The following is a 56049-nucleotide window of genomic DNA, read 5'->3' as shown; positions in this document are numbered from 1 at the left end:
TAGGTCTTGCAGGTGGTCTTGCAGCAGTTGATTTAAGTGTAATAGGTAAGATAGTTGTATCCTGGATAGTTACTGTGCCAATTGCGGCACTCACCTCTGCTATCATATTTGCAGGACTTTTGGGAGTTGGACTATGATCAAGAAAGAGTATATCCGTTCTGTACTGAACATTTTTGCAACCTCTCCTTTCAAACCTCTTGTGTTGCATGCGAACAAAGGTGGGGACTGTGTGAGGAAACTCAATGAATCCCTTAGCGCTTTCTGTGCAGGTGATATGGAGACAGTAGAGGCACTGAACCGTGAGATCGATGTGATCGAGCATGAAGCAGATGTAATAAAACAGACGATCCGTTCAGAGCTATCATCCTCTATCATGCTTCCTGTACATGCTAACGACCTTCTCAATTTCTTAAAACCACAGGATTCCATATCAGATGATTCTCAGGAAGTTGCATTCTGGCTTACTGTACGAAAGTTCGAAGGCCCTGATGAAGTAAAGGAAGGGTTCAGGGAGCTTATGGACAAGACCCTTGCAACGGTGGAAATGTATGAGACCCTTGTGTCAAGCCTTGGTGAGCTTCTGGAGACATCTTTCAGTAAAAGGGATGTAGAGGATACTCTGGAACTTGTAGTAAAGGTCGAGGAGATGGAGCATCAGGTCGATGTTATCGAAAAGGAACTTGTGAGACTTGTGTTCAGCAACGAGGACAATATAGGTCCACTTGGTGTATATCACCTTGCCCGTCTTGTAAGGGGCATTGGTGACATCGCAGACAAGGCAGAACACTCTGCTGACAGATTAAGGACAATGGTCCTGAGAAGGTAATTACCTTCTCATATCACTTGTGAAGACATCCGTCTTCGTTCATCTTTTTTAGTAATTCTATCACAGAATAAGCTGCACGGGTAATTCCCATACTTCTCTTATCAGTGTCGGTACCGGCTGCATAGAGTCCACTGATCGGTGTTCTCACATCAGCAAAATAACCATCTATTGTCACAGCAGCCTTTTCAGGGATCGTTATCTGGTTATGTACCATCTCTATATGATCCTCGATTCCCGGGATCGCCTGGTAGATGGTATCATATGCCTTCTTTATCTGATCACTTTCGCTCTTCTGCGCATCGACTATGAATGTAAAACCAACAAGCTGCTTTCCTTTTGGTGCCAGTGATGCATCATAGTTACTGATAGGCATGGCCCAGTAAGGTGCATCCTTGAACCAGATCTCTGAACCGATATAATTGAACTCATCCATTATGGTATCAAGTCCTGTCCACACGGTCAGGCTCTTGGTGTGTACGACACCTTTGAGCTCTTCGATATAGGAGTTTGGAAGGCTTTCTATCATTGAAGGCATGTCAGTAACAAATCCGGTGAATATGACCTTGCTGGCAGTGTATACTTCATCAGCTTCAACACCTGTGACCCTGCCATTGCTGGTAAGTATCTTCTTCACTTCACATCCTGTTCTTATCTCAACTGTCTTTGGAAGTGAGAACAAAAGTGCATTAAGCAGTGATTTTAGTCCTTTCCTTGGGTAGCCCTGGGAATATGTGACCTTGTTGGTTGCCAGTCTTCCAAGTGATGTAAATGGATTTGATACCTTGCTGAGCCTTGTCTGCAATGATGCATGAAGGTTCGGTGGTAATATGGACTTTGGAACTGGTACAGGTTCTATGCCTACCTTCTCATTTGACCTCATTATGGTCTCAAGTTGTTCTTCCGGTACGCTGTCACGGACAAAACTGCTACCTGCAAGTATTCTCTGTGCAGATGTCTGTTCCATGTCCTTTCCTGAAAGGAAGTGACATATGGTGTCCATGAAATCGTAAGTATCCTGTGAAAGGTTACCTGGCATGAACTCGTATACGGATTGCTTTGAAAGATCTGTGCCAAATGTTGAAAGTGTCAGCGCCTTTGTGATCGCCTGTGTTATGACCATCCTGTCCTTGCGCGGGAGGATGTCAAAGGTAACGAATTCCTTGATATTGGAAGGAACCTTCATGAAGGCATCATTTGTCCTTATAAAGTAGTTACCGTAGTCCTCAAAGACCGGAGCGTAATCAAAATAATTGTCCATGAGCCTTCTAAGAGGCCCTACTTGAAGGTGTGTGATGGCATGCGCGCCTGTATCTACCTGGAAACCATCAACCATGTAGCTGTTACAATTGCCGCCAACGAACTTACCTTTTTCAAGTACCAGTACTTTATTTCCGTGTTTGGAAAGCGTGAGTGCGGATAGAAGTCCGCTTATACCTGCACCCACAACTATCACATCGTAATCTTCCATCATTTCCCCTCATTACGATAGTGTGTATGCTTACTCGAATATTTCAGGAACTATACGCTTTGCAACCTCTTCATATGTCTTTGAGAGGTCTCCTTTGTCAAAGCGGAAAATGTCCTTGTCCATGGATGCACCGGTGGTCTTGTCCCAGAACCTGCATGTGTCACATGAGATCTCATCAGCTACTACTATTTTACCGTCAACTCTTCCGAACTCGAGTTTGAAGTCAGGAAGGAGGAATCCTTTCTCTCCAAGATAGTTCTTAAGTATCTCATTGATCTTAAGTGCCATCTCACGGATCTGTGCGATCTCCTCGTAGGTGGCTATGCCCATTGCAACAGCGATATCCTCGTTCATCATAGGGTCGCCGTGCTCGTCGCTCTTGTAGTCCATTACAATTACAGGGTTCTCGAAAACCGTACCTTCCTCGATCGGGTATTTGCGTGTGATAGAACCGGCTGCGATGTTACGTGGGATCACTTCTATGAGTATGATCTCAACAGCCTTCACGAGCATTTCAGTGTCTGATACCATTTTGATGTAGTGTGTAGGGATACCCTCTTCTTCAAGCATCTCAAAGATCTTCTTTGATATCTGGGCGTTGAAATAACCCTTGTTCTTTGCCTCGCTCTTCTTCTTCCCATCAAATGCCGTGAGGCTGTCCCTGAATTCGGAGATAAGCTCTGCCGGGTTATCTGTCTTGTAGATGGTCTTTGCCTTTCCTGAGTATAGTTCTTCTTTTTTCATCTGCATCATCCTTTTACAGTTATATTCCTAGGTTACCTTTATACTGAATGTTCTATAATTATTTATGTCTTAATTTATGTATCATTAATGTATTAGTATTGCATACTAAATGTTATTATAACACGTAATTGATTATTATAGGTGAATCATATGGATCAGGAACTTATGCGCATAGGGGTGTCCCTTCCCGAAAATCTTCTTACTAAATTTGATTCGATCATCGAGCAGCGAGGTTATTCTTCCCGTTCAGAGGGGATCAGGGATTCCATCAGGAACTATATTACCCATTATGAATGGATGAGTGACGTAAAAGGCAGGCGTGTAGGTACTATTACTTTGATATATGACCATACAAAACGTGGCCTTTCAAGTGCTCTCACTGAAATACAACATGATTACTCTCATATTATTAAATCTTCCGTCCACATCCATCTCGACCACGACAACTGTCTTGAGGTCATCATACTTGATGGGGAAGGTGAAGAGGTAAAAGCGGTTGCAGAGAGGACTATGGCTCTGAAAGGCGTCAATTATGTCAAGCTCAATACTGCTCTTCCTACAGAGAAGATCTGAACTTAATTCGATCAAAATCCTTTTTTGAACGAGGACTCTATTGTCCTCAGCATTTTTTCCCCGAATTCGGTGAGGAAATATACCTGGAAATTCTTGTCCCTTCTGGAATCTATGAGGTTTGCATCTTTGAGCAGCTTCAGATGATATGAAAGTGCAGAATGCTTGTAGTCTGTTATCTCTACCAGCACACAGACACACAGTTCGCTTACCTGTAGGGCTTTGAGTATGTGTATCCTTACGGGGTCGGAGAGAACCTTGAAAAGAGATACCAGATGCTCAACATTCTCTTCCATTGCTGAATGGACCTTAAGTGTTGTGGCATCAGGAAGGATATAAGGTTCCTTCTTTTTTTCAGTTTCCTGCATTTTCATCTGCTGGATACTTATTGTCTAAATGATTAATATGTTTTGCAATATTGACTGTAAAATAAAGTGAAAAAAGCTTAATTTACGCCTTTTTCGATGAAAAGTGGTGCATATTTCTTATCAGTTAGCTGGATGTGCCCAACAAGCCAGTCCTTGAGGAAGTTAAGTATATCGTAACTGACACCTGCTTTTCCATCCTCATAATCTTGTTTGAATCTGAGTACTTTCTCCACGAACTTCTCATGTTCCATTTTATGTTCCTCGTAATCAGGATATGCAAAACGTTTCATGTATTTCTCTTCTGTGGAGAAGTGGAATTTAGTGTATTCTGCCATCTTGTTGATGATCTCAAGTGATACTTCCTTGCTCTTTGCCTGTTTCATTGAATCATGAAGATCATTGATCATACCCACCAGAACCTTATGCTGGTCATCTATCTCTTTTATCTCTACGCTGTATTTATCGGACCATGTGATAAGTGCCATATATCATCACCATGAACTAATGGCAGTTCAAAATATATATGTGTTATTATATTATTGGGTGTTTTATCAGTTAGAACCAGATACTCAGCATTCCATCATTTGTTCCAACACCTATCGCAGTCATTCCGTATCCATTGTTCACTGCTGCAATATTGGTACTAAGGCTATCTGTAAGCTCTATATTTGTCACTACAGTTACTCCATCGTCGGTGTGTTCCAGAACAGCCAGTTCCCTGTAACTCTGCAAAGGCACCAGCAACTCTATTTCCTCGTCCTCATCAAAGTTCCCTGCAATTGCCATGTCCAGGTCTCGTGAACCTGCAAGATGGGAACTATATCCTGAAAGACCTGATACTACCTTCAGCTCATCATCTTCCCATTGATAGAACTCGACAATTCCTCCGATGTGTGGTGTGAGCACATCAACTAGCTCAGTCTCGCCGTCCGGTCCAAATGCTGCAACAGCTATCTGGTGTCTCCATCTATATCCGGTACCTGCATCAGGTCCTTCAGCCAGGATGCTGCCGTCCTCATCAAGGACAACTACCCTTGCTCCCTCTTCTGCATTGCTCAAAGTGACTATGATCTCGCGCTTTCCGTCATCGTTCAGGTCGGACCATATTGGTGCGATACCTTCTACCACATCTCCTTCAGGCAGGTCTATCACTTTACTGATCCCTGGCACTCCGGCAGTCTCAACGATAGTTATGCTGGATGCCTCTATGCTGTCACCCAGGACGCCATGTCTGTATTCTTCTGTGGGACCTGTGAGCAGCAATATCCTTTCATTCTCATCCTGTATCAGGCGTGCATCAGGCAGAGCGTTCACATCAAGCCGTGCAGATTCCTTTTCATTGACCCTGAATACAAGGTCCCCTTCTGTATCTATGAACACGTTCCTTCCTGAACTTGCAAGTACTATAGGGTGTGTATATAGTGACTCGTTCCATGAACCCGGTGCAAGTAAGAAGGCTTCATCATCTTTGACCATAAGTATCGGTGGGGTGTCGGGATGAATATTTGAAGGATCTATGTCTACCTCTTCAACGGTTCCATCTGAAAGTTCAAAGGCCTGTACTGCTCCATTGTCCATTACAACAGCCCAGATACTGCCATTATCAGAGGGTGCAGCAAGCACCCATTCCGGTATCCCTTCAAGGTTCACTTCAAGGCGTTCTGCATTCAGAATATCCAGTTTCCCGTCTATTACCCTGTTCCCGTCTGGCTGAAGATAGGTATATGCAAGTGTGTATGGTGTTCCGTAATCGAAGGTGCAGTAATCACAATCCAGTATCTCATCTGGTATGATGATCTCTTCCTCTACTTGCCGGGGTCCTTCGTTCAGAACAATGGCAAAAATGGCTATTGCAGCCAGAATCACAAGAAGTATGTATCTCTCTTTCCTGTTACTTGCCATCATCTGCTTGTCTCACGCTCCTTGTTGCATATTTCAGTCCTTCTGCGAAAAGGAATGTACCAAAGGCAACTCCAATAGGCATTATCCATTCTATGGGGGAAAGTGGCAACAATCCGAAGGCTTCGTTCAGTTTAGGTATGTACATCACTGACATGGTAGCGAAGAAAGTGGCTGTAACTCCTGCTATCATCAGTTTGTTGCTGAATATCCCTATGCTTATTACAGAGCGCTCAAGTGACCTGAATGCCAGCGGAATGAACAGTATCATGCTGACCACGGTTGCAAAGGTGAGTGTTCTGGCCATGATGGTATCTCCGGCAGGGTCGCTCCATGCGAACACAAGGAAGGATGCGATCCCCATGATGAATGCCAGGGTGATTACAAGGAAAAGGTTCCTCTTTTTCAGGAAATTATCATTTGGGTCCCTTGGAGGTCTTTTCATTATGCCTTCCGTTGCAGGATCAAGTCCCAGGGAGATTGCCGGCATGATCTCATTGAACATGTTGATGAAAAGGATCTGTAGTGCCAGCAGTGGTATGAGGTCAAAACCAAGTAGGCTGATACCTGCCATGATGAGTATGATCAGCGTGAAGTTCCTCGAAATAAGGTATGTGATGAACTTCTCTATGTTGTTATAGATGGTTCTTCCACCCCTGACAGCTTCAACTATGGTGGCAAAATTATCATCCTGCAATATCATTACACTGGACTCTTTGGCAACATCCGTTCCCTTAATACCCATTGCAATGCCAATATCTGCTTTTTTCAGGGCTGGTGCATCATTGACACCATCACCTGTCATAGCAACGATATGTCCTTTCTTCTGCAGGGCATCGACTATCCTTAGTTTCTGCTCGGGCATGGTTCTGGCATAGACATTTATGTTCTCTACGATTATATCGAATTCTTCATCATTGAGCTCTTCAAGTTCATCACCTGTGACGGCACAGTCCTCGGCGATACGTCGTAGCTTCTCATCCTCATATACACCACATCCGCTCTTGCCCTCAAAGAGTCCGATGCTCCTTCCAATTGCCTTTGCAGTTTCCTGATTGTCCCCGGTGATCATAATGACCTGGATGCCTGCCTTTCTACACATCTCAATGGCACCCTTTACTTCTTCACGTGGTGGATCTATCATTGCAACAAGTCCGAGGAAGGTCATGTCTGTTTCAAAATCTCCATCCATTTTATCCTTTGGACCTTCCTTGGATGCAACTGCCAGCACACGATAGGCTGAACTTGCAAAATCCAGGTTCTTCTCCAATATCTTCTCTCTGTCCTGCTCTGTTATAGGATGAAGTTCTCCGTTCTTCTCTATCATGCTGCATTGAGGAAGAACGAACTCAGGTGCTCCTTTTGTGAAAGATACCATTCCTTCTGACGTGCTGTGGATAGTGGACATGAGCTTTCTTTCAGAGGTGAAGACTATCTCCTCGACCATCTCATAGTCTTTTCCTAGTTCATCTTTCCAGAGGTCGGCCTTTGCAGCAGCAACTGTAAGTGCAATTTCTGTGGGGTCTCCAACGACCTCCCATTTATCCTGTTTCTTTTCGATCGCGGAATTGTTACAGAGGGCGATCCCTTTTAGCAGTTTTATTGTTGTAGGCTCATCTTTAAGGTCAACATGATCGCCTCTTTTCAGGAGATCTCCTTTGGGCACGTATCCTGCCCCGGTGAACTCAAGAACGTTACCACCAGTAAATATCTTCTCCACGGTCATTTCGTTCTTGGTCAGGGTGCCTGTTTTATCAGTACATATCACAGTGGTTGAACCAAGGGTCTCCACGGCAAGCATTTTCCTGATAATGGCATTGTGCCCTGCCATTTTCTTCATACCATAGGCGAGGGTTATCGTAAGTGTAAGCGGCAGTCCTTCAGGTACGGCTGCTACTGCAAGTGCAAGAGATATCAGCAGCATATCAGCAAAAGGAGCACCAATGGATATTCCTATGGCAAAGGTGATCGCCGAGGCGAGTATGGCAAGGAAAGCAAGTGTCAGTGAGAGTTTTGTTATTTTGACCTGTAACGGGGTATCCTCTTCCTTTGTCTGTATCAGGCTGGCTATCTGTCCTATCTTAGTAGACATCCCGGTTTCCGTGACAACAGCTCTACATTTGCCGTGTACGAGCTGTGTTCCGGCAAAGATACTCTCTTCTTCCACTTTTCTGACAGGTACGCTTTCCCCTGTCAGTGCAGATTCATCTATCTTCAGGGCGACCGTTTCAAAAAGAAGAGCATCTGCAGGGATCTTGTCTCCTGTCTCCAGAACAAGTACGTCTCCGGGAACTACATCACCTGTAGCTATTTTCCGCAGTTTTTTATCCCTCATAACGGTGGTCTCAGGCTGGACTATGCTCTTGAGGGCTTCCATAGCTTTCTCTGCTCTGTATTCCTGTACGAAACCCAGTACGATGACAACAGCTATGGTGAACATTATCACCCAGAAATCAATGACCTCATCGATCATCAGGGAAATAACGGCAGCAGCCATCAGGACCCACACGATGAGATTCACGAACTGTCCGGCAAATACTTTCAATGCCGTTGTCTTTTCCTTCTCTTCAAGTTCGTTCTTTCCATACCTCTCCAGCCTTGAGAGGGCTTCCTGTCCGGTCAGTCCATCTGCCGAACTGTCAAGTTCTTTGAACGTATCTTTGATACCCAAGGGTGTACTTCCCACAGTATTAACTCCCTGCCACTTTTGAATAAGATACTTTATATTAGTGCTCTATCTTTTTTAATCCACTGGCAAAAGTATTGGATATGTAATTGTCAGTGCTCATGCAAACATGAGATGCAAAGTCTGTAGCCATTCTGATAATCTCGTCCCAGTTGCTCTCAGAAACACTATTGATCGAATTAATTCCTTTTGAATAAAGCATATAGGCCAGACCAGCATCGAAGTTATCTCCTGCACCGACGGTGCTTACTGTTTCGATAGTGGGGACCTTGTAGTATTTAGAGAGTAAAGGGGTCTTTAAATGAACGCCCTCGGAACTTGTAGTATACATCAGGTGATCACATCCATTCTCAAGGACAAAACCGTATGCTTCTTCCGCATTACTACATCCATGTATCATTCTCATATCCTCATGCGAAGCACGTACAATATCCGAATATGATATGTTCTTCATGATCATCGGTTTGATATCATGGAGCAATGGCAGTTGTGACCGGCGAAAGTTCGGGTCATAGATAATGGTGGAGCCAGCATCCTTTGCGGCATGGATGATGCTTTCAAGTTCTTTCCTTGTTTCTTTTGTGACCGAAAGTATCGATCCGAACATGACAATATCATCAGATGCAAAGTCTGGAATCTCAATGATGAGACGTTCCTGGGGGAACTCATCGTAGAATTGGTATGTAGCCTCATTCCTGTGATCAAGAAAAGCAAGTGCCAGCGGAGAATTCCCATGGAAACGGAAGAGATGTTTGGTTGCTACGTTGTTCTCAACCAGAAGATCATGTATCATGTCCCCTACCTTGTCATGTGCAAATTCACTTATAAATGATACGGGGATACCTGCTCTGCCAAGTGATACCGAACAATTGAGCATTGATCCTCCCGGGCATGCGGCGATCGGTTTACCTTTAACGATAAGGATGTCATAGAATGTTTCACTAATGGCAAAGACGCGGTTCATATCAAAACCTGCAGATGATCATCTTATTGTTTATCAGTGATATCTTCAAGGACTCCCTGGTAGAAGATGACCTTTCCATTATCATCTCTCATGATGGCAGTCCTTTCCTCAACGAACCTGACATATTCTTTCTTCGTCCTTATCCGGTAGGTCTGTTTGAGCTCGGATGCACCTTCAAGTGCATTCTCGGTAAGTTCCAGAAATGCCCTGTCCTTATCTTCGGGGTGGATAAGGTCTCCAAATGTGACTTTGCCCGAAGTGAAGTCCTCAACCTTGTAGCCAAAGGCTTCTATTCCCTTTGAGATGAACTCAACAGGTGCATCTTCGGCAGGACTTCGAAGGAAAGCGATCACTCCGGTGTTGTTAACAAGTCCCTCAAGAGCTTTGATACGAAGTTCCATCTTTTTCTGCAGGTCCATTGGTCTGGTATCACATTCCTGTGTCCCCTGCTCGGTATTATCTCCCAGACGGTCTTCTTTACTGTCACTATTGCTGAATTTGCCAAATCCTGTGTTCTGACCCATAAAAACCCCTTCTTATCAAATGCTAATGCTAATATTAGTCTCCTTCAATAATTTAAGTAATTGTTGTCCTGATCGTCAGGCAACTTTCTGTTCCGGTTCAGTTAGTCCTTTTTCTTTGTACCTTATGGACATTTCGAGCAATATCGGTGAGACGATGATAGACACCACCACCATCAGGACAATGGCCGAGAACACTTCATTGCTGATAATTCCAAGTTCCTTGCCAATGGCAATGACCACAAGTTCCACACCGGCGCGCGGCATCATGCCTATTCCGAATATCAGGCTATCCTTTGAACCAAATCCTACAAGCTTTGTGCCGATGAACCCTCCAATGAGCTTTCCTGAAAGGGCGAGCACTATCACAAGTGTGGTGAAAATACCGGCAGTATACAATACCTCGGTCTCTACTGTAAGCCCGATGAATGCAAAGAACAGCGGTGTGAAAAAACCATAGGCAATACCGCTGACCTTCTTTTGTACTGTCTCTATCTTTGCCAGAGGCAGGTCAGAAAGGAGCACACCTCCAAAAAAAGCACCGATGACAGCGTGAAGTCCGAAAAACTCTGACAGGTATGCCGATAGCAATGCTATGATAATTACAAACGAGAATATCGATTCTCTTGTATGCATTTTCTGGACCTGCTCAAAAAGGCGGGGAAATACCTTCCATCCAAGAAGGATCATTATGATAACGAATATAATGATATTCACAAGTATTCCCAGAATGTGTTCTGCTGAGGGGAACTGGTTCAGTGTTGCTACAGAGACCACGACCGAAAGCAGGAATATACCGATAACATCATCGAATATCGCTGATGTCAGCATCATGGACCCGGGCTTACTGGAGAGGTAATCAGTATCTATTAAGGTCTTGACCACAACACTGATGCTTGTGGGGCTAAAGGCTACTGCAAGAAAAAGACTCTCTGTGAATCCAAAACCGAACATATTTCCAAGCATGAATCCGAAGCCGAATGCAAAGAGTATCTGGGTCAGTGTGGGTATGAGGGCCTTTGTAGATGCAGCTTTTAGGTCATTCACATGCACCTCTCTGTAACCTGCCGTGAATAGCAGGAATATGGCTCCAAGTTCGGCAAAGAATGTGACTACCTCTATATCATCAGGTTTCATGGCAAAGGCAAAAAACATCCCTGCTCCGATCTCTCCGATCATTCCGGGTAGCCCTACTCTCTCACTGAGCTCACTGAATATCTTTGCCAGGAACAGTATGGCCAGTATCTGGAGGAGTGCTTCCATTGCTCATTGTCTCCTCAGTCCATGTATCTTTTTGATGATGTCGGCTCTTGAAACAACACCTGCGAGCTTTTTCTCCCTGATCACATACAATCGGTCGATGTGATGCTTGATCATCAGGTCGGCAGCATCGCACAGTGTGGAGTCAGGTGATATGGTGACAGGATGATGAACCATGAGTGTGGATGCATCTTCACTTAATGCCTTAATAGCCATCAGATGTGTGTGATGATGGCGGTGGCTCCTTTCAAAGAAAAGTAGTTCCAGTATGTTGTCCTGCCCGATGACGCCGAGAAGTTCATCATTTTCATTCAGGACGGGAAAGCTGTGGTAGGGTGTCCTTGTCATGAGCTCTATGATATCCTCGATGGATTCACTTTCCCTCACAACAGTTGTCTCCTCAGACATGACCTCGCTGATCTTTACATCTGCGCAGATATCAGATAATCTGGTCCGGTCTCTGGGACTGTCCTCTTCTTCTTTCCGGACATCCGTTCTTTCTGGTGTTCCCTCTTCATTCTCGGACATGAGCAAATATATCCAAAAATATGAAAAAGATGCCCGAAGCGATCATAGCTTCAGTGACATCTAAAATAAAAAAGTCTTATTTAATGTAAAGTCCGCACTTGCAGGAACCGCGCATCTCGACATCCCTTGTCCTTGCGGCACATGGGCAGATGATCTTCTTGTCCTGCTCTTTGTCACCTGTTCTCTTCTGACAGAAACAGTACCATTCTCCAAACTCTTTCTTGTTGTTGCAAATGCCCTTTACGGCAGTTGTGATAACATCCCAGTCGGTGTTGAGCTTGTAGCCGGTTGTTTCCGCATTTTTCTTGGATCTCTCGTAGAATTCAGCTTCTAGATCATTGTCGAATCTCATAGTAACACTCTCGTTATTTCGTTAGGAACATTCATTTCCATTAATTTAAGATCTTGCATTCTCTTTTGCTATTTCTGCAAGCTTGTAACCTATCTCTCTGCAAGCCTTCTTGTCATCTTCAAAGGGTCTGAATTTTATCTGCATGCTCTCCATGGCAAGTTCGAACCTGCCACTCTCAAGTTCTTTCTCCATTCCCTTGACAGCTCCGCCTCCCCATCCGTATGATCCGAACAGGAAGAATTTCTTGCCCTTTGGCCTCAGTCCCTTCATGTAGGCAAGGAATCCGGCTACTGTGAAGAACATACCATTGTTCATCGTAGGTGAACCTAGGGCGACTACGGATGCATCCATAAGCTCTTTCATAGTAAGGCTCCAGTCGTTCTTGCGCAGATGCCTCAATCTAACTTCGACACCAGCTGACCTTGCTCCCTCAATGATCTCCATTGCCATCTTCTCTGTACTTCCCCACATTGTATCATAGATCACTATGACCTTCGGGGTCGCTTCACCTCTGGCCCATCTGCCGTATTCTTCGATAACTCTGGCAACATCCTTTCTCCAGATGATACCATGTCCAGGAGCTATCATCTCTGGCTCGACATTGAGCTCTTTGAGCTTCTCTATGTACTTGAGGACCTGGGAGCTGAATGGCAGGAGGATATTGGCGTAGTATATCTCGGCATCATCCATTACGTCATCAACCTCATCATCAAAGCGCTTGGAGGTTGCGACATGCTGTCCGAATGCGTCATTGGAAAGGAGTATCTTGTCTTCCTTGACATATGTCTGCATACTGTCAGGCCAGTGCAGCATAGTAGCTTCGATGAACATGAGTGTCCTCTCCCCGAGGCTCAGTTCATCTCCGGTCTTGACCGTGTTCAGGTCCCAGTCATCAAAACCTTCCTCTTTATAATATTCAGAAAGGCCTGTCTGTCCCTTGGATGATGTAAACAACTTTGCTTTAGGGGCTACCTTCATTATCGTGGATATGGAACTTGAATGGTCCATTTCAACATGGTTCGAGATAACATAGTCTATCTTTGAAGGGTCGACTATCTGCTCTATACGGTTGAGCATCTCGCCTGCAAAAGGTGCCTTTACGGTGTCAATGAGTGCGATCTTCTCGTCGACGATGAGGTATGCATTATAGCTTCCACCTTTTGGTGTCTCATATCCGTGGAAATCTCTCAGGTTCCAGTCAACCACACCTACCCAGTATATCCCTTTGGCAAGCTCAAGTGGTTTGTGATCATCCATTATGCTCTCTCCCTGAATTATGTCTGCATTCTAAACTCGGTAGCAGACCCCAGTAATTCATCGATTATCATGTAGTGTCCCCGCTCAGCAGCAGCAACCTTCTCGAAGAATGCACGTTGCTCATCATCCTCTGCCCTTTTTGCAAGCTCTGTGTAAAAGTATTCGCTCTTGTGCTCGAACCTGAGTGCTGCAAGGAGTATGCCTATCTCCTCAAGTTTCTCATCTGAGAACTCCTCTGTGAACGATGCTTCGAACTTAGGATATTTGAAATCAACTTCAGGGATGTTCTTGCTTTCCCTGTATTGCTTGAGGTATCCTGCATGCTTCTTTTCTTCATCAGCAAGGAATATGTATAGTTTGCTGGCTGTCTCGTTCTTCATTACGGACGCCTTCTCGCTGTAATATTGCATCCCCTCTTCTTCAAGCTCTATTGCCAGGCCGATAGCTTCATCCAATGATCCAAGGTGATCAAGCTCCTCTGCGATCTCATGTAGTATATCTTTCATTATATGATCTCCTTTAAAGCAATAATAAATAGTTCTCTGAACTCAAAGTATCATCTCCTGTTGAACAAAAGACGATAATACCCACTGTATCAAGTCTTATCTGGCTCTGACTTAATATATCTTTCGAGCTTGGACAGTTCGGGCCTGCACACCCCCTTTTTATTAAATGTAGGCAACCACCCTCTATTTAGAAAACTTTTTATTTGTAACAATACATGTATGTGGTTAGATTTGTGTGTCATTGATTTTTGAAAAAATCGCTATTATAGAGGTAGTTTAATGGACAAGATCAAGATTGCAATTGCGGGTATTGGCAATTGTGCAAGTTCTCTGATACAAGGCATTGAGTATTACAAGGACAAAGATGAAAACGATGCTATAGGCCTTATGCATTGGGATCTCGGAGGTTACAGACCATTTGATATTGAGGTAGTCGCTGCTTTTGATATCGACAAAAGGAAGGTCGGAACGGACGTATCAGAAGCTATCTTTGCACCACCTAACTGTACTGCTGTATTCTGCCCTGAGGTGCCAAAGGCCGGTACTATCGTAAAGATGGGATGTATCCTTGACGGTGTCTCTGAGCACATGGCGGGCTACAGCGAGAACAGGAGCTTTATTCCTTCATCAGAAAAGGAATCCGCTAAAGAAGACGTAATAAAGGAGCTGAAGGATTCCGGTGCAGAGATCCTGCTGAACTATCTTCCGGTGGGCTCTGAGGAAGCGACCCGTTTCTACGCAGAATGTGCACTTGAGGCAGGAGTTGCATACATTAACAACATGCCTGTTTTTATTGTCAGCGACCCTGAATGGGCAGCAAAGTTCGAGGAGAAAGGTATCCCTGTCATAGGTGACGATATAAAAGCACAACTAGGTGCTACCATCACTCACAGGACACTTGCAGACCTTTTCCGTAAACGTGGTGTGAAACTGGAAAGGACATACCAGCTTAACACAGGCGGTAACACTGACTTCCTTAACATGCTCAACAGGAACAGACTTGCATCAAAGAAGGAATCCAAGACCGAAGCGGTCCAGTCAGTAGTTGGTCAGAGAATGGATGATGATAACATCCATGTAGGTCCAAGTGACTACGTACCATGGCAGAACGACAACAAGGTCTGCTTCCTTAGAATGGAAGGTAAGCTCTTCGGAGATGTGCCAATGAACATCGAGCTTCGTCTTTCAGTCGAGGACTCTCCGAACTCAGCAGGTGTGGTCATAGACGCTATAAGGTGTTGTAAACTTGCACTTGAAAGAGGCATTGGCGGTATCCTGTACTCACCTTCATCCTATTTCATGAAGCATCCGCCAAAGCAGTTCACAGACGATGAGGCTCACGTCATGACGGACGAGTTCATCAAAGGACAGCGCGACAACTGATAGTCAATATTAATATGTCGATACCTCAGAAGCGCAGCAGCATTTATGGTATCGACTTCAGCGCTGCAAAGAGCGCATGCAAGAAAATATGGGTTAGCAGAGGGAGACCTGTAGGTAATACTCTGCACATCGATGAGTGTTTTCGGCTTGCAGACATAGTAGGCTCAGGTGTTAACTCTTCTACAGGGAGAGATGAATGTCTTGCTGAACTGAGGTCTGTCATTGTTAATGCTAAAGACGCGGTTTTTGGTATCGACCTCTCCTTTTCCCTGCCTGAACCTCTCATGGAGGAAAGCTGGGAGGATCTCGTCCTGTCCTTCCCTTCAAAATATCCATCTGCAGAACAGTTCCGTGAGTCATGTCGGAGTATGGCTGGCGGCAAGGAATTGAAACGTATCTCAGAGATAAGCAGTAAGGTACCTTTTTCAGTCTATAATCTGAGATTATACCGGCAGACCTATTTTGGCATTAGGGATATCCTGCATCCTCTTGTCAGGGATGACCTTGCATGTATTCTTCCGATGCAGAAAGCAAAGAGTGAAAAGCCATGGCTTATAGAGATATGTCCTGCATGCAGACTGAAGAAAGAAGAGATGTATATTCCTTATAAAGGCAAGACGGATGACAGGCAAAATGCCCGCCTTCGTATACTCGAATATTTTTTGGGCAAAGGTCTTGTGATCCCTTCCTCATTACAGGAGAAAGCAATTCAAGATACAGAAGGCGACGCTCTTGACAGCATAATTGCAGTATACTCTACCTTCCGGTCACTTCCCAGACTGGAAATGGGACCCGATAGTTTTCCGGAAAACTATATGGTGGAAGGATATACTTTTTTCTGAACTACAACACATGCAGTATCATACTTCAGATCCGTAGTTTGTATCGACCCATTCTTTTGCTTTGTATATTTGCCTGAGCATTTCATCCATATGTTCCTTTTCGACAAATGGGCTCATAGGATAGGACTTCAACGCCACTATCTCCCTGTTCTCTCCCGTTGTCTTGTAATTATCAGTATAGGATATCATAGCAGTACCTTCATGTTGTGCCTTTTCGATCATGTACTGCGCTATTCTTTTGTTGTACAGATTTGTCTTTTCCGTGAACTCCTTTTCAGTTTCGTCACGCATCTCTTTCAGGAACAATGATCTCCCTTCGCTGTCATATTTTGTGTGGGGATAGATTCTAAGATCGGTTACAAAAGCTGGATTGTGCCTGTTAAGAAGGTCAATATCCTGACTGTTCTCTATCATCTCCCTCAGATGGTCAGCAGCAGTGATCAGATGTACTATGAGGGTCTCATATCCCTGTTTCCCCATTAACATCATATTTGCAAGTGCTTTTTGTGCATAATTCGGTCTGCTTGATTCCAGTGTGAATGTTCCTGGCTGGTAACCTTCGCCATGGAACAGGTATGGCATATCCTTTTTCTGCTTCTGGAGAAGGGTAAGTTCCTCTCTGTCCTTTATCACAAATGCACTGCACAGGTACGGTGCCCACCCGGTCTTATGGAAGTCTACGCCCACTGAGTCAGCATGTTGAAGGTCGTTCATTCCTGAGAGGATCTCTCTGATCTCCTCCTGTAACATATGTGGGAGGTGATCGATACAAGTGTCTCCTCTGAATGTCAGGTATGGCCATCCAATAACCGCATCGGCATGTATGTGTATCCGGTAATCCAGCTTTTTCTGTATTCTGTCGCGTAATTCCACTATCTTCTTCAAAGGGTCTATGCCAAAGGCATCTGTAGTCCCCATTGTGGCAAATATCGTTCCAATGCGTGCACCTTCACTGATCGTTTTTTCCATCTCTTCTTCAAGCAGATGGATATCCATTATGTTATCATACGAAGGTATCGTCTTTACGTTATCCAATCCTACTCCTGTCCACAGGGCGGCAGATTTGATGCTGTAATGGGAAACATCGGAGCAAAAGAAATGTATCCTGTCCCTTATACCTGTGTTCTTCGCATTAGGGTCTGCTTTCTCTATGCCTATGCGTGCACCATAAAGATTGCAGCCTGTTCCTCCAAAAGTGAAGATACCTCCAGCTTTTGTCGTATCATATCCTATAAGGTCTGCAAGCATAGCTATTGCCATTATCTCAGAACGTGCCGCACTCACTCCATAGTCGTCACTGATGGAGTTCTCATTGTATCTCGCACCAAGTGCATCTGCAACAATTGAAAGTGCTGTGGCAGGTGGCACCACGTTTGACTGCATAAGCGGGTGGCTCCATAGGTTTATACCTTCGTAAAGCCCGGTAATAAAATCTCCAACATCTGTTTCATTGCTCATCCTATGGGGGAACTTTGTCTCCCTCATAAGCTTCTCATAATCCAGAGTTTCTTTTTTTCCAATAATGGTGCCGTTCTCTTTACTGTCTATCTTTTTAAGCAGCTTGTTAAGCATCAGGACTATCTTTTCCTCATCACCAGCAGGTCTGGTAAAAAAGAGCGCATAAGCTCGATATCCTTCATATGTATCCCCCACTCCCCTTTGATCGTATGTGTTTTAAGGTCTATTGATCCTTACTGATGCCAAGAAGGTCGTAAAGATCATCTGGTCTTTCCAGAATGCTTATATTTTCCATCTGCGCAAGCTTTTCAGTATTTGTAACATCAACTTCACGCATCTTAAGCACCATTTCCCTGCCTTCAGGCGAGTATGTCTTTACAGTCCCTCTCTTCTGGTCCACAGGAAGGATGTAGATCGGTGTACTTCCTTTTGCAGTCTGTGCAACTGCATTGGTAACAAGAGTGTCTGCAATACCATAGACTATCTTTGCAACGGTATTCGCAGTTGTAGGTGCAATGATAAGTGCATCATAGTGTCCTACCTGTAAGGGTCCTGCTATAAATGGTGAGTTTGGTCCTGCATCGGTCTTGAAGTTAGGGAAATCCTTCTGTATGTCATTCCACATGTGATACCATTTCATAACGGTCTCTCCTTCCTTTGAAAGGAAGACCATGATCTCAATGTTGCTCTTTTTCTTTATATCGACCATTATATCATATGTTTCTTTGATCAGATCTCCTGATCCGGTAATTCCCCATGCTATTCTTTTCATGATCTTTTTTCCTCCTTTAGTTCAGTTCCACTTCAATATCCTGTAAGCGATTCCTTGTATATCATGCTGTCAGGTATCTTCATCTCGTGGAGCATATCCATCATAGAATCCACCATTGGTGGTGGTCCGCATACATAGAATATCCTTTCTGCGTAATCTGGTATTTCCCTCTCGATCATGTTACTGCAGATGCGGTCCCTGCATCCTTTCCAGTTCTCTGATGCTCTTGTGAGGGTATTGAAGACCGAGAGCCTTGGATTTTCTTTTTTCATATCTTCAAGCTCTTCTGTGAACACCATGTCCTGCTCTGTCTTATCGCTGCAGATGAGCATGATATCCGTACTTAGCTTCATATCAGTTGCATATTTACAGATGCTTATCATGGGAGTAATACCAATACCACCACTGAGCAGTGCTATCTTCTCATACTCCCCTTCGAATGTCATCTTTCCGAAAGGACCACTTATGAGTGCAGTATCTCCTGTCCCCATAGCATCCAGCAGGTTCGAGTATTCATGGCCAGTGAGCTTCTTTGTGAACTCTATGTGTTCTCTCTCAGTGGGACTGCTAGAAATAGTAAAAGGTTTGCCTGTCTTCTTCCCGTTATTATCAAGTGTGACCGTAATGTACTGTCCGGCTTTGAAGTCAAAAGCTTCCGGTCTGTTGAACCTGAAACTTTTCACATTATATGCTCTCTGTATAATCTCTGTCACAGGTTCTTCAAATTTCAATGGAGCACCCCTTTATTTGATACTCTTCATCGCAATTGCGGTCTTTATCATCTTGTTCACGGTCCTGTGAAGGGTCCTTATACCCTCTGAATCTTCTGCAGCACCCTCGGCACCTTTATCCTGCGACCAGAAAGCGGCTCCCAGATTGGAACCGAAAGATCCGCCTGCAATGGGTATCATCTCACTGATGATGTAGAAGTTATGGATGGTCTGCATTGCAGGTTCCTGTCCTCCTACTCTGTCACCACCAACTGCTGTTGCAGCACCGACCTTGTTCAGGAAGGCTTTTGGGTTTCGGGCAACTACTGCGCGGCACCTGTCCATAATTGTCTTTGTCTGGGCACTTAATGTACCCTGGTAAACGGGAGTACCGATGATCCATGCATCTGCCCAGAGCATCTTGTCATAGAGCTCAACAAGATCATCCTTGTGTACGCATCCTTCTTTCTTGCGGACACAATAATCGCAATGAATGCAGAACTTCATGTTCTTTGCTCTTGCAGAGAAATACTCAACTTCAACGTTGTACTTCTCTTGTGCATACCTGAGCGCTTCATTGACAACGTAGTCTGTAGATCCTTTTCTCGGGCTACCTGATATTCCGAGCAATTTGATGCTGGTGTCATCGGACATAATGTCACTCCAGTTTGGTTAGTCTATTGTTATTGCTTCCTGTGGGCAGGCATCAACACAGTTGCCACATTCCACACAGTCATCAGGACGTGCGATAACTGATCTGAGATCTCCGTTCGCATCTTCCTCAATGTCTATAACATCTGTTGGGCATGCTTCTGCACATGCACCGATTCCTTCACATTTATTTTTGTCTACTACTGGTGGCATTTTTTAATTTCCTCCGTCTATTTTCTTTTGAATATATACATCGTAATACTCAGAGCAGCCAATGCGATAAAGACACTAAAACCAGGGGTTGATGTGCTTTCTGATGACCTTGGCTGGCCTCTTTCATCTATTGGTGTTGAAGGGTCGTAAATGATCGCAAGTTCCTTGTTCATACTGATGACAGGTACTTCAGTATCTTCTCCCATCAGATGGTCGATCATGTACTGTGGTGCTGATCTGTAATTCAGGCTGGTTTCCACGGTGAGTGGATAGGCCACATTATCAGGAAGTGTGAATGTATGTTCTTCTGTCACTGTTTCCTTTGGTCCTATCCTGTTGTCCTCAAGCACTCTGTCAGCAAGCCAGAAACTATCTGTGGCACTGCCGTTACTATCTCCAAGAACATTGTTATAGATGATCTTTGCTTCTTCTATGTTCCCGTCAGCATCGAGGGTTCCGGCATTGTATATCTCATTGCCTTCGCTATCTGTGACAACTACTTCGAGCCACATTTGCCTTATCTCTGATACTCCGGTTGGGATGTTGTGCCCTGCTCCTGAGTTTGTGATAGCAGCTTCGATCATTACTTCTTCTCCGGCAGATGCTATCTCAGGTGTGCTAATTTCTAATGTTGCGGCTCTCTGGAGTCTTTCCACTGCCATGTCAGCTACGCTGCTGGCACCGAACATTGGTGGGATGAATGCATTAGCTCCAACGATATCGTGTGATGAGATATGCTCTCTCTTAGGTGCACCCGAACCTGCACGTCCGGGGTTCGCTTCGAATTCTGTGATACCATCTGTCATGTGACAGTCCTGGCAAACAACCTCATCCTCTGCATACTGGCTTTCTTGCCAGCTTGTATATGTATCATCTATCACAAGTCCGTTGACCGGGTGTATGACCAGATGGCACATACCGCAGTATTCTGACTGCGTATAGAGTTCCAGGTATTCTGAGTCGTGATAGGCTGACCTTGAATCGTCAAAAGGTCCCCACTTAGTGTTTCCGGGGGTGACTGTGAAAGGTGCATTACCGGTTCCGTTACTTCCTGATACCACATGGCAGAAATCACACTGGACGCCAAGTTTGGCGATATCGCTCATCTCTGATCCGTCAATTGGTGGTATCTCGCCGGATACAACTCCTATGGGTGTGTGGCAGCGTGAACAGAACTCGTCTACAAGACCATCAGTGTCCTCGCTTGCAACTTTGACCTCTTCCAGATAGAACGGGTCAAGATATGCGTTGAAGTGCATGGTCCCTTCCCAGTCTGAATAGATGATCGCATGGCATTGTCTGCATCTGCTCTCATAGGTGAAATCGTCAGATGATAACTCTCCGAACTCAGTAGCTTCAGTAGCGTATGCAGAACATCCTGTCATTGATAACAACAACATGGCTGCCACAAAAAGCAAGCTGCCCTTTAAAATGGTCCCCCACATATCCTATCCTCTCAGTGAACTATTATGATCGTAAAATGGTAAATGGTCTAAAGGGACCGGGAAGGCCCCTTCAGGATGTCTTATTTGAGATGTTTAAGTGCATCTCTACATGCAGCAACTGCAGGAGCTCCGGATGTGATGAAAATTACATCCATTGTTTCCATGATCTCTTCCTTTGTTGCTCCGTTCTTCAGAGCACTCTTCATCTGTGAAGCCACACAGCGTTCACACTGCTTTGATGCAACGATAGCGAGTGCCATCAATATCTTTGTTTTAGCTGGAAGTGCTCCATCACTGAGTATCTTGTTGTTGCACATGTTGTACTTGTGCAGGAACTCAGGTTCAAGTTCTCCAAGCGTCTCCAATATCTGGGGTGTGAATCCCAATTTATCGGACATGTCATCGATTATCTCTCTGTGTCCGCATCCTTTACCTTTTCCTTCTCCACACATAATTTATCCTCCTTTATTTTCCGGTAGGTTCAGTCAAATGAATCTTCAATTGTCTGATCAAAACAGTATTTGCACAGTATTCTTGGCAGTCCGTTAGGAAGCCTCTCTACGTTAGGGGGTTGTCCTACGGATACAGGGAGTTCCAGTTCCTTTGTGTGATCGGTACAAAGTCCTTTTCCGCAGGTGATACAGACACAGGTGGCTTCTGAATCTTTTCCTTCTTCCATACAGTCATAACATTTCATCATGATATCACCTAGTAATTATCAACCAATGCCTTATGGCAGGGCATACAGAGTACTTTCTTCCAGTGCTGTACATCTTTGTAGTCGCAGGCTATGCCCATTCCACATTTGAGTTTGATGCTGTATTCACCTTCCCATACAGGTGTCTCCTCCCTGACATGGTGTTCCTTACAGACCCCTCTCCCACATATTATGCAGATAGCCACTGTATCGCTATCTTTTCCATCTTTTTCGCATTCATAGCATTTCATGATGATCACTTTATTCAAAATTCAATCTATCACTTAACAGTTCATTTAATAGTACATTCGTTCTTGCATCTATGCAATCATTCGCCTGGATAATGACCAAATAACTCCCTGTGGTGTCACCTCCTGCAAATATGTACATTATTTCATCTGACATTTACCGGATATATCTGTAACGGTGAGTTCATGTTTATTTTTTAGAGAGTGTTCCGGTACAGAAGTTCTCTACAGTTACACATTATATCCTTGCAGGATCACTTTTCATAATCCTTAATTTTAGTTACGAGCTGACATATTTATTTTCGCTGATTTTCCCGAAATCAAACCAACAAAGTTTTAAATATGTATAGATACCTGAATAGGAACACACTTTAGAGGAGGATTCAAATGACATTTGGAATAGAATTTGTACCTAGCGACCCAGTTTTAAAGATAGCTCACTACGCAAAACTTGCTGAACAGCAGGGCTTTGACAACGTATGGATCACAGACCACTACAACAACCGTGATGTATACTCAACCCTGACCGTGCTTGCAATGAACACAAACAGCATCAAGCTCGGAACAGGTGTAACAAACCCGTACACAAGAAATGCAGCTATCACAGCATCAAGCATTGCTTCACTCAATGAGATCTCAGGCGGCCGTGCAATTCTCGGTCTTGGTCCTGGAGACAAGGCAACCTTCGATGCAATGGGCATTTCATGGGACAAGCCACTCACAACAACAAAGGAAAGCATCCAGGCTATCCGCAGCTTCATTGCTGGGGAGAAAGTAACCATGGACGGCGACATGATCAAGTTCGGCGGCGCTAAGATGGCATTCAAGGCTGGAAACGTACCTATCTACATGGGTGCACAGGGTCCAAAGATGCTCGAGCTCGCAGGAGAGATCTCAGATGGTGTACTCATCAATGCATCACACCCTAAGGACTTCGAAGTAGCTGTACAGCAGATCGCATCAGGCGCAAAGAAGGCAGGCCGTGACCCTAAGGATGTTGACGTTGCAGCATACGCATGCTTCTCTATCGACAAGGACGCAGCAAAGGCAAAGAGCGCAGCACAGATCGTAGTTGCATTTATCGTTGCAGGTTCACCTGACATGGTCCTTGAGCGCCACGGAATCGATGTAGCATCAAAGGCTGACATCGGTGGAGCAATTGCCAAGGGCGACTTCGGCGCACTTATGGGCGGTATGGTCACAAATGACATGATGGACGCATTCTCTATCAGTGGAACACCAGAAGACTGTAAAGCAAGGATCAATGAATTGCTTGACATCGGTGTAACACAGATCGTTGCAGGTTCCCCAATTGGACCTAACAAAGAGAAGGCCATCAAGCTCATTGGTAAAGAAATCATTGGATAAACACAAAAAGAGCGTCGGAGGCAGTTAATGGCCCATCCAAAAATATTAGAGGTCATTGAGCACGACGTCTGCACTTCTTGTGGGGCATGCGTTTCAGCATGTCCTGCAGGTGCTATTGTTATGAACAAGCATGCAGAAGTCCGTGACCCTGATAATTTAGAATTATACGTCAAAGGTGCAGCACCAAATGTATGTGAGGGATGTCTCACATGTGCAAGGCTCTGTCCTGTAATTGACGGATATGAAGAAGACGAATTTGCAAACGTGAAAGAGTTCTTTGGAGCAAAGAGTACCATACAAGGTCAGGACGGTGGTGTCACCTCTATTCTGGCAAAAGCTTTGCTCGAGACCGGTACGGTAGATTGTATTGTCGGTATCGCCAGGGATGGTAAATGGGGTACTGAGCTTATCATTATGACCAAGCCGGAGGATGTTGACAGAACTACAGGTACCAAATATACCTACGATTCAGTACTTTCAGCACTCAGAGAGCCTTTCGAGAAATATGATAAGATAGGCGTAATTGGTGTACCCTGCCAGGCACACGGCGCACGTCTCCTCTTTGAGAATAACAACGATAAGATCGTTGTCATCCTTGGACTCCTGTGTATGGAGAGTTTCTATCACGACATCATGACCGAGAAGATCGTTCCTGAAGTAATGGGACTTGACCTTGATGATGTTGTCAAGATGGACTTCGGTAAGGGTAAATTCTGGAACTACACAAAGGACGGCGAAGCCCACAGCGTGAAGATCCCGGAAGTAGCTCATTACGCAAGGAACCCATGCCACAACTGTTGTGACTACACCTCAGTGTCAGCAGATATATCACTGGGATCTGTCGGTACACCAGATGGCTGGAACTGTGTGCTCATACGCACAGAAGTAGGCAAGAAGATGTTCGAGCTTGTAAAGGACAAGGTCGAGATCATGGAAGATCCAAAACCAGGAATGGACCTTATCCAGAAACTTGCTAAGATGAAACACGATAACAACTCAGGACACTATCTTGAAGTCTGTGAGAAGTTCACATTCGATGAATGTGGCATTCACTGATGGTTATCAAATATGCACATGAGAAGAGCGTTCTATATTGGACGCTTCCAACCATTCCATCTCGGACATTATTCTATCATAAATGATATTGCCCGGGATGTGGATGAGGTAGTAATTGGAATAGGCAGTGCGCAGAAAAGCCACGAGCCTAAGAATCCATTTACTGCAGGTGAGCGCGTAATGATGATCAGGCATGCTCTCGAGGATGCTGACGTGATGCATTACGCAATTCCCATAGAAGACCTGCAAAGGAATGCCGTGTGGGTCTCTCATATTATTTCTATGACACCACCTTTTGATGTGGTCTATTCTAATAATCCATTAGTTGTACGTCTTTTCAAGGAAGCCGGTATCAATGTCAAACAGCCACCTATGTATCAGAGGGAAGGTTATTCCGGCAGTGAGATCAGAAGGCGTATGTTAGCTGATGAGAACTGGAGGTCACTTGTACCTGAGGAAGTTGCCGATGTCATTGATGACATAGATGGTGTCAACAGGCTCAAAAGTGTTTCCGGCTCAGATGCAGATTAAGTGATATCATTTTAGCACTATTGCAGTTTAATCCTTTTTTTCTTTCATCTCATACAAGTATCAGGCCTTCGATCACAGTTACTGCTTTTCCAGAAATGAGAACTCTATCTCCTTTCACCTGCACTTTCAAGGTCCCTCCTCTCTCAGATGCCTGATATGCAGTGAAACTACTTTTATTGAGCTTCTTTTCCCAGTAAGGTCCCAAGCAGCAGTGTGCTGAACCCGTTACCGGGTCCTCGGGAATTCCTATCGCAGGGGCAAATAGCCTTGATACGAAGTCATATTCCTCCGAGGCCGAACGTGCTGTTACGCTTATTCCTCTTGCGGTGATAGTTGCAAGTTTTGTAAGGTCAGGTTCGATCAATATCAATTGCTCTTCAGAACTGATCTCTACAATATAATCAAAGGCGTTCTTTCCAACATACAAAGGTTTGACACCCAGGGCTTCAACAAGTCCTTCAGGTATCTCTGTCTCCTCTTCATCAAGTAGTGGGAGATCAAGTTCTATCCATTCATCTTTGAGACTTGCTGTAAGGGTTCCGCTCTTTGTATGGAACTCAATGATATCTTCCTTCTCCGCATATCCTTTTTCCCAGAGGATATGTGCACTTGCCAGTGTTGCATGGCCGCAGAGATCGACTTCGGAATCAGGTGCGAACCATCTCAGTCTGTAAGCTCCTTCCTCCGGATAGAGGAAAGCCGTTTCTGAAAGGTTCATCTCCTTTGCCACGTTCTGCATCCATTCTTCATCCGCCTCCTCTTCCAGGAGACAAACACCAGCAGGATTCCCCGAGAATGGTCTGTCTGTGAATGCATCTACCTGCCAGATAACGGTCATCTTAAATCTCCCGTTTCCACCTGACACCCTCTTTTCCATCCTCTATGATGATGCCCTTCTCTTTGAGCTCATCACGTATGGAATCCGAGCTTGCCCAATCTTTCTCTGCACGTGCCTTTTCTCTGAGCTCTATCATTTCTGCGATCTCCTCGTCAGAAAGGGCATGTTCATCATTCGCTGGTCCGTGGTCATCTATAAAGATCCCCAGCACCTGGTTGACCTCTGAAAAGAAGTCAAGCACATCTTGAAGTGATCCTTTTCCAGGCTTCTGGTCAGCAATTATTGAATTGACCTTACGACCGAATGCAAAGAGGTTCCCTATTGCTTCTCTGGTATTGAAGTCATCATCCATGGAGTCGATGAAAGCATCCCTCGTTTCATTGATGAGTTCGGTGAGTCCATGGTCTTCTCCGGTATCAGCGGCGTTTTCAAAGGCATGCTCTACATTTGTGATCGTATTGACAAGTCTTTTTCTTGCTCTGCCTGCTTCCTCAAGTGCTTCCTTGCTGAAATCGATGGTACTTCTGTAATGAGTGTAAACTATGAAGAAACGGATAGTCGCAGCCGGAAATTCATCCAGTACCTCTTTGATAGTGAAGAAGTTCCCGAGGGATTTCGACATTTTTTCCTTATCTATTGTGAGGAATCCGTTGTGCATCCAGTATTTGCTGAACTGGTGGTTTCCGCTGCAGCTTTCAGATTGATGTATCTCTGCTTCATGGTGGGGGAAGACAAGGTCCATGCCTCCTCCGTGTATGTCCAGTTGCTCGGAGCCATACTTCATGGACATTACAGTACATTCGATATGCCATCCCGGACGACCTCTGCCCCATGGGCTGTCCCAGCCAGTTTCTTCCTCAGTTGCAGTTTTCCAGAGTACGAAATCAAGCTGGTATCTTTTGTCGTCCTCTACATCAACTCTGCAGCCGGAGCCTTCAAGGAGCCCTTCTTCGGTCTGGTGGCTCAGGATACCTATCTTTTCTTTTGATGAGGTAAGGTCATAGTACACATTTCCTCTGGCGGTCACATAAGCTGTGCCATTGTCTATCAATGTGCTGATCGTTTCGATGATCTCCGGTATATGCTCTGTGACCTTTGGTCTTGTATCAGGTGGTAACACTGCAAGGGTTTCCATATCCTCTATGAAAGAATCGGTGAATTTCCTGGATAATACAAAAGGGTCTTCACCTGTTTCTTTTGCCCTTGCTATCACTTTGTCATCCACATCAGTGATATTGGAAACATAATTGACATCGTAACCTCTGTAAATGAGGTATTTTCTGATAACATCAAAGGAAACGTAACTTCTGGCGTGTCCCAGGTGGCAGTGGTCATATACAGTGGGACCACAAACATACATATTCACTTTCTTCCCATTGATGGGGATGAAATCCTCAAGCTCTCTTGTAAGCGTATTGTATATTTTTAAAACCACGGTAGAACACCTTTGTCAATAAAAGTGCCGAGGGGAAGATTCGAACTCCCGAAAAACCGCTCTGCAGGCGGTCACATTAGCCACTCTGTCACCTCGGCATAAGGATAACAGTCTGTCACAACAATTAATTGCTGTCAATTTACTTTAATTGCATATTATTATTAAAACTGGTGCTTTGTGGCAAGATATGCCAATGCAGATGTTTCCTGATATGATATTTCCTGAATTTCTTCAGAATGCATTATGGTAGTATCTCTTATATTCACATTTGAGATCTTTCAATTTGTATGTCCGTGCAAAAATTTATTTATGAGCACTGATTACTCTTTTAGTAAAAGGTTAAAATACAGCATAATATCTCACAGTGATCCTTTCGGTCATGACATTATATCTGTTGGAAGCTGGGGCATAGCCAACTGGTTCGAAGGAATTGTGAAATTGCTGTTCAAGTGGGAGTATGACAGGGGATATGCTCGGTGGATCAAAGGGCATCACGGGGATTCTGTCTCGTATGGGTCAGGGTCATATCGGATCGTTAGGGGCAGTAGTTACTCTTTTGCATTTACCAGTTGCTTACAATCTTTTTCCGGAACGTGAATTGAAGAGATATATTTTTATCAGGGTGGATCGGAGCATCACTGCCGATAATACACTTTGTGTGATCAATGGGTGTTATTCACACAAGAATGATACTGGTTTTCCCATCGGTCTCAATACAAGATATCCGATGATGAACGAACACATGCTTATAGTTGCCAGGTAAGGGATATGGATAGTTTGAAAGATACAGAAGAGGCTCTCAGGGAAAGTGAGTCCCTGCTAAATGAGGTAAGCAAAATAGGTCGTATAGGCGGATGGAGTCTCGATATGGATTCCGGGGATGTATTCTGGACTCCTGAAGTATTCAGGATACATGATCAGGATATGGATTACCATCCTGATGTGGTGTCTGCTCTGGAGTTCTATTCTCCCGGGTCAAGAAAGTCTCTTGAAAATGCATTAAAGGAAGCAATTGAGAATGGTACGTCCTATGATCTTGAACTTGAGTTCATCTCTGCAAAAGGTATTCATAAATGGGTCCGTTCCAGTGGTCGTCCTATTAGGGAAAATGGAAAGGTCGTCAAGGTAATTGGATCATTTCAGGATATTACGGACCATAAAAGTATGGAGCTCTCTCTTCTGGGACGGGAGCGTCTTTTAAACGAAGTAGGGAATATTGCTAAGATCGGTGGCTGGGAATTCGACCCGGCTTCAGGTGAAGGCTCATGGACATCTGAGGTGGCCATGATCTATGACCTTGACCCCAAGACCCAGCTGAGTGTTGATGAAAGTCTTGGATTCTTCACGCCAGCATCTCGTTCTGTTATTGAAAAAGCATTTCAGGACGCTATTGAGAAAGGTACTCCGTATGACCTTGAGCTGGAACTGATATCTGCGAAAGGAAATCATAAGTGGGTGCGAGCAAGTGCAAGATCCATTGTTGCAGATGGTGTTATTGAAAAGGTACTTGGTTCATTTCAGGATATAAGTGAATATAAGGAAATTGCAGTAGCACTTCATGAAAGTGAACGTCTTTTGAGCGAAGTGGGTACAATTGCTGCGATCGGTGGCTGGGAGGTGGATCTGCGCTCAGGAAAAGGTTCGTGGACCCCTGAGATAGCCAGGATACATGGCGTTGACCAGGACGTTGACCCAAGTTTAATGTTCGGACTTGATTTCTATACTCCCCGGTCAAGGCCGTTAATTGAGAAAGCATTTCAGGATGTTGTCGATAAGGGGGAGCCGTATGATCTTGAACTTGAGTTCGTTTCTTCAAAAGGTGAGCATAAGTGGGTGCGTACCGGAGGACGTCCTGTATATGAAGGTGACAAAGTTGTCAAGGTAGTGGGATATCTTCAGGATATCACTGAACGCAAAAATGCTGAGAACAAGTTATTTGAAAGCGAAACAATGCTGAGGCTTTTCATAGAGCATGCACCTGCCTCATTAGCTATGTTCGATCTTAATATGTGTTACATTGCAGCCAGTCATCGCTGGCTTGAAGACTTTTCTCTTGGCGACCGGGATATTCAGGGTCTGAGCCACTATGATCTTTTCCCGGAGGTCGGGGATGATCTTAGATCGATACACCGCAGGGCTATGGAAGGTGAGGTTATCACTGGTGACAATGACCGTTTCCAGCGAGCTGATGGAAGTGTCCAATGGCTACGCTGGGAAGTTCGGCCATGGAGAAAAAAAGACAATGAAATTGGTGGGATCGTCATTTTTTCGGAAGATATCACCAGGTACCAGGTGGCAGAGAATGCCCTCCATGATCGTGATCGTCTCCTTAATGAAGTGGGTAGTATTGCCAAGATAGGAGGATGGGAATTCGATATTTCCACCGGAGAAGGAAAATGGACCCCTGAAGTTGCCCTTATACATGATCTTGATCCGGGAGCTGGTACCAGCAAAGATATCGGATTAAATTTCTATACTCCCTCCTCAAGAAAGATACTAGAGGAAGCTATTCGCAATTCGATAGAGAATGGTGAACCCTATGATCTTGAATTGGAACTGATATCTGCCAAAGGTGTTCATAAATGGGTACGTACGCTGGGTCGTCCTTTAATGAAAGATGGTAAGGTCGTGAAAATGACCGGTTCTTTCCAGGATATCACCGAACGTAAACTGTCTGAAAAGGCCTTGCACGAGAGTGAGGTTCGAGTTAAAAAGAAGTTAGCTGCCATTCTGGAACCAGATGGGGATATTGGAGAACTGGAACTTGCCGATATCGTTGATATCGAATCCCTGCAAGAGCTAATGGATAATTTTCATGAGCTTACCCATATAGGAGGAATGGCTATACTCGATATGAAGGGTAATGTTCTGGTAGCTATTGGGTGGCAGGATATATGCACGAAATTCCATCGTGTTCATCCGGATTCCTGTAAACACTGTCTTGAAAGTGATCTGAATCTGACAAGGGGTGTAGCTCCCGGTACATACAGGTTCTACAAGTGTAAGAACAACATGTGGGATATGGTAACTCCTATTGTATTGGGTGGTTCCCATATGGGAAATCTTTACATTGGCCAGTTCTTCCTTGATGATGAAGAGATCCCCTATGATACATTCAGGCTCCAGGCAAAGAAATACGGGTTTGACGAAAAGGAGTACATGGAAGCACTTGACAGGGTTCCCCGATTGAGCAGGGAAATGGTGAATTCGCTGATGACCTATTACTCCCGTCTGACCGAAATGATCTCCATATTAAGTTATAGTAATGTCAAGCTTGCAAGGACCTTGGGAGAACGTGACGAACTGCTTGCCTCGCTCAATGAAAGTGAAAGAAGATTCCGCAGTTATGTGGAACAGGCTCCTGATGGTCTGTTCATTGCCGATAAAGATGGTAACTACGTTGATGTAAATGAAGCGCTAAGCAAGATCACAGGTCATTCCAGAGAAAAGCTTCTCAGAATGAACTTTGTGGACATGGTCTCTCCTGAAGAAAAAGATAGTGCTTTTTCAACCTTCCTTGCTGCCGATGATGTTGGGATATCGGCTGGTGACATCCAGCTTTTGAGATCTAATGGTGATCCTATAATATGTACTATAAAAACGGTCAAATTGAGTGAAACAAGGTTTCTGGGATTTGTTAGCGATATCACCGAACGCAAAGTGGCAGAAACAGAGATAAGAAAGCTCAACGCCGAGCTTGAGGACCGTGTGAACGAACGTACATCTCAGCTTGAAAGTGCCAACAAAGAGCTGGAAGCATTCACGTATTCCGTATCTCATGATCTCAGGGCACCATTGCGTGCAATAGATGGTTTCTCGCGGATAATCCTTGAGGACTATGTTGATGTCTTTGATGATGAGGGAATACGTCTTTTTGATGTTATCAGGACGAATACACAGAAGATGGACAAACTTATAACTGACCTGCTGGCCCTTTCCAGGATCGGTCGTAATGAGATGAACAATGTAAATATCGATATGGTTTCCATGATACGTTCTATATTCAATGACCTGACCATGAATGATACTGAAAAGAAATATGTTCTTGATATTGATGATATTCCGGAAGCATGCGCAGACCCTATTCTCATAAAACAACTATGGATGAATCTCATTTCCAATTCCATCAAGTACAGTATGCCAAAAGACGAGATACGTATAGATATTGGTTCTATCGACGACGGAGATGAAAATATCTATTATGTAAAGGACAATGGTGTGGGGTTCGATCAGAGATACAGCGATAAACTATTCGGTATATTCCAGCGCTTGCATAGTGAAAGGGAATTTGAGGGTACTGGTGTGGGTCTTGCTATAGTCCAGCGTATAGTCCTGAGGCATGGTGGGAGAATATGGGCTGAAGGTAAAGTTGGTGAAGGAGCTACATTTTATTTTACATTACCATTGAAAAAGGAGGATAATGTGTGTGGAGAATGAAGTAGAGATATTGCTTGTGGAAGATAATCCGGAGGATGTGGAACTAACACTGAGGGCATTGAGAAAGAACAATATTGCAAACAATGTTGTTGTACTGGGTGATGGTGAGAAAGCCCTTGAGTTCATATATGGCAGGGGTGAGTTCGAAGGAAGGGAAATAAAGGCATTCCCCCGTCTGATACTGCTCGACCTGAAACTACCTAAAGTGGATGGTCTTGAAGTACTGAAGACAATTAAAAGTGACCCTGATGTGAGCTCTATCCCAGTTGTTATGCTTACTTCCTCCAGAGAGGAATGTGATATAGTTGAGAGCTATAAGTTAGGTGTTAACAGTTACATTGTAAAGCCTGTTGATTTTGATAATTTCGTGGAATCCATAAATAAGATCGGTTTTTACTGGCTGCTGATGAACGAGTTCAAAAAATGATAGAGGTAGGGATATATGGAAAACGGTTCTGTACTTCGTATACTGTTCGTAGAGGATTACCCTCCTGATACTGAACTGGCAGAAAGGATACTCTTAAAGAACGGACTGGAATTCCAGTCCAGAAGAGTGGAAACTGCCGAGGATTTCTTAGAGGAATTGCATGGATTCTCTCCTGACATTGTGATATCAGATTATAATCTTCCAACATTTGATGGGATGGAGGCACTTAGGATCCTTCTTGATCACGACAGCAGCATACCGTTCATTGTTTTCACAGGCTCGCTCAATGAGGAGACTGCAGTGGCATGCATGAAGGCTGGTGCTACGGACTATATTCTAAAGGACCGTATAAGGAGGCTTCCTTTCTCTGTAATGGAGGCACTTGATAAGAAGGCAGCTTTTGTGGCAAGGGAAAAGGCGGAGCTCTCTCTCAGGGAAAGTGAAGAGAGACTTCAGCTTGCAATGGAGGTATCTGAATATGGGTTCTGGGACTGGGATATGGATTCCAACGACGCATATTTTAGTCAGGGGTGGTATTTCATGTTTGGATACAAGCCTGATGAACTTCCAGGTACTTTCGATGCCTGGGCAACTCTTCTGCATCCTGATGACCATGGTCTTGTTATTGGCCGTTTGATGAATGATCTCAGGAAACTGGAAGTATTCCAGATGGATTTCAGAATGCTGTCCAAATCAGGTAAATGGATATGGGTTACTGGACGTGGGAAACCCTTTGATATAGATGAGAATGGGGTTCCTCATCGTGCCATCGGTACGTTCATAGATATTACCAGCAGGAAACTTGCAGAAGAGCAAATCCTGCGTGCCCGGATGGCTGCTGAAGAGGCTAATCGCTATAAGGATGAGCTGCTTGCAAACATGAGCCATGAGCTGCGAACGCCTTTAAGTTCCATAATTGGTTTTTCTGATGTCTTGCTGGAAGGTTATTCAGGAGAACTGAACAGCAAGCAAAAAGAACAGATATTTACTATCAACAATAGTGGCAATCGTCTTCTGGAACTAATAAACCGGATGTTGGACCTGTCTAAAATAGAATCAGGAGGTATGGACCTGATATTTGAGAATTTCCATCCTGAATACGTATTATCTGTCGTTCTCAACAGGACCGATCCAATGGCATCTAAAAAGAACATCTCTCTAAGTATGAATGTAGATCCGGAGGTGGGTGAGATCATGGCAGACGCGACAAAGATCACAGAGATCCTCTACAATCTGGTCGAAAATTCTCTGAAATTCACACCTGATGGTGGTGAGGTATCTATTGATGTCAAAAAAGGGGATGATAGCATATACATATCTGTCTCTGACAATGGGACTGGCATAAAAAAGACCGATGTGGAACGGATATTCGAGCCATTTGTACAGGTAGATGGTTCAACAAGTCGTAAATATGGAGGAGTAGGTCTTGGTCTTATGCTTGCCAGAACATATGCAAAGATGCATAATGGCGATGTTCAGGTGAAAAGCAATTATGGGCATGGCAGTACGTTCACTTTGATATTGCCTTCATCCCCTGTCTCCCGGGAGATAACTGGTCAGGACAGATGTACTACTGGTCTGCATTAGTCAAAGAAATAGTCGCTCCAGTCAACGGACCCTGGTCTGAATTCTTTCTCTAGTTCCTCTGTGTCGCCATTTCGAAGTCCCTTAACTATTCTTTCGATATCCTTGAAGGTTCCTTCCACAGCTCCTGCTGTCGTATCGAGTTCAAAGACCTTCTCGCACCAGTCCACCGCTTCCGCCAGGATGATGTCCAGGGCTTCTGCTTCGAGGTTCTCCCGTACTTTGTCAACTGAATACTTCCTTTTTTCAAGTCTTTCTTTCAACTTTACAGGCGATGTCCTCAGTACAATAACGATATCAGCAATATGATGAGAAAGGTGACTATCTACTATAGTAACAGGATAGAAGCTGTCCTGCAGCTCCAGGACCCTGTTATATACCAGGTCCATGTCAGCAACGACACAGTCCCTTTCGGTATCCACTTCTGAGTAGAGCTTCTCTTCTTTGATCAGCTCGTTGAGGTGGATGACCTGATAGAAAGGGTCCTTTTCAAACAGTTTTGTTACTGACGTCTTTCCTGTACCCGGTGTTCCGGTGATACCAATAAGCATAGTGAACAATGAGCCTGCAAGTGCTTAATTCTTATGGGCGGCCTCGGCTATCTTCAGGAAGTTCTTGACGATCCATAATCCGTCCTCGGTAAGTATGGACTCCGGATGGAACTGCACCCCATAAACCGGGTACTCCTTATGTTCAACAGCCATGATGATGCCATCATCCGTCCTTGCAGTAACCTTTAGGTCCTCTGCAAGTTTTTCGATAGCAAGTGAGTGATATCTTCCACCCTTGAACGTGTCTTCAAGTCCTTCGAAAAGTGGTGATCCTTCATGGGTGATGTCAGATGTCTTTCCGTGGATAGGTCCACCTTTTGTATGTCCTATGGTCCCACCGAACGCTGTGTTTATCGCCTGGTGGCCAAGACAGACCCCAAGCACTGGTATCTTTGACCCGAATTCCCTTATTATCTCAAGTGATGAACCGATATCCTCTGCCTTATGTGGTGTCCCTGGTCCGGGTGAGATCACAATGGCATCCGGGTTGATATCCTTTACTTCTTCAAGGGAAATGGTGTTAGATACTACCTGAGTATCAGGCTCGTATATGGAAACATAGTCCACAAGATTCCAGACAAAAGAATCCTTGTTGTCTATGAACAATACTTTCATTATTTGCCTCCTATGGCCTTTATCATTGCAGCCATTTTCCTTTCGGTCTCATTGTATTCGTATGTCGGGTCTGAGTCAGCTACGATACCTGCTCCTGCCTGTACGTAAGCTGTGTTATTTTTAATGAGCACTGTTCTGATGACAATGGCAAAGTCAGCATCACCGTTCCATGAATAATAGCCTACTCCTCCGCCATATATTCCTCTGGACTCTGGCTCAAGGTCATCTATTATTTCCATAGCTCTTATCTTTGGTGCACCGGACAGTGTCCCTGCCGGGAATATCGCGCGTGTGGCGTCGAACTGGTCACATTCTTCCCTGAGCTCTCCGCTTACGGTACTTTCGATGTGCTGAAGGTGAGAGTATTTTACCACGCTCATAAGGTCATCGACATTGACAGTGCCACTCTTTGAGACCATCCTCACATCGTTACGTCCAAGGTCCACGAGCATTATGTGTTCTGAACGTTCCTTTTTGTCGCTGAGCATCTCATTTGCCAGTACCTTGTCCTCTTCCTCATCCTTACCACGTGGACATGTTCCAGCGATCGGATTTGTGATGACCTTTCTGTCAAAGACGGTCATCAGGGTTTCCGGACTTGCACCTACGATGCCGATGTCCTTGAAGTTGAAGATGTACATATAAGGACTTGGATTGATGTTCCTGAGCCTGATGTAGAGTTGCAGGGGTGTCTGCTTCATTTTGACGGTGTATCTGCGGGATGGTACCACCTGGAAGATATCACCGTCTATGATATGCTGTTTGGCTATCTTCACAGCTTCTTCATAGGCATCCTGATCCATGTTGGCAACAGGTTCTTCCGGATCTGCCGCAGGTATGTCCTCACTTATACTGATGACCGAGGCCATCTGGAGTGACCTTTCCATCAACTGGGCTTCTGAGCTAGCATGGTCGTAAACATCGTTCAGATCACTGGAATCTGTGACGAATGGTGTGATGACCATGTATGTCTCATTGGTAATGTGATCAAAGACAAAGGTCTTTGACATGATCGCGAAGTGCATATCCGGGGTGTCAGCATCGGGCTTCTTGTCCCTGTCCAACCAGGAATCATAAACAAGGTCATAGCTGTTGTAGCCGATGGCACCTCCAAGGAATGTCTGCCTGTCAAAACGCTTCTGGTTAAGCAGAACAGTGTCGGTACTTGTCGGATATATCTTTCTGAAAGCTGCAAGGGCATCGTCACCTTCGTTGACCTTTACCCTGAACTTGCCGCCAATGAGCGATTCCACATCTCCCATGGCCTTGAGCTTATTGTAGATATGTTTGGTAAGCTCGGAGTTCATCTGGCATTCGATGGTGAGGTATCTGTCCTTGATAGATACGACCATCTCAGGCTCGTATCCTACAAAGGAGTACCTTGCATGTCTTTTCTCCTTCTCTACGGATTCAAGTAGATATGAATGCCCTGCGTTCTGCAGAGTTGCATACAATTGTAGTGGGCTGCAAATGCTATCCACCTTTGTCATAAGCTGCACTATTGCAGGCTTCTGTGAATTTTCGACGAGGGATGTGAATTCCTCTTTACTAAGATCAAAATCAACCATTGATACACCTGGCCTCTTCTATAAACCTGCATACCTTTGCAGGATCTTTCTTTCCATCTGTCTCTACACCTGAGGCAGTATCCACGGCAAATGGCCTTACCTCATTTACGGCATCACTTACATTTTCAGGCTTGAGGCCACCTGCCAGTATTACCGGGGCATCAGTGTTCTCAACTACCTTTCTGCTTATTGACCAGTCGTGTACCAGTCCTGTTCCGCCGCTTGAACCGGCTTTCCCAGAATCCAGCAGAATGCCATCTATCAGGTCATTACCAAAAAGTGACTCTATCTCTGTCATCATGTCAGAAGGCAACTCTTTGCTTTCTACGGGTATGGTAAATGCCTTAATGATCTTCTGGTGTGTGCCGTTACGTATTATCTCTATATCCTCTGCACTGAGGTCGTTGTGGATTTGCACTATATCCGGCTTTGTCCTTTCAATAAGATCAAGTGCCTGGTAGCCGTCCTCTGGCATTATGACAAGCACTGAATTCACGAAGAAAGGTACATTCCTGATAAGTTCAGATGCTGTCTGCACATCCAGTTTCCTTGGAGTGTTCACCGGAACCTCTGTGATAAAGCCCACAGCATCGGCTCCACAGTTCACTGCAAGTTCTACATCCTCAGCAGTTCTCATTCCGCATATCTTAACTCTGGGAAGATGCTTCATCTATGACTCCATGAATGTTGTCGTCATCACTGAACTCTATCAGTTTTGCCAGTGCTTTGCCGCTGTCAAGAACTTCTTCTACCATAGGGATCGCTTCTTTGACAGAGGCTGCCTTGCCGGCAACATAAAGCGCTGCAGCTGAGTTCATTACGATGATATCTCTCTTTGGTCCCTTCTCACCCTTCAATATTCTTATGATATCTATTGCATTCTCCTTAGGTGTACCGCCTGCAATATCCTCCGGAGTTGCTCTGTTCATGCCAAGTTCTTCCGGGGTGAGTGTGTAGGTAGTGATATTTCCATCTTTAAGCTCAGCAACGTATGTCTCTGAGAAATTGGATATCTCATCCATGCCGTCACCATGGACTACCATTGCCCTGTCAACTCCAAGTTTCTTCATTACCTGGGCGAAAGGCTCGCAGAGACTCTTGTCAAACACTCCTACAAGTTGCACTTTTGCATTTGCAGGGTTTGTAAGTGGTCCGAGTATATTGAAAACTGTCCTTACTCCCATTTCTTGTCTTATCGGTCCGACCCTTTTCATTGCAGGATGGAAGATAGGTGCGAACATGAATCCGATCCCGTTCTTTTCTATGGACTGCGTTACTTCTTCAGGTGCTTTGTCCACTTTTATCCCGAGTTCTCTCAGGACATCTGCACTACCGGAAAGTGAAGTTATGGAGCGGTTACCATGCTTTGCAACCGCGACACCAGTTGCTGCGGTAACGATCGCAGAGGCTGTTGAGATATTGATGGTGTTGCGCTTGTCCCCTCCGGTTCCTACAACATCCACAAGTGCACCTTCAACTTTAGGAGCAATGGTGTTGGCAGCTTTCTTCATACCGGTTGCAAAACCCGCGATCTCATCAGGGGTCTCTCCCTTCATTTTAAGGGCAATAAGGAGGCCGCCTATCTGTGCGTCCGTGGCCTCTGTGAATATCTTTGTGATAGCATCCTCTGCTTCTGTTATTGTAAGGTCCTGCTTTTCACTTACTTTACTGATGTATTCCTTCATGGTAGCACCTTTTAACGCAGTAATGTATATAGTTGTACAATATTGATTAAAAGATGGCTAATCGTATTTAAGGGTTATGGCTTTGTGGGCTTTGTAGTTTTTCTCATTTGAATGCAGAAATAAGTTTAAGCAATATACTATTAAATCCACTTTTTCGTATCGTGCCGGCTTCGCCGTACCCCTCCGGGATGTTTTTAGTTGTTTATGACTTCCGATCGGTCAAACTTATTGTTCCCTGCTTCCTTGTGTTTCGATAGCTAAACAACAGATCATTGGCGAACAAAGGACAATGCGACCATCCACCGCAGGCGGCACGCTCCTTCACTGCTATCCTGAAGACAATTGAAATAATGCAGTTATTCAAAATTGCTGAGTTCAAAGTTGCAATTGGAAGAATCTCTATAGAGACGTTTTTTCCTTTTCAACACAAAAGCAGACTGAACTGATCCAACGGCTAAAACAGTAAAAAAGATAGAAAGAAAAGCAGGGTTCAGTGAAAAATGAACGGATAAGATGGTATTGTTTCTTCCCTGGCCTATCCTTTACAGTTCATCCTGCCTTTATCTGTCAATCTGTAAGACCTTACTTTCCCCGTCTTGCTGGACAGATGGGGTCCGGCACACAATCTGGAGCAACCCGGGCAGCTTCCACTGCAGCCGGCTGAACTATCTTCGATACATTCGATGTCACCTTTCTGGACCATGATGTTCAGGATATCCCTGAACTCATCATGCCGGAGGTTTAGCCGGTCTGCTATCGTTCTGATAGTAAGGTTCTCTTTCGAGTCTATCATTGCAGCTATCCTTTTCAGGAAGAACCTGTATCCTACGACCATTATGCTCCCTCCCTGAAGACAAGTACCTCGTTCAGGGAGAACCTGTCTCTCCAGTACAGTATGCCTGCAAGTGAAAGGAGACCAAGGTATATTCCCGGTCTGAAGGTTTCCATCACGCTCCATCCTTCATAGTCATCAGGGACAATGAATGAATCCAGCAGATTTCCTCCCATTATCAACAGGTAGACCGCCATGAAGATGAGGGACATCAGGATGCCTACATAAACGAAGGACACGCCTGCATTCAGACCCTGCAACATTTCCTTGAAACCAATGAGGAAAACTGCTCCTATGACCACAAGACAGAATCCTCCAAGGATGTCCCCGGGGATGAATAGCATGCCTGAGAGGCCAGTGTCGATGCCAAGTCCTTCTATTATATGTACCAGTCCAAAGAGTGCGTAGAGCACTCCGGCAAGTGCTGAAAAAGCTACTTCTTTGTTCCCATAATTATTTTTCATCTTTATCATTCTCCTAGTTCATATTTTAGAGTTCAGGCAAGCATTCCTATTCTGCTTCCTATCTGGTATACTGCGAATGCGAATGTCCATGCAAGTGTTGTGCCGTAAGCCAGCTGGAAAAGGGTCCATTTCCATGATCCGGTCTCTCTTTTGATAACACCTATGCAGGCGAAACATGGGGCGTACAGAAGAGTGAACACCATAAGTCCCAGTCCTGCAAGAGGGGTCATTGCACCTGCGGCAAGTATGTCCGAAAGTGTATCTTCATTCTCTCCTGCTCCATAGAGCACACCCATGGATCCGACAACTATCTCCTTTGCAACTACACCGAACAACAGTGCTACTGCAATTCTCCAGTCAAATCCAAGAGGTGCTACAAGGGGTTCGATAATTTGTCCGATGACACCGATTACTGAGTTAGTGGTACCGTACACTTCTTCTGAAGCAAAGACTCCTCCACTTCCTGGTGCTGGTATCGATGCAAGGAGCCATACTCCCACAACTCCAATGAGGATGATCGATCCTGCTTTCTTGAGGTATATCTTTCCTCTTTCCCACATGTGGATGAAACTGCCCTTTAGTGTGGGTATCTTGTATGATGGGAGTTCCATGATGAACGGGGCATCCTCTCCTCTGAGGATCGTACTGCGCATGAGCTTTGCACTCACGATCGCGACCAGTATGCCCAGTGCGTAGAGACTGAATATCACAACACCTGCATCACGTCCGAAGAATGCACCAGCCAGCAGTACGTAGACCGGCAACCTTGCTCCGCATGACATGAAAGGTGTGATAAGTATGGTTATGAGCCTGTCACGGGTATCCTCGATGGTACGTGTTGCCATGATCGCAGGCACATTACATCCGAATCCCATGACAAGTGGAATGAATGACTTGCCGTGCAGTCCGATCTTGCTCATGATCTTGTCCATGATAAAGGCGGCTCTTGCCATGTAACCGCTGTCTTCCATTAGTGAAAGCATAAAGAAGAGCAGCAGGATGTTAGGGAGGAATATGAGCACTGATCCAACACCTGCTATCATTCCTTCTCCTACAAGGGAGGAGAGCCATGGTATTGTGATGAGGTTAGTTGCAGTCTCTGCAAACCATCCAAAGAATATGTCTATTATATTCATGAACGGCGTTGCAAATGTGAATGTTATCTCAAAGGCTGCCCACATAAGTGACAGGAATATAGGGATTCCCAGTGCCTTGTTCGTCACTACGCGGTCGACCATATCAGAACCGCTGAGGTGTTCGGTGTTTATGTCACAGACCTGCCGCAGCATTGTCTGTATGGTCTTATATCTCTGGTCTGCGATCTTAGCCTCGAAACTATCGGCATCAAGCTCATTGAGTATCTTTTCTATTTCCGGATAGCTCTCGCTTTCTTTTGCTTTTTTGAGTATGTTCTCATCACCCTCAAGCAATTTCATGCTGAACCATCGTGAAGGGTAATGTGCGAAATATGGGTCGTTGTTCAGGACCTTCTCAAGTTCTTCTCCTCTGGTCTCGATATCGCTATCGTAGGTGAATATGTTCTCAGTTACTCTGGTCTTGTGCAGTTCATCTGCAACAGCATCCAGAAGACCTTCAATACCGTTCCCCTTGCTTCCAATGGTAGATATTACCGGGACTTCCAGGAACTCCTGCATCTTCTCAGAATCTATGCTGTCACCTTTTGCAAGTGCAAGGTCGGTCATGTTGAGCGCAATTATGAGCTTGACCCCAAGTTCCATTAACTGGGTCGTGAGGTACATGTTCCTTTCAAGGTTTGTCGCGTCAATTACCTGCACTACTATGTCCGGCTTTTCTTCGATTATGAAGTCACGGGCTATGATCTCGTCAAGGGAATAAGCTGTCAGGCTGTAGGTTCCCGGCAGGTCCACAATTTCCATTTCAATGTCATTGTGGACTCTCTTTCCTATCTTCCTCTCCACTGTAACACCGGGCCAGTTGCCCACATGCTGTTTGGAACCGGTGATCGCATTAAAGATCGAGGTCTTTCCAACATTTGGGTTTCCTGTCAGGGCCACAGTTATTTTATCTGTCATTCTGCCACCATCCTGTTATGTTATCCTTTTACTCGACCACTTCGACCAGGACGGTCTCAGCTTCTCTTTTCCTCAGGGAGAGGTTGTATCCTTTAAGCTTGAATTCCACCGGGTCGCCAAGAGGTGCCCTTCGGATGACATCAACTCGTGTTCCGGGAGTTAATCCCATGTCAAGGATCCTTTTCCTTGAGGATTTCTGACCTGTTACTTTCAGAACCTTGACAGATAGTTCCGGTTCAATGAGGTCCAGTGTTTTTTCATTCATGTTATTGCCTTTTGTTCGTTTAAGTTTTGTAGGTATGCCTAACATGTTTAAACAAGTATATATTAATTTTGATGGGCTTATTACAATAGTCTTAATTATAATCACTAGAAGTGGCAAATTTGGCCGGATCCAAAAAAAAGAGAACATGGTCTTTGATCGAAGCAAAGCTGACCGACCATATGCTGCAAAATGAAAATATCAGTGGTCTGTGGATTATTTACAGACCAAAAAGGAAAGAGAAGAAGGGATCTACTGGTTCTCGATGAGCTCGTAGATCTTGTCCATATCCAGGCAGCTCTCTACTATCTCTGCAAGCTCCTCGTATGCCTCATCCTCTGTTGTAACGGTCTCAGGATGATACTCCACACCTTTCTTCTCAGCAAGGTATATCATCAGTGCATGGCGGATGTTCTGATTATCGAAAAGTCCGTGCAGGTATGTTCCTACAATGGTTCCGCTCTCGTCAATGCTGCCATCATCTCCAAAGACGGTCCTTGGTGTCATGGTGGTCCCCATGTGGATCTCGTAACCGCATATCTCATCACCCTTGATGTTCTTGAAGATCGGTCCGTCAGCAACTATCTCTTTTTTGACCTGGACAGTTCTCTTCTTGTATTCACCAAAAGATGTTTCGATATCAAGCAGCCCAAGTCCTTCATAATCTGCCTCAACACCATTCTCTACGCCGGAGTCGTGGATGACCTTTCCAAGCATCTGGTAACCTCCGCAGATGCCAAAGATAACTGCCTTGTCTTTGATCTTCTTTATCTGCGCATCCATGCCACTTGTCTGAAGGTCCAGCAGATCACTGACGGTGTTCTTGGTTCCCGGGATAATGACACAATCAGGGGTTCCAAGTTCATCATCAAGGTCCACATACCTGACCTTTGCGATCCTCTCAAGGGGCTCGAAGTCTGTGAAGTTGGATATCCTTGGCAGACGGATGACCGCAATATCGATGTCGTTGATATCCTCATCCTCTTCCTTGCCTTTCTTCTTTCTGATGGCCATAGAATCCTCGGAGGGTATCTTGATCTTGTAATAGGGTAGTACTCCAAGGACGGGCACCCCTGTAAGGTCTTCGAGCTGTTTGAGCCCGGGTTCGAGTATTGCAGGGTCGCCTCTGAACTTATTGATGACAAAAGCTTTGAGATTCTTGCCGACATCCTCCGGGAGAAGTTCTTTTGTTCCGTAAAGACTTGCAAATACTCCGCCTGATTCGATATCTCCTACCAGTATAATAGGTGCCTGTGTTATACGTGCAGTTCCTACGTTCACAATGTCGCGGTCGTAGAGGTTGATCTCAGCGGCGCCTCCTGCGCCTTCCATGACGATGAGGTCATATTCGGATTCCAGTCTTTCAAGTGCTCCGCGGAGTACGCCATGCATCTCTTCTATGGAATCGTAATAGTTGCCTGCGGTCTTGTCAGCATATGGTTCCCCAAGTACGATGACCTGTGATGTTCTGTCACCTTTTGGTTTAAGGAGGACAGGATTCATGTCAGCGGTGGGCTCCACTCCTGCTGCCTTGGCCTGTATCGCCTGTGCGATACCTATCTCTTTTCCATCTTTTGTTATCCACGAGTTCAGGCTCATGTTCTGGGCCTTAAATGGTGCAACCTTGTATTTTCTGGAAAGTATCCTGCACAGGCCAGTGACCATTATACTTTTGCCGACATCTGATGCAGTACCAAGTACCAGTAACTTCTTTGCATTTTTTTTGTTTTCCATTGCAACCGCCCTTTAATTATTTTTACTGTCTTATACAATTTCGTGACTATGCAACAGTTTTATGAAGGGCAACTTATATCTACTTAACTCCAGTTTATCTTAGTTAGGTGGAACATGACTGAACTTTTGCATGTAAGTGGCGGCCCGACAAAACCTGAGATCATTGCAGTATCCCTATCTAAACTTGATTTAGCTGATGGATGCAGATTCTTTGACATAGGTTGTGGCACGGGAGCCGTATCAATTGAAGCTTCAAAAATGGTGCGTGATATTAGCATATGCGCCATGGATGCAAGGGAAGAGGCGATCAATGTAACGAAGAAAAATTTCGAAGCATTTAAGATTAGCAATGCCCAAGTGTTTTCCGGTGAATCATCCGAGATCCTTGAAAAACAGGAAGTTGGTTCTATCGACTGTGCATTCATTGGAGGCACAAAAAACATTTCCCGTGTACTTGAAGTACTTGCTGAGAAAAAGGCAAAGAGTATTGTATTGAATGCAGTCAGGATCGAAACTGTCGTAAATGTAATAAATAAGATGAAAGAACTTGACTTATTCGATGAGGTACTGCACGTGATAGTTTCGCGAGGTGCACCGATTACCGGTGAAACAATGTTCAAACCTGAGAATCCGATCTATATTGTAGTTGGCAGATCAGGTAAAAATTAATCTTTAATGGTGATAAAAAAATGCTTGTTGGAGTTGGACTTGGCCCGGGAGATCCGGAGCTTCTTACGTTGAAAGCTGTTGAAAGCCTGAAAAATGCATATAAAGTATACGTTCCCGGTCGCATGGCAGCTGATCTGGTGGCACCTTATGCAGAAGCAGAGATCCTTGAGTTCCCAATGTTGACGGATTACGATGTTCTCAATGCTGTCTGGAAGAAGAATGCTGACATGCTTGCTGAGGAATCAAAGGATAACCTTGTTGTCTTTGGTCTTATCGGTGACCCTAATTTCTTCTCAACATTCACTCACCTGAAGCGTGTGATGAAGAAGTTCTATCCAGATGTTGAGACTGCAACCATTCCTGGTATCAGTTCTATCACATCATTCGCTGCCCAGACCGGAGCAGAGGTCGACTCATCTTTTGAGGTGAGTGACGGATCTGACAGCAAGTACAGGATCAGGTTGAAGGCAAGCAAACCAGTTGAGATAATAGAATCCTATGAAAAGGAAGGTTTCAACAAATTCACATTCTGTGAACGCCTTTTCAGTGACAGGGAAGTCATAATCACAGAAAGGGAGAATATCCCTGAGAAAGGTAACTACTTCAGTATAGTCTTCGCTGAGAAGGAAGAATGATACAGGGTGGATCAAATGACAGATAAAAAAGTATATTTCGTAGGGTCCGGTCCGGGAAATGCAAAATACATCACTGTGATGGGTAAAGAACTTCTTGAAGGTGCAGACCTTGTAATTTATGCAGGTTCCCTTGTAAATCCTGAAGTTGTCAATTACTGTAAAGGTGAGAAGATAGACAGTTACGGACTTACTCTTACTGAGACCACCAAGCTCATAGTCGATAATCTTGAAGCAGGTAAGAAGGTAGTAAGGTTACACAGCGGTGATCCTTCACTCTACGGCTCCATCGTTGAGCAGTTCGAGGAACTGAAGAAGTTCGATGTAGAGGTTGAGGTAATTCCTGGTGTATCCTCTGTATTTGCAACAGCGGCTGCATTACAGACCCAGCTTACACTTAACGAGGTTTCAGAAACCCTTATTATTACGCGTCCTGCAGGTAAGACACTTGATGAGGACAAGATCACGGAGCTTTCCAGACATGGTGCCACAATGGCTGTTTTCCTGGGAACTCAGAAGATCGAGCAGATCATGGAGAAGGTGGAATATCCTGATGACACTCCTGTGGCAGTTGTCTTCCATGCATCATGGCCAGACCAGAAGATCATTAAGGGCACTGTTGCTGACATTGCCGGCAAGGTCAAGGAAGCAGGCATCAAGCGCTCCGCAATGATCCTTATTGGCGGGGTTGTAGAACCTGTGGAATATGGTAACTTCGGGAGGTCTTACTTATACGGAGTGGCACAAGAACCGCTATCATAACCTTTGAGAGAAATCTTGAGGTTGCAGAGCGCCTGGCAGGACATCTGAATGCTGATGTCCTGATGTATGACAAGACCATCTTCAAAAAGGCATTCGAGGAGTACGATGCTATTGTGGCTGTATTTGCCACTGGCATTGTTGTGCGAGAGATCGCACCTCTCATCGAGGACAAGTGGAAGGACCCTGCGGTCATTGTGGTTGATTCCAACATGAATTTCGCAATCCCTCTGCTTGGCGGCCATCATGGTGGCAATGAGGTTGTCAGGAAGATAGCCGAGATCGGTCCGGTACCTGTGGTCACAACAGCCACCGAGGTCCATAATCGTAACTCTGTTGAAGGCATTGCCAAGTCATTGGGATGTGATATTGTTAACAAGCCTTCTACGGTGCAGGTGAACTGTGCTCTGCTTGATGAGGATGTGGAGGTCCTCGAGATCAAAGGTCCCAAGATAGTTATTGTCGGGGACGATGTTTCGGTCTTAAAAAGAGATGAAGTAAAGGCTGAGGACAAATGATCATAGGTATGGGGGCCCGAAGGGGTATTGACAGTCAGGAAGCCATCGATGCGATAAACAGTGCGCTTGCAGAGGCAGGCAGAAGTATCGATGATGTGGAAGGACTGGCATCAGCAAAATTGAAAGAGAACGAGACAGGTCTGCATGAGGCAGCCGAGTTCTTCGGGCTCACTATTACATTCATAGATCACGACGAATTGAATAACTATGATGCGCCGTCGGCTTCGCAGGCAAAACGCTTCGGGCTTAAGGGTGTGGCAGAGCCTGCCGCATTGGCGTTGTCGAAAAAAAAGGAATTGATACTAAGGAAGAAGGCATATGGAAGGGTCACAATCGCAATCGCAGAGTAAAGGAAAACTTTACATTATTGGTATAGGTCCGGGTTCAGTTGAGCAGCTGACAGTGAAGGCAAGGGATGTAATACTTACCTCTGATTACATTGTCGGAAACGGTACCTATCTTGACCAGATGGCAAGTCTGCTGGACAAACAGGAGATCGTTCGCAGTGCCATGGGTAAGGAGGTCGACCGTTCAAGCAAGGCAGTGGAGCTTGCACAGGATAATGTTGTTTCCATGATAAGTGGCGGAGACGCTAACATTTATGGTATGGCCGGTCTTGTCCTTGAAGTTGCAGAACATGCAGGTCTTGATGTTGAGATCGAGGTTCTGCCAGGTGTGACCGCTATCACAGCAGCAGCAAGTGTTCTCGGTGCACCTATTGTCAATGACATGTGTACTGTAAGTCTCAGTGACCTTCTGACACCATGGGAAGTTATCGAGAAAAGACTGGAAGGAGCTTCATCTGCAGACTTCGTCATGTCCCTGTACAATCCTAAGAGCCGCCAGCGCAAATCCAATTTCTCAAGGGCTATTGAGATCATCAGGAAGCACAAGGATGACTCCGTGCCTGTTGGTCTTGTGAAGAACGCCCTGAGGGACGAAGGTCAGGATTACATCGTCACAACACTTGGTGAGGTTATGGAGTATAACGACTGGGTGGACATGAGCACAACTATCCTTATCACAACAAATGATTCTCGCATATGGGAGTCCCCATACGGCAAGAGGATAATAACTCCAAGGGGGTATCATCGAAAATATGACTACTGAATCCAAAAAGGAAGATACAAGTATCGAAGAGCTTGTAGAGATGACAACCGAGATCGACCCTGATCTCGTTGCTATCTGTAATGATCTTGGGTCACAGACCGATGAGGCCAAGGCGATCTACATGACCAGCCGTAACATTGCCCGCAAACTCGTAGGTGATGAGACTCCTGAGGATCGTGTTAAGCAGCGTTGTGTAACCTCAACTGGTGACCCTGCTGTTGCAGATATCATGCGCTTTGTCAATGACCCTATAAATGCAGGTGTTGAGGCAATTAGAAAAGGTGCTCCTATTCTCGTTGATATCAACATGGTCAAGTCAGGTATCACAAAGAGAGGTCACAACTGTGAGATCATCTGTGTGCTTGATAAGGATGAGGATGCAGAACTTGCCAAGAAGTATGGTATCACAAGGACTGCAGCAGGATTCCTGAAATGCAAGGACATTCTTGAAGGTTCAATTGTCGCAATAGGCAATGCACCATCCGCTGCATTTGCAGTTTGCAGGATGATCGAGCATGGCATCAAGCCAGCTATCATTGTAGGTACTCCTGTAGGTTTTGTCAACGCAGCAGAATCAAAGGAAGTTGTCAGGGGCGCACCGGTACCATCCATTACATGTGTAGGTACACGTGGCGGAACACCGATGGCAGTTGCCTGTATCAATGAACTTGTTACAATAGCGAATGAAGATTGATGTGTTCCTTAAAGGGGCACATTCACTTTTTCTGACCGCATTTTTTTCTTAAAAATATCCTGCAAGATGGTTAGTGTATACCATCCAAAGTCCTACTGCTACAAGTATCAGGCCTGCTATTTTCTTGAGCTCCATATCAATTTCAGATAGCCTGTGTAGTTTATCACCTGATAGTTTTGCAGAATAAGCTATCATGATCATAGGGATCGCAAAACCAATGGAGTATATGATAAGAAGTGTAGCTCCGTATGTGATATTGCTTTCAAGTGCTACAAGGGTCAATATGGATGCAAGTATGGGTCCGACACATGGGATCCATACGATTCCCAGTGAAGCACCTATTACCAGGCCACCGAACAATCCTTTACCTTCGGCATGTATCTTCCCGGTGTAATGTAAAAGAAAAGCAAATAGTTCCTTGTCCATGAGCATTGAGATGCCCATTAGGATTATCATTAATTCTGCAATTATCCTCAGTTCGCCAAGGTGTGGCAGGAAATATTCTCCAAAGGCCGAGGCAGCAATTCCCATTGCTGTGAATGATATCGTAAGTCCCAGAATTATCGCAAGGGGTCTAAGCTTACTGTTGCCTGTGGAATAGGCAAGTACTATAGGTAATAATGGCAGTACGCAGGGAGACATCACGCTCACAATACCTGCAAAAAAGGCGGCTATGGGTGTGAGCGATGTAGTTTCCAGCATATTATCCTATTACCGTGAATTATTCTCTGTATTCTATTGCAGCATCAAGGACATCTGTCAGTGTTCCCTTGGATGTAAGTCCAATGAACCTTGCACGATTTCTGTCAGTTGTGGTCTGCCCGTCAGCACCCATGTAGATGTACCCTTCATCTGTGATCTCGGCAATGACGAACATATCCGGTATGGAGTATATATTGAAACTGGCGGCAAGTGCTCTTGTTTCTTCAGCATTGATATACATGACAGATGCTTTACCGTTATAGTCATTTGCAATATCTTTCAGAATAGGTTTCTGGGCGATACATGCAGGGCAACTGTCAGTGCCGATCTCAACCAGTACAGGACCTTCTGCTATTGCATCGTTCAGGTGCTGCACATTGATGGCAGTGGTGATCTCAGTCTCCTCGGCTGGATCACCCTGGGTGCCAGCCAGAACGAAAAGTACAGCTATCACTGCAATTGCGGGCAGGATCAATTTGTTCATGCTATCTAAATTGTTCGTCAACTATAAAACTATATTGTTTTTGGGTTGGTATCACATTTGTTTGACTGCTGGTATCTTCAGACAAGATATGGTCCCTGATCTATTTTCCAGTGACCTTCCATTTCAAAAGAATTCCTTCCTCTATCTTTTCAGCATCAAGGAGTTCCATTTTGATGATGTTATCTTCTGTGGATCCTTCTCCATCTACAAATGTAGGTGCGGTCTTTCCACCTATTATGAGGTTCCCTACAAAGGTGTATATCTCATCCACAAGGCCATTGGATATCATTCCCCAGTTGAGGGTCGCTCCGCCTTCTACCATCAGTCGCTTGATGCCATTTTCCCTGAGCTGTCCCATGGCTGCCGGGAGGTCGACCGACTCCTTTCCGGTTATAATGACATCTGCCTTTTTCTTCAGCTCTGCCACTTTATCATGTGGTGCAGACTCTGAAACCAGAATAATGCGTTTTCCCTCTCCTTTTTTGAAGATATCTGCATCAACAGGGGTTCTGGCTTTACTGTCAACGATCACTCTTGCAGGGTTCTCATCAAGTCCGGCTTCAAGTCTTTGTTTTTTAAGCTCGGGGGATTTCACTGTCAGGCTCGGGTCATCTGCCATGACCGTTCCGATCCCGACCATGATCGCATCGGCTCCTGCCCGAAGCTGGTCCATGCGTTTAAAATCAATATTTCCGGAGATCCTGACCTGTTTTCTTTCTTTTGTGGATATCTTACCGTCGGCAGACATCGCTGAATTTATGAATATGAATGGGCGTTCCATTTGGATCACTTGAATAAAAAAAGAGTTGGGGTATTGCCCCACTAGATAGATAATGTTTATTCGCTGTCAATAATAGCTTTCATGAGATTACGGTCACGAAGAAGTCCCAGGAATCTCTGATTTGCATTAACGATAGGTATCTGGTCGATCTTGTTCCTTTTCATCTTAAGGGCACATTCGCTGACACCTGATATGTATGCAGCTTTTACAAGATCTGAGACCATTACGTCCTTTACAGGTATGTCAGGTACTTTGACCCTTGAAACGCTGTAGTAAATGCTCATGGTATCTCTCATGGATTCCCATGTCCATTCATCATCATCTGACCCATTGGACATGTCAGACATTTCCACTGAGTCCTCGATGACACTTGCGCTGATGACATCACGGTCTGTGATTATACCTACGACCTCAAGGTTGCTGTCAATAACAGGAGCTGCTTTGGACCTTGCAAGTTCCATTACCCTTGCTGCAACGTTCAGTGGTGTTTCTGTCCATATAGGTACGACCGTTGGGTTCAGGTACTGTCCAACATGGTCTGTGATCTCCATCTCTGCGATCGCAGCGACAATATCTGCAACGGAGATTATTCCCATAAGCTTGTCATCCTTGACAACTGGTAATCTTCTGATATTGTGCTCCAGCAGTGTCTTTGCAGCGACGGTCATATCCACATCAGGGTCTATTGTCAGTGGATCACGTGTCATAAGGAGTGCGAGCTGTTCTTCCTCAGGGTTGTTAAGAAGGTTGGCCCTGCTGACAACACCCACTACCTTTCCATCTTTTAATACTGGCACTCCTGATACTTTTTTCTCTTTAAGGAGTGTGTGAACTTCATCTCTTGAACCTGGAAGTGTGGCAAATGCAACTTCCTTTCTCATAATGTCTGAGACTTTGATGTTTTTTGGCATGTTATAACTCCTTATTCGTCCTCTTCGGAGTCTCCGCGTACTACCAGTACAGGGACCTTTGAGTTCCTTGTGACCTTCTCTGCTACGCTTCCAAGAAGGAACCTGTCAAGCCCTGTCTTTCCAAGGGTTCCCATTACTATAAGACTGATATTGTTGTTATCCGCGAATTCAATGATCTCATGACTTGGATTTCCTTCGAGGACAACCGTTTCAAAAGGTACACCTGCTTTCTTTGCCAGTTCTTCTACTGACTCTGTTGCGACATTTGCTTCCTTTTCAAGGAGCTCATACATCATTTCCCATCCGGCATCCATTGGAATTGAAGCAAACGCTGCAGTATCAACAACATATCCTGCATACAATTTTGCTCCACTCAGTTTTGCTAGCTCAACACTGTGCTGAACTGCTCTTTCATTCTGTTTGGATCCGTCGGTCGCAATAAATATATTTTTATACAGAGTACTTGTCATAATCCCTCTCCTTTGTGAATATCCCTGTTATATCATTACTGATAGTATGTCATCAGGTCGCCCTCTCCTTACAATTCCACTGATCGGGTCCCTGATGCCTGTGAGATTGTTCGAATTCCCGTTGATGATCATTAATTTAGCCAAATTTCCTTCAAGAATAGAACCTGTTGTGTCAAGTTCTAATATTGTTGCACCCATAAGCGTACACATCATAAATACTTGTCTGTCCTCTATGCCAAAAATTTTGGATAAAAATTCCATCTCAGCAAACATGTTGCCTGAGTTCAGCATTACATTATCCGTTCCAACCGCGACCTTGATCCCCTGATCTAACATTTCAATAACAGGCGCCATCCCAACCCCTGTGATAAAATTAGACCTTGGGCACACTACAATTGGTATGTCCCTGTCAGCAACTTCTCTTAGGTCAGAAGGGTTTGCCTGGGTCATGTGTATTAGTATATCCGGATCAAGTGACAATGCTTTTTCGATATCGCTTCTGTTGTTCTCTCCGGAATGTATTGCAAAGGTCCTGTATTTGTCCTGTGAACATTTCCTTGCTTTTTCTATGAACTCCATGTCAATATCATTTGCACCGCTCATTCCGAGTCCGTCTGCATAATCAAGAAGTTCTGTCAACTCTTTTGAAAGGTCCTTTGTTTCGCTTGAAACAGGTCTTCCAAATATCCGTCCTTCTATCTCTGAGCCTTCAAGTGCTTCTTTTAAGGCAAGTACTCCCTTCATACCTCCTTCTCTGAAGTCTGCAAAGGCACATGTCCCTGTATCATGCATGTCCTGCAAAGATCCCTGCATTGCCTTTACCATATCCTTGTGTGAGGTTCTGTTGAGTATCCTGTGTTTCAGACCATGAGGTGGCTGTACCAGTTGGCTGAGGTCCCTTTTAACATAATGTCCCGAGAGCTCGCCAAGTACCGGGTCCTTAAGGACAGAATCTCCGATGTGTGTATGGGCATTTACAAAACAGGGTGCTATTATGTTGTTGGAATCGGTCCTTTTTTCATGGACCTCTTTGATGATGCCATCCTCTACTACTATATATCCTTCAATGACCTCTGCTTCAGGTCCGTATATTATCTTGCCGGAGATGGTCTGTTCGCATGGCATGGACAAATATACTATGGTTGTTATCGTTTATAAGCACTTATCAAGATCATATAGGAATTAGACCACCATGTGTCGCTATATTTATATGTCTGTCATGTAGTATTGGACATGCGCATTGTTAGGTCCTTGCATGAGAACATGGCAGAGCCTATCTGTGATTGTACAGACAACCTCAATGCGATACACTGGATAGTGCAATAAAGCCTGTCACGAGGGAAACTGGGATGGACAGCGGAGAATCCATAGGGTGATATCCCGGAGTTAGTGCGTCAGACGACAGCATTATCCTACTGCTCATCTATCTATTTCTCATTTTGTCCTATTGATAATTGTTTTTCAGTTGGTGTCCTGTATGTCCTTTGAAGATGCATTGAAAGAGATCGCTGAAGGGGTTATTATTGATATCGAGGTTACTCCCGGTTCAAAGTCCCTTTGCGTTCCAAGTGGTTACAATCTCTGGAGAAAGCGCATTGAGGTACGTTTGTCACAGAATGCCCAGAAAGGCAAGGCCAATGAGCAGCTAATTGCAAGCCTCGCAGATCTATTCGGTCTGAGATCATCTGGTATATCTATTGTCAATGGCATGCATAATTCGAAGAAATCACTTCTTCTTGAGGGTATTGAATACTCTGCTGTGGTGGATATTTTAAAGGAGAAGATGCCGGAGCACTGTGATATATGATCGATGTCCTTGTTGTGTATAATACTTTCACCCTGCTTGCCTTCCATTAATATATTCTTATGAGAATGTAGTATCTGAGGTGAAATACATGGATGAATATTTCGAAAATCTGGTAAACAGAGCGACTTACTTCGAACAGTTTGAAGAATTCGTTCGTTATTACAAGTGAATATTATAAGCCCTGTCGCAACGATCCCCTCCGATCCCCGAATCATTTGCTTTCATTGCGACAGGGCACTGCTTGTAACTAACATTTCTGGTGTATAGCATATTTGATCGCTTATCTGTTTCGATAATGCGTATCCCTCTTGTCTTTTGTTTTGTTTCATTTTTGAAGGTCATACTTTAATCTGATAAACGAATAATATCAGCGGCTATTTTTAAAAGAAGGGTCGGATATTCTCATGCAACGAAAACGACAGTACTCTAAAAGATCATTAAAGGCACCTCTGGAGGTCTATCAGAAAAGGCTGGAGATGGTCGAAGAATTGCTGGACCAATTGCAGGAACTAATAAAACAGGATGCGATCATAGTTGTTGAAGGCAAAAGGGATGTTGCGGCTCTCAATTCTTTAGGTCTTGATGGTGACTTCCGTCTTGCAACCCATCATTCTCTCATTAATTTCTCAGAAGGGCTTGCAGGTACAGGTAGGGATATTGTCATCCTCACTGACTGGGACCGACGCGGGAATCTTCTTGCTTCCAAGCTTGTTGAAAATCTGCATTCACTGGGTACTGATCCTGAAACAAGGATAAGGGACCTGATGGTCTCTCTGGTGCAAAAGGAAATAAAAGATGTTGAAAGTCTTCCTGGTTATGTCAGGAAACTAAGGGAGATAACCAAAGCTAATGATGCAACTGACCTTCTTTAAGGCAGGCTCCATTCTTAATGGTGTTGAGGTTCAAAACTGCGTTCGAATTCAGGGTAAAGCTCTGATTTGTCTATGAGTTCTTCATAGACATCATGCCTTGGACTTACGATCACTACATGGGCTGGTGGATGTATCTTCCTTAGCTTGCTTATGGCGGCACCTGCATTATTGTCAAGTTCCACCAATGCTGCGGAATTGCATCTGGCCCGGAGTGGTACACCTGCGACACTTACCAGAAGATTATCGGCATAAATAGGTTCGATACGTTTCGGTTTTGAAACGAATCTCATTCTACCATAGTGCTCAAGGTCATGTAAGGCTACATTGACCTTATCTGCATTATCGCCCCTGATGACGGCAAAAGATTTAACTCCAATCCCCATTCCAGAAAATCCCCTTATATAATTTTTTCATAATATTATCTCTTCGTCACGTTTTTAGGTTCCCGGACCTAATGTGTCTGGATTTCCTAGCCTATATATATAATTAAAAGTTTTTAGTATTATAAACTTTTCTATAGGGAGAAGTGTATAATATATTTTTTTGTAAATGTTAGTTATTTACCAAGTTCTTTTGAACGATTGGATGATTCGATCACAGCCTTCATGAAAGCTGCCCTTACTCCGCATTCTTCAAGCACACGAATTCCGCGGATGGTGGTTCCTGCAGGTGATGTGACCATATCCTTCAGTTCCCCTGGGTGCATTTCAGTTTCAAGTGCCATCTTTGCCGCACCTATCACTGTCTGGGCTGCAAGGACCATTGCGCTGCTTCTGTCAAGTCCTTCATATACAGCACCGTCAGCCATTGCCTCAATGATAGGGAATATATATGCAGGTCCGCTTCCGGAAAGTCCGGTCACAGCATCCATCAGGTTCTCAGTGACCTGTATGGCACTTCCCACTGAACGGAATATTGCAAGGGCATCCTCAGCATCCTCTTTTGATGCATTTGTTCCCTGTGTGATCGCAGAAGCTGCCTCTGCTACTGTTGCAGCTATGTTAGGCATGACCCTTACGACACGTGTTCCTGCATTGAACTCTTTCTCTATATCCTCCAGTTTGACACCGGCTGCAATAGATATGATAAGCTTTTCTTCGGTCACGTCATCTTTGATAGTGGATATGACCTTTTTGAGTATCTGTGGCTTTACTGCAAGGACTATAATATTGGAATTTGTGACTGTGATCTTGTTGTCCGTTGAAACGTTCACTCCTACACTCTGTTCCAATGCCTCAAGTGAAGGTTCATACAGATCACTTGCATATACGTCAGATGCGGAAAATAGTCCTGCATTGCAGATACCACTGATCAATGCACTGCCCATCTTTCCTGTTCCTATAAATCCCAGTTTTTTGCCTTCAAGACTCATTTTATCACTCTATTATCCTAAATTTGATATTTATTTGCGTTTTATGGTAACAATGTCACCAAGGGTTGTACCTCTGTTCAGGCGATCACCGGTCCATTCATCATCTCCGCTCCTCTCTGTGAGCTTGATATCAAGGGCCTTCTCTATCTTCTGGCGAACATCATCCTCAGGAACGATCTCCTCACGTTCGATCTTCTTGATAAGTGTTGCTTTTTCCTTGATCTTCGAAGCAAGCTGGTCATGTGTCCATTTCTTTCTTTCTCTTGCTTCTTTTATTGCATGTCCGTATTCGTCTACAAGCTCGTCAACTACCATTCCTGGTGTTTTTCTCGGAGGTCTGCGGGTTCCTGTGGTCACAGGTGCACGGCCAACAGGTGCAACCTTTCTTGATACTGGGGTACGCTTTCCAACTGCATTCCCATATTGTGAACAGTTTCCACAAACGGTAAGTTCACTTCC

The 56049-nt window shown here is 44.6% G+C and carries 64 protein-coding genes and 1 tRNA gene (2 of these 65 cut by a window edge); 21 read left to right on the top strand and 44 right to left on the bottom strand.

Annotation, left to right across the window (positions count from 1 at the left end; all coding sequences use genetic code 11):
* A protein-coding gene (locus tag BM008_RS06460; RefSeq protein WP_091935014.1) for an inorganic phosphate transporter crosses the window boundary here: on the top strand, positions 1-137 show its 3' portion. 895 nt of this gene lie to the left of the window's left edge; only the last 137 of its 1032 coding nucleotides appear in the window; the start codon falls outside the window, past its left edge; it ends in the stop codon at positions 135-137.
* Entirely contained in the window at positions 134-826 is a 693-nt protein-coding gene (locus BM008_RS06455) for a TIGR00153 family protein (protein ID WP_091935013.1), read from the top strand. Before BM008_RS06460 ends, BM008_RS06455 begins: the two co-directional genes overlap by 4 nt.
* Positions 827-839: 13 nt before the next feature.
* On the opposite strand, the gene BM008_RS06450 is transcribed toward BM008_RS06455, so the two are convergent.
* Both BM008_RS06450 and purC read right to left on the bottom strand, forming a co-directional pair.
* On the bottom strand, positions 840-2294 hold the full coding sequence (locus BM008_RS06450) for a phytoene desaturase family protein (protein WP_091935010.1): 1455 nt from the start codon (positions 2292-2294) through the stop codon (positions 840-842).
* A 30-nt stretch (positions 2295-2324) separates the two neighbouring features.
* Positions 2325-3038, bottom strand: a complete 714-nt coding sequence (gene purC, locus BM008_RS06445; protein WP_091935623.1) for a phosphoribosylaminoimidazolesuccinocarboxamide synthase — start codon at positions 3036-3038, stop codon at positions 2325-2327.
* A 150-nt stretch (positions 3039-3188) separates the two neighbouring features.
* Between purC and nikR the strand changes: the two genes are divergently transcribed.
* Positions 3189-3611: a nickel-responsive transcriptional regulator NikR gene (nikR, locus tag BM008_RS06440; RefSeq protein WP_091935007.1), complete on the top strand. Its 423-nt coding sequence runs from the start codon at positions 3189-3191 to the stop codon at positions 3609-3611.
* An 11-nt stretch (positions 3612-3622) separates the two neighbouring features.
* On the opposite strand, the gene BM008_RS06435 is transcribed toward nikR, so the two are convergent.
* The 11 genes from BM008_RS06435 to BM008_RS06385 all read right to left on the bottom strand — a co-directional run bounded on the left by BM008_RS06435 (position 3623) and on the right by BM008_RS06385 (position 13949).
* Complete coding sequence (locus tag BM008_RS06435) at positions 3623-3982, bottom strand: ArsR/SmtB family transcription factor (protein ID WP_091935004.1); 360 nt, start codon at positions 3980-3982, stop codon at positions 3623-3625.
* A gap of 71 nt (positions 3983-4053) precedes the next feature.
* Entirely contained in the window at positions 4054-4461 is a 408-nt protein-coding gene (locus BM008_RS06430; protein WP_091935001.1) for a bacteriohemerythrin, read from the bottom strand.
* Between the two features lie 70 nt (positions 4462-4531).
* Positions 4532-5881 (bottom strand): hypothetical protein, encoded by a 1350-nt coding sequence (locus BM008_RS06425; protein WP_091934998.1) that lies wholly within the window; start codon positions 5879-5881, stop codon positions 4532-4534.
* A complete protein-coding gene (locus tag BM008_RS06420; RefSeq protein WP_245747940.1) occupies positions 5868-8561 on the bottom strand; it encodes a cation-translocating P-type ATPase in 2694 nt (897 codons plus the stop codon). Before BM008_RS06420 ends, BM008_RS06425 begins: the two co-directional genes overlap by 14 nt.
* Before the next feature lie 40 nt (positions 8562-8601).
* A complete protein-coding gene (locus BM008_RS06415; protein WP_091934992.1) occupies positions 8602-9525 on the bottom strand; it encodes a PfkB family carbohydrate kinase in 924 nt (307 codons plus the stop codon).
* Between the two features lie 23 nt (positions 9526-9548).
* Entirely contained in the window at positions 9549-10049 is a 501-nt protein-coding gene (locus BM008_RS06410; protein ID WP_091934989.1) for a PAS domain-containing protein, read from the bottom strand.
* A gap of 75 nt (positions 10050-10124) precedes the next feature.
* Positions 10125-11309 (bottom strand): cation:proton antiporter, encoded by a 1185-nt coding sequence (locus BM008_RS06405; protein ID WP_091934986.1) that lies wholly within the window; start codon positions 11307-11309, stop codon positions 10125-10127.
* Between the two features lie 3 nt (positions 11310-11312).
* Complete coding sequence (locus BM008_RS06400; protein ID WP_091934983.1) at positions 11313-11834, bottom strand: CBS domain-containing protein; 522 nt, start codon at positions 11832-11834, stop codon at positions 11313-11315.
* A 76-nt stretch (positions 11835-11910) separates the two neighbouring features.
* Complete coding sequence (locus tag BM008_RS06395; RefSeq protein ID WP_091934980.1) at positions 11911-12186, bottom strand: ferredoxin-thioredoxin reductase catalytic domain-containing protein; 276 nt, start codon at positions 12184-12186, stop codon at positions 11911-11913.
* A gap of 45 nt (positions 12187-12231) precedes the next feature.
* Complete coding sequence (locus BM008_RS06390) at positions 12232-13443, bottom strand: FprA family A-type flavoprotein (protein WP_091934977.1); 1212 nt, start codon at positions 13441-13443, stop codon at positions 12232-12234.
* A gap of 17 nt (positions 13444-13460) precedes the next feature.
* Positions 13461-13949: a ferritin family protein gene (locus BM008_RS06385; RefSeq protein WP_091934974.1), complete on the bottom strand. Its 489-nt coding sequence runs from the start codon at positions 13947-13949 to the stop codon at positions 13461-13463.
* Between the two features lie 279 nt (positions 13950-14228).
* Between BM008_RS06385 and BM008_RS06380 the strand changes: the two genes are divergently transcribed.
* On the top strand, positions 14229-15332 hold the full coding sequence (locus BM008_RS06380; RefSeq protein WP_091934972.1) for an inositol-3-phosphate synthase: 1104 nt from the start codon (positions 14229-14231) through the stop codon (positions 15330-15332).
* 14 nt (positions 15333-15346) lie between these two features.
* Positions 15347-16174: a hypothetical protein gene (locus tag BM008_RS06375; protein ID WP_091934970.1), complete on the top strand. Its 828-nt coding sequence runs from the start codon at positions 15347-15349 to the stop codon at positions 16172-16174.
* An 18-nt stretch (positions 16175-16192) separates the two neighbouring features.
* Here the strand turns inward: BM008_RS06375 and BM008_RS06370 are convergent, their stop codons facing one another.
* From BM008_RS06370 to BM008_RS06330, 9 genes are all read right to left on the bottom strand, one after another.
* A complete protein-coding gene (locus tag BM008_RS06370) occupies positions 16193-17827 on the bottom strand; it encodes a pyridoxal phosphate-dependent decarboxylase family protein (protein ID WP_091934968.1) in 1635 nt (544 codons plus the stop codon).
* A 28-nt stretch (positions 17828-17855) separates the two neighbouring features.
* Positions 17856-18404 carry an archaeoflavoprotein AfpA gene (gene afpA / locus BM008_RS06365; RefSeq protein WP_091934965.1) on the bottom strand — a complete coding sequence of 183 codons (549 nt, stop codon included), beginning with the start codon at positions 18402-18404 and terminating at the stop codon, positions 17856-17858.
* Positions 18405-18436: 32 nt separating this feature from the next.
* Positions 18437-19135: a ferredoxin--NADP reductase gene (locus BM008_RS06360; protein WP_091934962.1), complete on the bottom strand. Its 699-nt coding sequence runs from the start codon at positions 19133-19135 to the stop codon at positions 18437-18439.
* 12 nt (positions 19136-19147) lie between these two features.
* Positions 19148-19768, bottom strand: coding sequence for a flavodoxin family protein (locus BM008_RS06355; RefSeq protein WP_091934959.1), 621 nt, complete (start codon positions 19766-19768; stop codon positions 19148-19150).
* An 18-nt stretch (positions 19769-19786) separates the two neighbouring features.
* Complete coding sequence (locus BM008_RS06350) at positions 19787-19978, bottom strand: 4Fe-4S dicluster domain-containing protein (protein ID WP_091934956.1); 192 nt, start codon at positions 19976-19978, stop codon at positions 19787-19789.
* 17 nt (positions 19979-19995) lie between these two features.
* Complete coding sequence (locus BM008_RS06345; RefSeq protein WP_245747938.1) at positions 19996-21423, bottom strand: cytochrome c family protein; 1428 nt, start codon at positions 21421-21423, stop codon at positions 19996-19998.
* Between the two features lie 80 nt (positions 21424-21503).
* Positions 21504-21875, bottom strand: a complete 372-nt coding sequence (locus BM008_RS06340) for a carboxymuconolactone decarboxylase family protein (RefSeq protein WP_091934954.1) — start codon at positions 21873-21875, stop codon at positions 21504-21506.
* A 29-nt stretch (positions 21876-21904) separates the two neighbouring features.
* Complete coding sequence (locus BM008_RS06335) at positions 21905-22123, bottom strand: DUF2180 family protein (RefSeq protein ID WP_091934951.1); 219 nt, start codon at positions 22121-22123, stop codon at positions 21905-21907.
* 8 nt (positions 22124-22131) lie between these two features.
* Positions 22132-22371: a DUF2180 family protein gene (locus BM008_RS06330; protein ID WP_091934948.1), complete on the bottom strand. Its 240-nt coding sequence runs from the start codon at positions 22369-22371 to the stop codon at positions 22132-22134.
* 384 nt (positions 22372-22755) lie between these two features.
* On the opposite strand from BM008_RS06330, the gene mer reads away from it, so the two are divergent.
* Genes mer through BM008_RS06315 form a run of 3 tightly spaced genes read left to right on the top strand, consistent with a single transcriptional unit; the run spans position 22756 to position 25323 of the window.
* Positions 22756-23736, top strand: coding sequence for a 5,10-methylenetetrahydromethanopterin reductase (mer, locus tag BM008_RS06325; protein ID WP_091934945.1), 981 nt, complete (start codon positions 22756-22758; stop codon positions 23734-23736).
* Positions 23737-23763: 27 nt separating this feature from the next.
* Positions 23764-24792 carry a F420H2 dehydrogenase subunit FpoF gene (gene fpoF, locus BM008_RS06320; protein ID WP_091934943.1) on the top strand — a complete coding sequence of 343 codons (1029 nt, stop codon included), beginning with the start codon at positions 23764-23766 and terminating at the stop codon, positions 24790-24792.
* A gap of 12 nt (positions 24793-24804) precedes the next feature.
* Positions 24805-25323, top strand: a complete 519-nt coding sequence (locus tag BM008_RS06315) for a nicotinamide-nucleotide adenylyltransferase (protein WP_091934941.1) — start codon at positions 24805-24807, stop codon at positions 25321-25323.
* Positions 25324-25372: 49 nt separating this feature from the next.
* Here the strand turns inward: BM008_RS06315 and BM008_RS06310 are convergent, their stop codons facing one another.
* The 3 genes from BM008_RS06310 to BM008_RS06300 all read right to left on the bottom strand — a co-directional run bounded on the left by BM008_RS06310 (position 25373) and on the right by BM008_RS06300 (position 27694).
* On the bottom strand, positions 25373-26161 hold the full coding sequence (locus BM008_RS06310; protein WP_091934938.1) for a PhzF family phenazine biosynthesis protein: 789 nt from the start codon (positions 26159-26161) through the stop codon (positions 25373-25375).
* Between the two features lies 1 nt (position 26162).
* Complete coding sequence (gene cysS / locus BM008_RS06305; RefSeq protein WP_091934935.1) at positions 26163-27596, bottom strand: cysteine--tRNA ligase; 1434 nt, start codon at positions 27594-27596, stop codon at positions 26163-26165.
* 25 nt (positions 27597-27621) lie between these two features.
* Positions 27622-27694, bottom strand: a tRNA-Cys gene (locus BM008_RS06300).
* Positions 27695-28053: 359 nt separating this feature from the next.
* Here BM008_RS06300 and BM008_RS06295 point away from each other — a divergent pair.
* The 4 genes from BM008_RS06295 to BM008_RS06280 are packed head-to-tail and all read left to right on the top strand — an operon-like array spanning position 28054 to position 34047.
* The gene (locus BM008_RS06295; protein WP_091934932.1) at positions 28054-28359 is read left to right on the top strand and encodes a hypothetical protein; all 306 of its coding nucleotides are present in this window, start codon (positions 28054-28056) and stop codon (positions 28357-28359) included.
* 5 nt (positions 28360-28364) lie between these two features.
* A complete protein-coding gene (locus BM008_RS06290) occupies positions 28365-32033 on the top strand; it encodes a PAS domain S-box protein (protein ID WP_091934928.1) in 3669 nt (1222 codons plus the stop codon).
* Positions 32023-32460, top strand: a complete 438-nt coding sequence (locus BM008_RS06285) for a response regulator (RefSeq protein ID WP_245747936.1) — start codon at positions 32023-32025, stop codon at positions 32458-32460. Before BM008_RS06290 ends, BM008_RS06285 begins: the two co-directional genes overlap by 11 nt.
* Before the next feature lie 15 nt (positions 32461-32475).
* On the top strand, positions 32476-34047 hold the full coding sequence (locus BM008_RS06280) for a hybrid sensor histidine kinase/response regulator (RefSeq protein ID WP_091934922.1): 1572 nt from the start codon (positions 32476-32478) through the stop codon (positions 34045-34047).
* Here the strand turns inward: BM008_RS06280 and BM008_RS06275 are convergent.
* The 10 genes from BM008_RS06275 to BM008_RS06225 form a co-directional block, all read right to left on the bottom strand.
* Complete coding sequence (locus tag BM008_RS06275; RefSeq protein WP_091934919.1) at positions 34044-34595, bottom strand: adenylate kinase family protein; 552 nt, start codon at positions 34593-34595, stop codon at positions 34044-34046. The two genes, BM008_RS06280 and BM008_RS06275, sit on opposite strands and share 4 nt — an antisense overlap.
* Positions 34596-34619: 24 nt before the next feature.
* Entirely contained in the window at positions 34620-35210 is a 591-nt protein-coding gene (locus BM008_RS06270) for an anthranilate synthase component II (RefSeq protein ID WP_091934916.1), read from the bottom strand.
* Entirely contained in the window at positions 35210-36778 is a 1569-nt protein-coding gene (gene trpE / locus BM008_RS06265; protein WP_091934913.1) for an anthranilate synthase component I, read from the bottom strand. Before trpE ends, BM008_RS06270 begins: the two co-directional genes overlap by 1 nt.
* Positions 36771-37448 (bottom strand): phosphoribosylanthranilate isomerase, encoded by a 678-nt coding sequence (locus tag BM008_RS06260; protein WP_091934910.1) that lies wholly within the window; start codon positions 37446-37448, stop codon positions 36771-36773. Before BM008_RS06260 ends, trpE begins: the two co-directional genes overlap by 8 nt.
* Entirely contained in the window at positions 37426-38463 is a 1038-nt protein-coding gene (gene trpD / locus BM008_RS06255) for an anthranilate phosphoribosyltransferase (protein ID WP_091934907.1), read from the bottom strand. Before trpD ends, BM008_RS06260 begins: the two co-directional genes overlap by 23 nt.
* A 535-nt stretch (positions 38464-38998) precedes the next feature.
* Complete coding sequence (locus tag BM008_RS06250; RefSeq protein WP_091934904.1) at positions 38999-39298, bottom strand: FeoC-like transcriptional regulator; 300 nt, start codon at positions 39296-39298, stop codon at positions 38999-39001.
* Complete coding sequence (locus tag BM008_RS06245; RefSeq protein ID WP_091934901.1) at positions 39298-39759, bottom strand: hypothetical protein; 462 nt, start codon at positions 39757-39759, stop codon at positions 39298-39300. The genes BM008_RS06250 and BM008_RS06245 overlap by 1 nt, the downstream gene beginning before the upstream one ends.
* A 32-nt stretch (positions 39760-39791) precedes the next feature.
* Positions 39792-41813, bottom strand: coding sequence for a ferrous iron transport protein B (gene feoB / locus BM008_RS06240; protein WP_091934898.1), 2022 nt, complete (start codon positions 41811-41813; stop codon positions 39792-39794).
* Between the two features lie 28 nt (positions 41814-41841).
* Complete coding sequence (locus BM008_RS06235) at positions 41842-42078, bottom strand: FeoA family protein (RefSeq protein WP_091934895.1); 237 nt, start codon at positions 42076-42078, stop codon at positions 41842-41844.
* 249 nt (positions 42079-42327) lie between these two features.
* The gene (locus BM008_RS06225; protein ID WP_091934888.1) at positions 42328-43809 is read right to left on the bottom strand and encodes a cobyric acid synthase; all 1482 of its coding nucleotides are present in this window, start codon (positions 43807-43809) and stop codon (positions 42328-42330) included.
* A gap of 114 nt (positions 43810-43923) precedes the next feature.
* Between BM008_RS06225 and cbiT the strand changes: the two genes are divergently transcribed.
* The 7 genes from cbiT (at position 43924) to BM008_RS06190 (ending at position 48191) form a co-directional block, all read left to right on the top strand.
* On the top strand, positions 43924-44478 hold the full coding sequence (gene cbiT, locus BM008_RS06220; RefSeq protein ID WP_091934885.1) for a precorrin-6Y C5,15-methyltransferase (decarboxylating) subunit CbiT: 555 nt from the start codon (positions 43924-43926) through the stop codon (positions 44476-44478).
* 20 nt (positions 44479-44498) lie between these two features.
* Entirely contained in the window at positions 44499-45113 is a 615-nt protein-coding gene (locus BM008_RS06215; RefSeq protein WP_091934882.1) for a cobalt-factor II C(20)-methyltransferase, read from the top strand.
* A gap of 15 nt (positions 45114-45128) precedes the next feature.
* Complete coding sequence (gene cobM, locus BM008_RS06210; RefSeq protein WP_091934879.1) at positions 45129-45872, top strand: precorrin-4 C(11)-methyltransferase; 744 nt, start codon at positions 45129-45131, stop codon at positions 45870-45872.
* A 62-nt stretch (positions 45873-45934) separates the two neighbouring features.
* Positions 45935-46387, top strand: coding sequence for a cobalamin biosynthesis protein CbiG (locus BM008_RS06205; RefSeq protein ID WP_091934876.1), 453 nt, complete (start codon positions 45935-45937; stop codon positions 46385-46387).
* Positions 46388-46395: 8 nt separating this feature from the next.
* Complete coding sequence (locus tag BM008_RS06200; protein WP_245747935.1) at positions 46396-46737, top strand: cobalamin biosynthesis protein; 342 nt, start codon at positions 46396-46398, stop codon at positions 46735-46737.
* Entirely contained in the window at positions 46706-47497 is a 792-nt protein-coding gene (gene cobJ / locus BM008_RS06195; RefSeq protein WP_091934870.1) for a precorrin-3B C(17)-methyltransferase, read from the top strand. Before BM008_RS06200 ends, cobJ begins: the two co-directional genes overlap by 32 nt.
* The gene (locus tag BM008_RS06190; RefSeq protein ID WP_091934867.1) at positions 47487-48191 is read left to right on the top strand and encodes a precorrin-8X methylmutase; all 705 of its coding nucleotides are present in this window, start codon (positions 47487-47489) and stop codon (positions 48189-48191) included. The genes cobJ and BM008_RS06190 overlap by 11 nt, the downstream gene beginning before the upstream one ends.
* A 48-nt stretch (positions 48192-48239) precedes the next feature.
* On the opposite strand, the gene BM008_RS06185 is transcribed toward BM008_RS06190, so the two are convergent.
* The 6 genes from BM008_RS06185 to BM008_RS06160 all read right to left on the bottom strand — a co-directional run bounded on the left by BM008_RS06185 (position 48240) and on the right by BM008_RS06160 (position 52664).
* Positions 48240-48893, bottom strand: coding sequence for a cytochrome c biogenesis CcdA family protein (locus BM008_RS06185; protein ID WP_177187990.1), 654 nt, complete (start codon positions 48891-48893; stop codon positions 48240-48242).
* Between the two features lie 19 nt (positions 48894-48912).
* Entirely contained in the window at positions 48913-49377 is a 465-nt protein-coding gene (locus BM008_RS06180; RefSeq protein ID WP_091934864.1) for a thioredoxin family protein, read from the bottom strand.
* A 100-nt stretch (positions 49378-49477) separates the two neighbouring features.
* Positions 49478-50158 (bottom strand): 2,5-diamino-6-(ribosylamino)-4(3H)-pyrimidinone 5'-phosphate reductase, encoded by a 681-nt coding sequence (locus tag BM008_RS06175; protein ID WP_091934861.1) that lies wholly within the window; start codon positions 50156-50158, stop codon positions 49478-49480.
* A gap of 56 nt (positions 50159-50214) precedes the next feature.
* Positions 50215-51069 (bottom strand): CBS domain-containing protein, encoded by an 855-nt coding sequence (locus BM008_RS06170; RefSeq protein ID WP_091934858.1) that lies wholly within the window; start codon positions 51067-51069, stop codon positions 50215-50217.
* 11 nt (positions 51070-51080) lie between these two features.
* A complete protein-coding gene (locus BM008_RS06165) occupies positions 51081-51539 on the bottom strand; it encodes a universal stress protein (RefSeq protein WP_091934855.1) in 459 nt (152 codons plus the stop codon).
* A 27-nt stretch (positions 51540-51566) separates the two neighbouring features.
* A complete protein-coding gene (locus BM008_RS06160; protein ID WP_091934852.1) occupies positions 51567-52664 on the bottom strand; it encodes an amidohydrolase family protein in 1098 nt (365 codons plus the stop codon).
* Positions 52665-53016: 352 nt separating this feature from the next.
* Between BM008_RS06160 and BM008_RS06155 the strand changes: the two genes are divergently transcribed.
* Both BM008_RS06155 and BM008_RS06145 read left to right on the top strand, forming a co-directional pair.
* The gene (locus BM008_RS06155) at positions 53017-53346 is read left to right on the top strand and encodes a DUF167 domain-containing protein (protein ID WP_394328914.1); all 330 of its coding nucleotides are present in this window, start codon (positions 53017-53019) and stop codon (positions 53344-53346) included.
* Positions 53347-53750: 404 nt separating this feature from the next.
* On the top strand, positions 53751-54218 hold the full coding sequence (locus BM008_RS06145) for a toprim domain-containing protein (protein ID WP_091934843.1): 468 nt from the start codon (positions 53751-53753) through the stop codon (positions 54216-54218).
* Between the two features lie 14 nt (positions 54219-54232).
* Here the strand turns inward: BM008_RS06145 and BM008_RS06140 are convergent, their stop codons facing one another.
* From BM008_RS06140 to BM008_RS06130, 3 genes are all read right to left on the bottom strand, one after another.
* Positions 54233-54601 (bottom strand): DUF356 domain-containing protein, encoded by a 369-nt coding sequence (locus BM008_RS06140; RefSeq protein ID WP_091934840.1) that lies wholly within the window; start codon positions 54599-54601, stop codon positions 54233-54235.
* Positions 54602-54774: 173 nt separating this feature from the next.
* Entirely contained in the window at positions 54775-55590 is an 816-nt protein-coding gene (proC, locus tag BM008_RS06135; protein ID WP_091934837.1) for a pyrroline-5-carboxylate reductase, read from the bottom strand.
* A gap of 30 nt (positions 55591-55620) precedes the next feature.
* On the bottom strand, positions 55621-56049 hold the 3' portion of the coding sequence (locus tag BM008_RS06130) for a multiprotein bridging factor aMBF1 (protein ID WP_091934835.1). Its footprint extends 60 nt past the window's final position; the window shows 429 of its 489 coding nt (coding positions 61-489); its start codon lies off the right edge, out of view; the stop codon is at positions 55621-55623.

This window comes from Methanolobus profundi (assembly GCF_900114835.1).
Classification (GTDB): Archaea; Halobacteriota; Methanosarcinia; order Methanosarcinales; family Methanosarcinaceae; genus Methanolobus; species Methanolobus profundi.
This window is presented reverse-complemented; position numbering and strand designations above follow the sequence as displayed.

Excerpts from the sequence above, each read along its gene's own strand:
- BM008_RS06395 (WP_091934980.1), bottom strand. The coding sequence starts at position 12,186 with ATGAGATTCGACAATGATCTAGAAGCTGAATTCTACGAGAGATCCAAG.
- purC (WP_091935623.1), bottom strand. The coding sequence starts at position 3,038 with ATGAAAAAAGAAGAACTATACTCAGGAAAGGCAAAGACCATCTACAAG.
- BM008_RS06415 (WP_091934992.1), bottom strand. The coding sequence starts at position 9,525 with ATGAACCGCGTCTTTGCCATTAGTGAAACATTCTATGACATCCTTATC.
- proC (WP_091934837.1), bottom strand. The coding sequence starts at position 55,590 with ATGAGTCTTGAAGGCAAAAAACTGGGATTTATAGGAACAGGAAAGATG.
- BM008_RS06270 (WP_091934916.1), bottom strand. The coding sequence starts at position 35,210 with ATGAAAGTATTGTTCATAGACAACAAGGATTCTTTTGTCTGGAATCTT.
- BM008_RS06205 (WP_091934876.1), top strand. The coding sequence starts at position 45,935 with ATGTATGACAAGACCATCTTCAAAAAGGCATTCGAGGAGTACGATGCT.
- BM008_RS06250 (WP_091934904.1), bottom strand. The coding sequence starts at position 39,298 with ATGGTCGTAGGATACAGGTTCTTCCTGAAAAGGATAGCTGCAATGATA.
- BM008_RS06145 (WP_091934843.1), top strand. The coding sequence starts at position 53,751 with ATGCAACGAAAACGACAGTACTCTAAAAGATCATTAAAGGCACCTCTG.
- BM008_RS06390 (WP_091934977.1), bottom strand. The coding sequence starts at position 13,443 with ATGGATGATCACAAACCACTTGAGCTTGCCAAAGGGATATACTGGGTA.
- BM008_RS06160 (WP_091934852.1), bottom strand. The coding sequence starts at position 52,664 with ATGCCATGCGAACAGACCATCTCCGGCAAGATAATATACGGACCTGAA.
- BM008_RS06340 (WP_091934954.1), bottom strand. The coding sequence starts at position 21,875 with ATGTGTGGAGAAGGAAAAGGTAAAGGATGCGGACACAGAGAGATAATC.
- BM008_RS06405 (WP_091934986.1), bottom strand. The coding sequence starts at position 11,309 with ATGGAAGCACTCCTCCAGATACTGGCCATACTGTTCCTGGCAAAGATA.
- BM008_RS06330 (WP_091934948.1), bottom strand. The coding sequence starts at position 22,371 with ATGAAATGCTATGAATGCGAAAAAGATGGAAAAGATAGCGATACAGTG.
- BM008_RS06450 (WP_091935010.1), bottom strand. The coding sequence starts at position 2,294 with ATGGAAGATTACGATGTGATAGTTGTGGGTGCAGGTATAAGCGGACTT.
- BM008_RS06435 (WP_091935004.1), bottom strand. The coding sequence starts at position 3,982 with ATGAAAATGCAGGAAACTGAAAAAAAGAAGGAACCTTATATCCTTCCT.
- BM008_RS06380 (WP_091934972.1), top strand. The coding sequence starts at position 14,229 with ATGGACAAGATCAAGATTGCAATTGCGGGTATTGGCAATTGTGCAAGT.
- BM008_RS06410 (WP_091934989.1), bottom strand. The coding sequence starts at position 10,049 with ATGGGTCAGAACACAGGATTTGGCAAATTCAGCAATAGTGACAGTAAA.
- BM008_RS06335 (WP_091934951.1), bottom strand. The coding sequence starts at position 22,123 with ATGATGAAATGTTATGACTGTATGGAAGAAGGAAAAGATTCAGAAGCC.
- BM008_RS06280 (WP_091934922.1), top strand. The coding sequence starts at position 32,476 with ATGGAAAACGGTTCTGTACTTCGTATACTGTTCGTAGAGGATTACCCT.
- BM008_RS06455 (WP_091935013.1), top strand. The coding sequence starts at position 134 with ATGATCAAGAAAGAGTATATCCGTTCTGTACTGAACATTTTTGCAACC.
- BM008_RS06235 (WP_091934895.1), bottom strand. The coding sequence starts at position 42,078 with ATGAATGAAAAAACACTGGACCTCATTGAACCGGAACTATCTGTCAAG.
- BM008_RS06175 (WP_091934861.1), bottom strand. The coding sequence starts at position 50,158 with ATGGAACGCCCATTCATATTCATAAATTCAGCGATGTCTGCCGACGGT.
- BM008_RS06350 (WP_091934956.1), bottom strand. The coding sequence starts at position 19,978 with ATGCCACCAGTAGTAGACAAAAATAAATGTGAAGGAATCGGTGCATGT.
- nikR (WP_091935007.1), top strand. The coding sequence starts at position 3,189 with ATGGATCAGGAACTTATGCGCATAGGGGTGTCCCTTCCCGAAAATCTT.
- cobJ (WP_091934870.1), top strand. The coding sequence starts at position 46,706 with ATGGAAGGGTCACAATCGCAATCGCAGAGTAAAGGAAAACTTTACATT.
- BM008_RS06185 (WP_177187990.1), bottom strand. The coding sequence starts at position 48,893 with ATGCTGGAAACTACATCGCTCACACCCATAGCCGCCTTTTTTGCAGGT.
- BM008_RS06170 (WP_091934858.1), bottom strand. The coding sequence starts at position 51,069 with ATGCCAAAAAACATCAAAGTCTCAGACATTATGAGAAAGGAAGTTGCA.
- BM008_RS06245 (WP_091934901.1), bottom strand. The coding sequence starts at position 39,759 with ATGAAAAATAATTATGGGAACAAAGAAGTAGCTTTTTCAGCACTTGCC.
- BM008_RS06180 (WP_091934864.1), bottom strand. The coding sequence starts at position 49,377 with ATGAACAAATTGATCCTGCCCGCAATTGCAGTGATAGCTGTACTTTTC.
- feoB (WP_091934898.1), bottom strand. The coding sequence starts at position 41,813 with ATGACAGATAAAATAACTGTGGCCCTGACAGGAAACCCAAATGTTGGA.
- BM008_RS06190 (WP_091934867.1), top strand. The coding sequence starts at position 47,487 with ATGACTACTGAATCCAAAAAGGAAGATACAAGTATCGAAGAGCTTGTA.
- mer (WP_091934945.1), top strand. The coding sequence starts at position 22,756 with ATGACATTTGGAATAGAATTTGTACCTAGCGACCCAGTTTTAAAGATA.
- cobM (WP_091934879.1), top strand. The coding sequence starts at position 45,129 with ATGACAGATAAAAAAGTATATTTCGTAGGGTCCGGTCCGGGAAATGCA.
- BM008_RS06215 (WP_091934882.1), top strand. The coding sequence starts at position 44,499 with ATGCTTGTTGGAGTTGGACTTGGCCCGGGAGATCCGGAGCTTCTTACG.
- BM008_RS06260 (WP_091934910.1), bottom strand. The coding sequence starts at position 37,448 with ATGAAGCATCTTCCCAGAGTTAAGATATGCGGAATGAGAACTGCTGAG.
- BM008_RS06165 (WP_091934855.1), bottom strand. The coding sequence starts at position 51,539 with ATGACAAGTACTCTGTATAAAAATATATTTATTGCGACCGACGGATCC.
- BM008_RS06200 (WP_245747935.1), top strand. The coding sequence starts at position 46,396 with ATGGGGGCCCGAAGGGGTATTGACAGTCAGGAAGCCATCGATGCGATA.
- BM008_RS06140 (WP_091934840.1), bottom strand. The coding sequence starts at position 54,601 with ATGGGGATTGGAGTTAAATCTTTTGCCGTCATCAGGGGCGATAATGCA.
- BM008_RS06400 (WP_091934983.1), bottom strand. The coding sequence starts at position 11,834 with ATGTCCGAGAATGAAGAGGGAACACCAGAAAGAACGGATGTCCGGAAA.
- trpD (WP_091934907.1), bottom strand. The coding sequence starts at position 38,463 with ATGAAGGAATACATCAGTAAAGTAAGTGAAAAGCAGGACCTTACAATA.
- BM008_RS06155 (WP_394328914.1), top strand. The coding sequence starts at position 53,017 with ATGTCCTTTGAAGATGCATTGAAAGAGATCGCTGAAGGGGTTATTATT.
- BM008_RS06290 (WP_091934928.1), top strand. The coding sequence starts at position 28,365 with ATGGATAGTTTGAAAGATACAGAAGAGGCTCTCAGGGAAAGTGAGTCC.
- BM008_RS06345 (WP_245747938.1), bottom strand. The coding sequence starts at position 21,423 with ATGTGGGGGACCATTTTAAAGGGCAGCTTGCTTTTTGTGGCAGCCATG.
- BM008_RS06430 (WP_091935001.1), bottom strand. The coding sequence starts at position 4,461 with ATGGCACTTATCACATGGTCCGATAAATACAGCGTAGAGATAAAAGAG.
- fpoF (WP_091934943.1), top strand. The coding sequence starts at position 23,764 with ATGGCCCATCCAAAAATATTAGAGGTCATTGAGCACGACGTCTGCACT.
- BM008_RS06315 (WP_091934941.1), top strand. The coding sequence starts at position 24,805 with ATGCACATGAGAAGAGCGTTCTATATTGGACGCTTCCAACCATTCCAT.
- BM008_RS06310 (WP_091934938.1), bottom strand. The coding sequence starts at position 26,161 with ATGACCGTTATCTGGCAGGTAGATGCATTCACAGACAGACCATTCTCG.
- BM008_RS06275 (WP_091934919.1), bottom strand. The coding sequence starts at position 34,595 with ATGCTTATTGGTATCACCGGAACACCGGGTACAGGAAAGACGTCAGTA.
- BM008_RS06295 (WP_091934932.1), top strand. The coding sequence starts at position 28,054 with ATGACAGGGGATATGCTCGGTGGATCAAAGGGCATCACGGGGATTCTG.
- BM008_RS06355 (WP_091934959.1), bottom strand. The coding sequence starts at position 19,768 with ATGTCCGATGACACCAGCATCAAATTGCTCGGAATATCAGGTAGCCCG.
- BM008_RS06385 (WP_091934974.1), bottom strand. The coding sequence starts at position 13,949 with ATGAAAGATATACTACATGAGATCGCAGAGGAGCTTGATCACCTTGGA.
- cbiT (WP_091934885.1), top strand. The coding sequence starts at position 43,924 with ATGACTGAACTTTTGCATGTAAGTGGCGGCCCGACAAAACCTGAGATC.
- trpE (WP_091934913.1), bottom strand. The coding sequence starts at position 36,778 with ATGGTTGATTTTGATCTTAGTAAAGAGGAATTCACATCCCTCGTCGAA.
- BM008_RS06375 (WP_091934970.1), top strand. The coding sequence starts at position 15,347 with ATGTCGATACCTCAGAAGCGCAGCAGCATTTATGGTATCGACTTCAGC.
- BM008_RS06225 (WP_091934888.1), bottom strand. The coding sequence starts at position 43,809 with ATGGAAAACAAAAAAAATGCAAAGAAGTTACTGGTACTTGGTACTGCA.
- afpA (WP_091934965.1), bottom strand. The coding sequence starts at position 18,404 with ATGAAAAGAATAGCATGGGGAATTACCGGATCAGGAGATCTGATCAAA.
- BM008_RS06425 (WP_091934998.1), bottom strand. The coding sequence starts at position 5,881 with ATGATGGCAAGTAACAGGAAAGAGAGATACATACTTCTTGTGATTCTG.